At 63.1% G+C, this 57,671-nt stretch carries 59 protein-coding genes (2 of these 59 cut by a window edge); 57 read left to right on the top strand and 2 right to left on the bottom strand.

The window, feature by feature from the left end; all coding sequences use genetic code 11:
• The 20 genes from AC27E8_RS08155 to AC27E8_RS08060 all read left to right on the top strand — a co-directional run.
• Positions 1–173: the 3' portion of a flagellar FlbD family protein gene (locus AC27E8_RS08155; RefSeq protein WP_014464154.1), read on the top strand. It extends 46 nt beyond the left edge of the window; only the last 173 of its 219 coding nucleotides appear in the window; its start codon lies beyond the left edge, outside the window; the stop codon is at positions 171–173.
• Positions 170–604 (top strand): flagellar basal body-associated FliL family protein, encoded by a 435-nt coding sequence (locus tag AC27E8_RS08150; RefSeq protein ID WP_487098808.1) that lies wholly within the window; start codon positions 170–172, stop codon positions 602–604. Before AC27E8_RS08155 ends, AC27E8_RS08150 begins: the two co-directional genes overlap by 4 nt.
• 12 nt (positions 605–616) lie before the next feature.
• The gene (gene fliM / locus AC27E8_RS08145; RefSeq protein WP_487098809.1) at positions 617–1,612 is read left to right on the top strand and encodes a flagellar motor switch protein FliM; all 996 of its coding nucleotides are present in this window, start codon (positions 617–619) and stop codon (positions 1,610–1,612) included.
• Positions 1,599–2,732 carry a flagellar motor switch phosphatase FliY gene (fliY, locus tag AC27E8_RS08140; protein ID WP_487098810.1) on the top strand — a complete coding sequence of 378 codons (1,134 nt, stop codon included), beginning with the start codon at positions 1,599–1,601 and terminating at the stop codon, positions 2,730–2,732. Before fliM ends, fliY begins: the two co-directional genes overlap by 14 nt.
• A 30-nt stretch (positions 2,733–2,762) precedes the next feature.
• Complete coding sequence (locus AC27E8_RS08135) at positions 2,763–3,122, top strand: response regulator (RefSeq protein WP_008336526.1); 360 nt, start codon at positions 2,763–2,765, stop codon at positions 3,120–3,122.
• The gene (locus AC27E8_RS08130) at positions 3,122–3,583 is read left to right on the top strand and encodes a FliO/MopB family protein (RefSeq protein WP_487098879.1); all 462 of its coding nucleotides are present in this window, start codon (positions 3,122–3,124) and stop codon (positions 3,581–3,583) included. The genes AC27E8_RS08135 and AC27E8_RS08130 overlap by 1 nt, the downstream gene beginning before the upstream one ends.
• Positions 3,580–4,398 carry a flagellar type III secretion system pore protein FliP gene (gene fliP / locus AC27E8_RS08125; protein ID WP_487098811.1) on the top strand — a complete coding sequence of 273 codons (819 nt, stop codon included), beginning with the start codon at positions 3,580–3,582 and terminating at the stop codon, positions 4,396–4,398. Before AC27E8_RS08130 ends, fliP begins: the two co-directional genes overlap by 4 nt.
• A 17-nt stretch (positions 4,399–4,415) precedes the next feature.
• Positions 4,416–4,685, top strand: coding sequence for a flagellar biosynthesis protein FliQ (gene fliQ / locus AC27E8_RS08120; protein ID WP_008336530.1), 270 nt, complete (start codon positions 4,416–4,418; stop codon positions 4,683–4,685).
• On the top strand, positions 4,686–5,462 hold the full coding sequence (locus AC27E8_RS08115) for a flagellar biosynthetic protein FliR (RefSeq protein WP_487098812.1): 777 nt from the start codon (positions 4,686–4,688) through the stop codon (positions 5,460–5,462).
• Between the two features lie 3 nt (positions 5,463–5,465).
• Positions 5,466–6,551 carry a flagellar biosynthesis protein FlhB gene (gene flhB, locus AC27E8_RS08110; RefSeq protein ID WP_487098813.1) on the top strand — a complete coding sequence of 362 codons (1,086 nt, stop codon included), beginning with the start codon at positions 5,466–5,468 and terminating at the stop codon, positions 6,549–6,551.
• Between the two features lie 6 nt (positions 6,552–6,557).
• The gene (gene flhA, locus AC27E8_RS08105; protein ID WP_487098814.1) at positions 6,558–8,606 is read left to right on the top strand and encodes a flagellar biosynthesis protein FlhA; all 2,049 of its coding nucleotides are present in this window, start codon (positions 6,558–6,560) and stop codon (positions 8,604–8,606) included.
• Positions 8,603–9,748 carry a flagellar biosynthesis GTPase FlhF gene (gene flhF, locus AC27E8_RS08100; protein WP_487098815.1) on the top strand — a complete coding sequence of 382 codons (1,146 nt, stop codon included), beginning with the start codon at positions 8,603–8,605 and terminating at the stop codon, positions 9,746–9,748. The genes flhA and flhF overlap by 4 nt, the downstream gene beginning before the upstream one ends.
• Positions 9,741–10,628: an AAA family ATPase gene (locus AC27E8_RS08095; protein WP_487098816.1), complete on the top strand. Its 888-nt coding sequence runs from the start codon at positions 9,741–9,743 to the stop codon at positions 10,626–10,628. Before flhF ends, AC27E8_RS08095 begins: the two co-directional genes overlap by 8 nt.
• The gene (locus AC27E8_RS08090; RefSeq protein WP_487098817.1) at positions 10,625–11,224 is read left to right on the top strand and encodes a CheB methylesterase domain-containing protein; all 600 of its coding nucleotides are present in this window, start codon (positions 10,625–10,627) and stop codon (positions 11,222–11,224) included. Before AC27E8_RS08095 ends, AC27E8_RS08090 begins: the two co-directional genes overlap by 4 nt.
• Before the next feature lie 4 nt (positions 11,225–11,228).
• Entirely contained in the window at positions 11,229–13,223 is a 1,995-nt protein-coding gene (locus AC27E8_RS08085; RefSeq protein ID WP_487098818.1) for a chemotaxis protein CheW, read from the top strand.
• Between the two features lie 19 nt (positions 13,224–13,242).
• A complete protein-coding gene (locus tag AC27E8_RS08080) occupies positions 13,243–13,707 on the top strand; it encodes a chemotaxis protein CheW (RefSeq protein ID WP_487098819.1) in 465 nt (154 codons plus the stop codon).
• Positions 13,704–14,324: a chemotaxis protein CheC gene (locus tag AC27E8_RS08075; RefSeq protein ID WP_487098820.1), complete on the top strand. Its 621-nt coding sequence runs from the start codon at positions 13,704–13,706 to the stop codon at positions 14,322–14,324. The genes AC27E8_RS08080 and AC27E8_RS08075 overlap by 4 nt, the downstream gene beginning before the upstream one ends.
• Positions 14,317–14,805, top strand: coding sequence for a chemotaxis protein CheD (locus AC27E8_RS08070; protein ID WP_487098821.1), 489 nt, complete (start codon positions 14,317–14,319; stop codon positions 14,803–14,805). Before AC27E8_RS08075 ends, AC27E8_RS08070 begins: the two co-directional genes overlap by 8 nt.
• Positions 14,806–14,856: 51 nt before the next feature.
• Positions 14,857–15,537, top strand: a complete 681-nt coding sequence (locus AC27E8_RS08065) for a hypothetical protein (RefSeq protein WP_487098880.1) — start codon at positions 14,857–14,859, stop codon at positions 15,535–15,537.
• A gap of 149 nt (positions 15,538–15,686) precedes the next feature.
• Positions 15,687–16,142: a hypothetical protein gene (locus AC27E8_RS08060; protein WP_487098822.1), complete on the top strand. Its 456-nt coding sequence runs from the start codon at positions 15,687–15,689 to the stop codon at positions 16,140–16,142.
• Positions 16,143–16,223: 81 nt separating this feature from the next.
• On the opposite strand, the gene AC27E8_RS08055 is transcribed toward AC27E8_RS08060, so the two are convergent.
• On the bottom strand, positions 16,224–16,502 hold the full coding sequence (locus tag AC27E8_RS08055) for a hypothetical protein (RefSeq protein ID WP_487098823.1): 279 nt from the start codon (positions 16,500–16,502) through the stop codon (positions 16,224–16,226).
• A gap of 322 nt (positions 16,503–16,824) precedes the next feature.
• Here AC27E8_RS08055 and rpsB point away from each other — a divergent pair, with 322 nt between their 5' ends.
• From rpsB to AC27E8_RS08000, 11 genes are all read left to right on the top strand, one after another.
• A complete protein-coding gene (gene rpsB / locus AC27E8_RS08050; RefSeq protein WP_008336545.1) occupies positions 16,825–17,526 on the top strand; it encodes a 30S ribosomal protein S2 in 702 nt (233 codons plus the stop codon).
• Between the two features lie 99 nt (positions 17,527–17,625).
• A complete protein-coding gene (tsf, locus tag AC27E8_RS08045) occupies positions 17,626–18,282 on the top strand; it encodes a translation elongation factor Ts (protein ID WP_081462252.1) in 657 nt (218 codons plus the stop codon).
• Between the two features lie 82 nt (positions 18,283–18,364).
• A complete protein-coding gene (gene pyrH / locus AC27E8_RS08040; RefSeq protein WP_014464174.1) occupies positions 18,365–19,099 on the top strand; it encodes a UMP kinase in 735 nt (244 codons plus the stop codon).
• Positions 19,086–19,649, top strand: a complete 564-nt coding sequence (gene frr, locus AC27E8_RS08035; RefSeq protein ID WP_012810765.1) for a ribosome recycling factor — start codon at positions 19,086–19,088, stop codon at positions 19,647–19,649. The genes pyrH and frr overlap by 14 nt, the downstream gene beginning before the upstream one ends.
• A gap of 26 nt (positions 19,650–19,675) precedes the next feature.
• The gene (uppS, locus tag AC27E8_RS08030; RefSeq protein ID WP_487098824.1) at positions 19,676–20,458 is read left to right on the top strand and encodes an undecaprenyl pyrophosphate synthase; all 783 of its coding nucleotides are present in this window, start codon (positions 19,676–19,678) and stop codon (positions 20,456–20,458) included.
• 12 nt (positions 20,459–20,470) lie between these two features.
• Complete coding sequence (locus AC27E8_RS08025; protein ID WP_487098825.1) at positions 20,471–21,265, top strand: phosphatidate cytidylyltransferase; 795 nt, start codon at positions 20,471–20,473, stop codon at positions 21,263–21,265.
• 23 nt (positions 21,266–21,288) lie between these two features.
• Complete coding sequence (locus AC27E8_RS08020) at positions 21,289–22,440, top strand: 1-deoxy-D-xylulose-5-phosphate reductoisomerase (protein ID WP_487098826.1); 1,152 nt, start codon at positions 21,289–21,291, stop codon at positions 22,438–22,440.
• A gap of 10 nt (positions 22,441–22,450) precedes the next feature.
• Complete coding sequence (locus AC27E8_RS08015; protein ID WP_487098881.1) at positions 22,451–23,713, top strand: M50 family metallopeptidase; 1,263 nt, start codon at positions 22,451–22,453, stop codon at positions 23,711–23,713.
• A gap of 21 nt (positions 23,714–23,734) precedes the next feature.
• A complete protein-coding gene (locus AC27E8_RS08010; protein WP_487098827.1) occupies positions 23,735–28,057 on the top strand; it encodes a PolC-type DNA polymerase III in 4,323 nt (1,440 codons plus the stop codon).
• 14 nt (positions 28,058–28,071) lie between these two features.
• Positions 28,072–28,461 carry a VOC family protein gene (locus AC27E8_RS08005; RefSeq protein ID WP_014464181.1) on the top strand — a complete coding sequence of 130 codons (390 nt, stop codon included), beginning with the start codon at positions 28,072–28,074 and terminating at the stop codon, positions 28,459–28,461.
• A gap of 16 nt (positions 28,462–28,477) precedes the next feature.
• Positions 28,478–29,374, top strand: coding sequence for a prephenate dehydratase (locus tag AC27E8_RS08000; protein WP_487098828.1), 897 nt, complete (start codon positions 28,478–28,480; stop codon positions 29,372–29,374).
• A gap of 15 nt (positions 29,375–29,389) precedes the next feature.
• On the opposite strand, the gene typA is transcribed toward AC27E8_RS08000, so the two are convergent.
• On the bottom strand, positions 29,390–31,219 hold the full coding sequence (gene typA / locus AC27E8_RS07995) for a translational GTPase TypA (RefSeq protein WP_487098829.1): 1,830 nt from the start codon (positions 31,217–31,219) through the stop codon (positions 29,390–29,392).
• 238 nt (positions 31,220–31,457) lie between these two features.
• On the opposite strand from typA, the gene rimP reads away from it, so the two are divergent.
• From rimP to AC27E8_RS07865, 26 genes are all read left to right on the top strand, one after another.
• Complete coding sequence (gene rimP / locus AC27E8_RS07990; protein ID WP_012810774.1) at positions 31,458–31,931, top strand: ribosome maturation factor RimP; 474 nt, start codon at positions 31,458–31,460, stop codon at positions 31,929–31,931.
• Between the two features lie 43 nt (positions 31,932–31,974).
• A complete protein-coding gene (gene nusA, locus AC27E8_RS07985) occupies positions 31,975–33,096 on the top strand; it encodes a transcription termination factor NusA (RefSeq protein WP_014464184.1) in 1,122 nt (373 codons plus the stop codon).
• A gap of 16 nt (positions 33,097–33,112) precedes the next feature.
• Positions 33,113–33,394, top strand: a complete 282-nt coding sequence (rnpM, locus tag AC27E8_RS07980; RefSeq protein WP_487098830.1) for an RNase P modulator RnpM — start codon at positions 33,113–33,115, stop codon at positions 33,392–33,394.
• Complete coding sequence (locus tag AC27E8_RS07975) at positions 33,384–33,833, top strand: L7Ae/L30e/S12e/Gadd45 family ribosomal protein (protein ID WP_487098831.1); 450 nt, start codon at positions 33,384–33,386, stop codon at positions 33,831–33,833. The genes rnpM and AC27E8_RS07975 overlap by 11 nt, the downstream gene beginning before the upstream one ends.
• On the top strand, positions 33,748–36,303 hold the full coding sequence (infB, locus tag AC27E8_RS07970; protein WP_487098882.1) for a translation initiation factor IF-2: 2,556 nt from the start codon (positions 33,748–33,750) through the stop codon (positions 36,301–36,303). The genes AC27E8_RS07975 and infB overlap by 86 nt, the downstream gene beginning before the upstream one ends.
• A 28-nt stretch (positions 36,304–36,331) precedes the next feature.
• Positions 36,332–36,688 carry a 30S ribosome-binding factor RbfA gene (rbfA, locus tag AC27E8_RS07965; protein WP_014464187.1) on the top strand — a complete coding sequence of 119 codons (357 nt, stop codon included), beginning with the start codon at positions 36,332–36,334 and terminating at the stop codon, positions 36,686–36,688.
• Positions 36,689–36,709: 21 nt separating this feature from the next.
• Entirely contained in the window at positions 36,710–37,729 is a 1,020-nt protein-coding gene (locus tag AC27E8_RS07960) for a DHH family phosphoesterase (RefSeq protein WP_487098832.1), read from the top strand.
• A complete protein-coding gene (gene truB / locus AC27E8_RS07955; protein WP_487098833.1) occupies positions 37,717–38,625 on the top strand; it encodes a tRNA pseudouridine(55) synthase TruB in 909 nt (302 codons plus the stop codon). The genes AC27E8_RS07960 and truB overlap by 13 nt, the downstream gene beginning before the upstream one ends.
• Positions 38,626–38,629: 4 nt before the next feature.
• Complete coding sequence (locus tag AC27E8_RS07950) at positions 38,630–39,607, top strand: bifunctional riboflavin kinase/FAD synthetase (RefSeq protein ID WP_487098834.1); 978 nt, start codon at positions 38,630–38,632, stop codon at positions 39,605–39,607.
• Between the two features lie 17 nt (positions 39,608–39,624).
• Positions 39,625–40,011 (top strand): gamma-glutamylcyclotransferase family protein, encoded by a 387-nt coding sequence (locus tag AC27E8_RS07945; RefSeq protein WP_487098835.1) that lies wholly within the window; start codon positions 39,625–39,627, stop codon positions 40,009–40,011.
• 155 nt (positions 40,012–40,166) lie between these two features.
• The gene (rpsO, locus tag AC27E8_RS07940) at positions 40,167–40,433 is read left to right on the top strand and encodes a 30S ribosomal protein S15 (RefSeq protein ID WP_008339940.1); all 267 of its coding nucleotides are present in this window, start codon (positions 40,167–40,169) and stop codon (positions 40,431–40,433) included.
• Between the two features lie 110 nt (positions 40,434–40,543).
• Entirely contained in the window at positions 40,544–42,751 is a 2,208-nt protein-coding gene (locus AC27E8_RS07935; RefSeq protein WP_487098836.1) for a polyribonucleotide nucleotidyltransferase, read from the top strand.
• Between the two features lie 60 nt (positions 42,752–42,811).
• Entirely contained in the window at positions 42,812–43,774 is a 963-nt protein-coding gene (locus AC27E8_RS07930; protein ID WP_487098837.1) for a polysaccharide deacetylase family protein, read from the top strand.
• Between the two features lie 50 nt (positions 43,775–43,824).
• On the top strand, positions 43,825–45,090 hold the full coding sequence (locus AC27E8_RS07925; protein WP_487098838.1) for a M16 family metallopeptidase: 1,266 nt from the start codon (positions 43,825–43,827) through the stop codon (positions 45,088–45,090).
• 14 nt (positions 45,091–45,104) lie between these two features.
• Positions 45,105–45,554, top strand: a complete 450-nt coding sequence (gene dut, locus AC27E8_RS07920) for a dUTP diphosphatase (protein WP_041695129.1) — start codon at positions 45,105–45,107, stop codon at positions 45,552–45,554.
• Positions 45,555–45,695: 141 nt separating this feature from the next.
• Positions 45,696–46,607, top strand: coding sequence for a dipicolinate synthase subunit DpsA (dpsA, locus tag AC27E8_RS07915; protein WP_487098839.1), 912 nt, complete (start codon positions 45,696–45,698; stop codon positions 46,605–46,607).
• Positions 46,598–47,200, top strand: a complete 603-nt coding sequence (locus AC27E8_RS07910) for a dipicolinate synthase subunit B (RefSeq protein WP_014464197.1) — start codon at positions 46,598–46,600, stop codon at positions 47,198–47,200. The genes dpsA and AC27E8_RS07910 overlap by 10 nt, the downstream gene beginning before the upstream one ends.
• 29 nt (positions 47,201–47,229) lie before the next feature.
• Positions 47,230–48,267: an aspartate-semialdehyde dehydrogenase gene (locus AC27E8_RS07905; RefSeq protein WP_487098840.1), complete on the top strand. Its 1,038-nt coding sequence runs from the start codon at positions 47,230–47,232 to the stop codon at positions 48,265–48,267.
• A 19-nt stretch (positions 48,268–48,286) separates the two neighbouring features.
• Positions 48,287–49,504: an aspartate kinase gene (dapG, locus tag AC27E8_RS07900; protein ID WP_487098841.1), complete on the top strand. Its 1,218-nt coding sequence runs from the start codon at positions 48,287–48,289 to the stop codon at positions 49,502–49,504.
• 15 nt (positions 49,505–49,519) lie between these two features.
• Positions 49,520–50,410 (top strand): 4-hydroxy-tetrahydrodipicolinate synthase, encoded by an 891-nt coding sequence (gene dapA / locus AC27E8_RS07895; protein ID WP_014464200.1) that lies wholly within the window; start codon positions 49,520–49,522, stop codon positions 50,408–50,410.
• Entirely contained in the window at positions 50,407–51,672 is a 1,266-nt protein-coding gene (locus AC27E8_RS07890; RefSeq protein ID WP_487098842.1) for a class I SAM-dependent rRNA methyltransferase, read from the top strand. The genes dapA and AC27E8_RS07890 overlap by 4 nt, the downstream gene beginning before the upstream one ends.
• Positions 51,673–51,836: 164 nt before the next feature.
• The gene (locus tag AC27E8_RS07885; protein ID WP_487098843.1) at positions 51,837–53,579 is read left to right on the top strand and encodes an acyl-CoA dehydrogenase family protein; all 1,743 of its coding nucleotides are present in this window, start codon (positions 51,837–51,839) and stop codon (positions 53,577–53,579) included.
• A 7-nt stretch (positions 53,580–53,586) separates the two neighbouring features.
• Positions 53,587–54,477 carry an NAD(P)-dependent oxidoreductase gene (locus AC27E8_RS07880; protein WP_487098844.1) on the top strand — a complete coding sequence of 297 codons (891 nt, stop codon included), beginning with the start codon at positions 53,587–53,589 and terminating at the stop codon, positions 54,475–54,477.
• 24 nt (positions 54,478–54,501) lie between these two features.
• Positions 54,502–55,944 carry a CoA-acylating methylmalonate-semialdehyde dehydrogenase gene (locus AC27E8_RS07875; protein WP_487098845.1) on the top strand — a complete coding sequence of 481 codons (1,443 nt, stop codon included), beginning with the start codon at positions 54,502–54,504 and terminating at the stop codon, positions 55,942–55,944.
• An 18-nt stretch (positions 55,945–55,962) separates the two neighbouring features.
• The gene (locus tag AC27E8_RS07870) at positions 55,963–57,033 is read left to right on the top strand and encodes an enoyl-CoA hydratase/isomerase family protein (protein WP_487098846.1); all 1,071 of its coding nucleotides are present in this window, start codon (positions 55,963–55,965) and stop codon (positions 57,031–57,033) included.
• 36 nt (positions 57,034–57,069) lie between these two features.
• Positions 57,070–57,671, top strand: partial view of an acetate--CoA ligase gene (locus AC27E8_RS07865; protein WP_487098847.1) — the start only. It continues 1,045 nt past the right edge of the window; only the first 602 of its 1,647 coding nucleotides appear in the window; the start codon lies at positions 57,070–57,072; its stop codon lies off the right edge, out of view.

Raw genomic sequence — 57,671 nt, 5'->3', positions numbered from 1 at the left:
CGCTGCATATCGAGTTGGTCGAAGGGACGCCGGACTCCGTGGTGACGCTGACCAACGGACATAAGTACGTGGTCTTGGAGGATCCGGAGACCATTGCGTCAAAGATGATCGAGGTGTACCGGCGGATTGGCCTCGTTGCGGCGCCCGTGCGCGATGAGGAGGGCGGGGCATGAAGAAGGCTGTGCGGACGATGCTGATGATCGTTCTCGGCATCGTGGTGATCGCCGGAGCGGCCATCGGCTATTTGCTGTATTCCAAGAAGCATCACGCTGCAGGCGGCGCTCCGCCCAAGCTCTCCGCGAAACAGATGGCGGATCTTCAGGTCACCTTGCCCCAGATGACCACCAACCTGGCCGGAAGCGGGATCATTCAATTCACGCTGACCTTGCAGGCGGATTCCAAGAGTACGAAGAACGAGCTGAACCTGATGGAGCCGCAGATTTCGGACGCGGTGAACGGCATCATGCGCGAGTTCACGTCGGACGAACTTCGCACCGACGCCGGTTTGAACCGCCTGAAGGCGACCATCGTGAGCCAGATTAACCGCCTGCTTCCGGCGGGAAAAGTCACGGCGGTATATCTTTCGCAAGTCCTGGTGCAGTGAGGAGGTGAGACGTTGTCCGAGGTCCTATCCCAGTCTGAAATCGATGCCCTGCTCTACGCGATTCGGACGGGCGAGATCGATCCCGAAGCCGAGCAACGGGCGAACGCCCATCCGCGGGTGAGGGTCTACGATTTTCGGCGCGCGATGCGGTTTTCGAAGGACCATCTCCGCGTGCTGCGGCGCATGCACGAACACTTTTGCCGGCTGCTGACGAGCCAGCTCTCGGGGCAACTGAGGTCGGTGCCGCAGATTCAGGTGGAGTCGGTCGACCAGGTTCCGTATGACGAGTTCATTCGTTCCATTCCGCCGCTCACCGTCCTGCAGGTTTACGATATGCACCCTCTCGAGGGTCGCATGGTGATGGAGATGAATCCGCAAGTCGTGTTCGCCATGCTGGACAAGTACATGGGCGGCGACAGCGCGGGACCGTATCGCGTGCGAGAGCTGACAGACATCGAAGTTTCCCTGTTTCGCCGGTTGTTTGAACATGTGCCGACCATCCTGGCCGAGGCTTGGAAGAGCGTGATCGACCTCGATCCCCAGTTTGTGTCGCTCGAGAGCAACCCGCAGTTCCTGCAACTCACCACGCCCAATGAGACGGTGCTCGTGGTGACCATCAGCGTCCGCGTGGGTGAAACGACGGGGCTGGTCAATCTGTGCATTCCGCACGTGACCATCGAACCGGTTCTGTCCAAGCTGAGCAATCGGTATTACATGGATCCGGCGTTTCATAGCGGCAGGCGGCAGGTAAATGACGAACTGCGCGCCAAGCTTTTGAGCGTTCCTGTGGACGTTCGGGTGGAAGTCGGGCAGGCCGAGTTGACCGTTCGGGAGATCCTCGACCTATGCGAGGGCGATACCATCGTGCTGCGGCAAACCATTCGCGATCCGGCCGTCGTCTACGTGGATGGGAGACCTGCGTTCTGGGCGAGCGTTGGGAAGCGAAACCGCATGTACGCGGTGAAGATCGTGGGCCAGTGGGAGGCGGATGTCGATGGTGGACGATGACATGAAACTGTCTCAGGACGAGATCGACGCCCTGCTGCGCGCTGGGGCGGCTGAACAGGCGGCCGCGAGTGGCAGGAAGGCGCAGCTGACAGAGGACGAGATCGACGTCTTGGGGGAAATAGGAAACATCTGCTTCGGATCGGCCGCCACTTCGCTTTCGTCCCTGCTCGGCCGTCGGGTGGATATCACGACGCCCGTTGTGAGCATCCTTCCGCGCTCCGAGGTGGAGAGCCGGTTCCCGACGCCGTACGTGTTAGTGCAGGTGGATTTTACCGAAGGGCTGCAAGGCACGAATGCGCTCGCCATCGAAATTGAGGACGCAAGACGTATTGCGGATCTCATGATGGGGCGGGAGCCGGACGACTCAAGCGGCGACCTTGGCGATCTGGAACTCAGCGCCGTAGGCGAAGCGATGAATCAGATGATGGGCAGTGCGGCCACGGCCATGAGCCAGCTGTTCGGCCGGTACATCAACATCTCTCCGCCCTCCGTCAGGGTGGTGACGTTCACGCCGGACGAAGCGCAGGCGGCCTTTGGGCCTGCGGAGGAACTCGTCAACGTCGAGTTTCGCCTGTATGTGCACGACCTCATCGATTCGCACATCATGCAGCTGATGCCCGTTCCGTTCGCACGCGAATTGGTGCGGTCTATGCAAGTACATACGAACGCGACGGCGCCCGAGGCTCGGCAAGCCGGTGAGGGGCGCGACAGCGTTGCCGCAGATTCCGCCGGAACTGAGCCGCGCGACGATGCACAGTCCTCGAATCGCGCACAAGCGGACGAAGCGCCGAGCGTCGCCGTCAAGCGTCCGGTTTTTGCAGAGTTCGACGACGAGACGAAGCCGCGCGACGGGCGACCGGTGGCCAATCTGTCGCTGCTATACGACGTGCCGCTCAACGTGACCGTGGAACTCGGGCGCGCCAAGAAACTCATTCGCGAGATTCTGGAACTTGCTCCCGGTTCGATTTTGGAATTGGACAAGCTTGCGGGTGAACCGGTGGATATCTACGTGAACCAAAAGAAGATCGCGATCGGCGAGGTGGTCGTGATCGACGAAAACTTCGGTGTGCGCGTCACCGATATTGTGCAGGCGGATAAACGGATTGACCCGCTGCCCTGAGCGAAATACACCTGGTGGGAGGCATGGGCCATGGCAAACATTCTGGTGGTGGATGACGCCGCCTTCATGCGGATGATGATCAAAGACATCCTGACCAAGAACGGGCACGTCGTGGTGGGAGAGGCGGCTGACGGGGCGCAGGCCGTCGAGCGTTATCAAGAGCTCCGCCCGGACCTTGTCACCATGGATATCACGATGCCGGAGGTCGACGGGATTGAAGCCATCAAGCGCATTCGGCAAATCGACCCGAACGCGCGCATTATCGTCTGCTCTGCGATGGGGCAGCAGGCGATGGTCATCGAGGCCATTCAGGCGGGGGCCAAGGATTTTATCGTCAAGCCGTTTCAGGCCGATCGCGTCGTCGAAGCGGTGCAGAAGGCGCTCCGGTGATGCGCTCCATGGGACGATGGTCCGCGGCCCAGAGCGTGGGGAGCGCGGTAGCGTGCGCGCTCATCCTGATGATCCCGCAAACCATATGGGCGGCGAAAGATGAACCGCTTGCGGCGGGCAGCGGCGTGTGGGCGTACATCCAGCTGGTGGTGGCGCTCGCGGTCATTCTCCTCCTCATCGCGTTTTTGTTCCGAGTGCTCGGCAGGCGCGCAGGAGTCTCGGCCCGAGGACATATCGAGGTGGTGGCTGCGCGCCAGGTGGCGCCGAACAAGTCGGTGCAAGTCGTGCGTGTGGGCGCGAAGCTGTATCTCATCGGCGTCGGCGAGGACGTTCGCCTCTTGGCGGACGTCACGGACGAGTATCCGCATGTTCAAGAGGCGCTTGCGGAGGATCCGGACGGCTTTTCCGCCGCACTGCGGGAGGCCTTGGACCGATTGAGAGAAAGGCGGCGGGAGGAATGAGGAGCAAAGGCCGGGATGGCCGGGGACGGTGCCTCGCGGGCGCGGTCGGAGTGGCTCTGGGGATGGCGGTCTTCGTCTTAGGTTGGCATCCGCCGTTTGTGCACGCGCAAACTTCGCCGACCGCACCTGCGATACCCGGGGTGAGCGTCTCCGTCGGAGGCTCCGGACCCACAGCGGTGGCCAACACGGTGAAGATCGTGCTTTTGCTGACCGCGCTCACGTTGGCACCCGCAGCGCTCATCCTGATGACCTGTTTCACTCGCGTGATTGTGGTCTTGTCGTTTGTGCGCAACGCGTTGTCGCTGCAGACGTCGCCCCCCAACCAGGTGTTGGTCGGGCTTGCGCTGTTTATCACGTTGTTCGTCATGCAACCGACGCTGCAACAGGCCAATACACAGGCGCTTCAGCCCTACCTTCGCGGGCAGATCTCGCAAACGGTCGCCATCGAGCGGGCGGAAGCGCCCTTCAAGGTCTTCATGGCCAAGCAGACGAGGACAGAGGATCTGGAACTCTTCCTCGCCTATCGCCACGAGACGTTGACCCCCGGGATGGAGCGCCACCCTGAAAGCATCGCGATGTCTGCGTTGGTGCCGGCGTTCACCCTCAGCGAGTTGCAGACGGCGTTCCAAATCGGGTTCATGATCTATCTTCCGTTTCTGGTGATTGATCTCGTCGTGTCCACGACGCTCATGTCCATGGGCATGATGATGTTGCCGCCTGTCATGATCTCGTTACCGTTCAAGGTGCTGTTATTTGTGATGGTCAACGGCTGGTACCTCGTCGTCAAATCGCTGCTCGCCGGCTACGCCTCATAGCGCAGGGAGGAAGCCCGATGACCGATACCTACGTGATTGGCCTTGCGGCCCAGGTGATGTGGCTCGTCGTCAAGATTACGGCGCCAGTCCTTCTTCTCGGATTGGCCATGGGACTGGTAGTAAGCATTTTTCAGGCGACGACACAGCTTCAGGAGCAGACGCTGGCGTTCATTCCGAAGATTATCGCGGTCGTGATCGCGCTCCTGGCCTTCGGACCGTGGATGTTGCAAAACCTCATCGATTTTACGAACTCCATACTCGGCAACCTGATGCAGTACGTGATGTGAATGGTGAACGACATCCTCGAACATGTGAACTTGTTTTTGCTCATGGCCGCGAGAACCAGCGGGTTCATCCTCGCTGCGCCCATTTTGTCCAGCGCCTATTGGCCGAATCTCGCCAAAGTGGCGCTTGCCCTGGCGCTGGCTGCATTCGCGGTGCCTTCAGTCCATGCTTTGGTTCCCGACATTGCGACCCAACCGGGGGCGTTTGTCGTCGACTTCGCGCTCGAGGCGGTCGTCGGGGTCGTGTTGGGTTTTGTGGCCACGTGGATTTTCAACACCATCAACATCGCGGGCCAACTGGTCGATCTTCAAATCGGCATGGCGGTCGCCGATCTCGCCATGCCGGGATTCGGGCAGCAGGCAGGCGTGTTCAGCAGCGTGTACAACGTGTGGTTTTCTCTGTTGTTCATCGGCATGGGGGGGCTTGGCGGGCTATCGAGCGCCGTCCTCGAGTCCTTCCGGCTCATCCCCATCGCGGATTGGCACCTTCCAAAGGACTGGATGACGCTCTGTGCTCAGACCATGGGCACCGTCATGCTCATGGGTGTCGACGTGGCCCTGCCTGTGTTTGCCAGCCTGTTTTTGTGCGACGTCACGTTCGCGCTTCTTGCGCGCGCCGTGCCGCAGATGAACGCTTTTGTGGTCGAGTTGCCCGCCAAGCTCTTCATCGGGCTCGCCTCGTTCGCGGTCGCCCTACCGGTGACCGTGGGTTTGTTCCGTCAGTTACTGAACGTCGTGTTTCTGAATCTGCAAAGTGTCATGCGCCTAATCGGAGGGTGAAGGATGCGTACGCTGCAACTCCAGCGATTCGCCGCGGGTGAACGCACCGAACGGGCGACGCCCAGGCGGCGCCAGGAAGCACGGAAGGAAGGTCGCGTGGCCCGCAGCCCCGAGCTGACTTCGGCTGTGGCATTTGCGGCGGTGCTTGTGGCGCTTCGCATCCTTGGCCCCGCGGTGTGGGGCGAATGGGAAAACCTGATTCAGCGCGATCTCGGCGGCTCTACCCCGAAGTCGTGGACGGTCGAAAGTGTTCGCGCCTTGATGGCAGCCCAGGTCGTGGCTGCTGCACACATGATGTTGCCCATCGCCGCGGTGGCTGCCGTGATTGGACTGGCCGCGGCGCTGATGCAGGTTCGACCGATGTTTGTCCCGCAGCTTCTGCTGCCAGACTTGAAGCGCATCTCGCCTGCGACGGGCTTGCGTCGGATCGCGAGCCTGCAAGGGGCGCTTGAAGCGCTCAAGTCGCTGCTCAAGCTCGCGGCCGTGGTGGGTGTCGCGTACACGTCCCTGACATCGCTCGCCCATCAGATGGTCAATCTTTCCGCGGTGGAACTCGATGCCGTGCCAGGGATCCTCGGCCGCGCTGTCTTCAACCTCGCGATTCGCGTCGCGTGCGCGATGGTCGCCATCGCTGCCATCGACTACGCGTATCAACGTTACAGCCTGGAGCGCAGCCTTCGCATGTCCAAGCAGGAGCTAAAAGACGAACTCAAGGAGACGGAAGGCAATCCGCTCCTCAAGTCCGCCGTGCGCCGGCGCGCCCGCCAGATTGCTTCCAGGCGCATGATGCAGAACGTCGCCAAGGCGGACGTCGTGATTACGAACCCGACACACTATGCGGTGGCCCTGGTTTACCAGAGCGACAAGATGAACGCGCCGCAGGTGGTGGCAAAAGGAGCCGACTTCGTCGCGCAAGAGATCCGCAGGAGGGCCGAAGAGCATCAAGTACCGCTTGTGGAGAATCCACCCCTCGCTCAGGCGCTGTATCGAACGGTCGACATCGGTCAAGAGATCCCGCCCGATCTGTATCAGGCGGTTGCGGAAGTGCTCGCGTATGTGTACCGCATGCGAGCAAAAGGGCGGAGGTGACGGGCGATGGCCAAGTGGTTGAAGCGGACCGATCTGATGGTCATGCTGTTTGTCCTTTGGACCATCGTGATGATCGTGATTCCCATCCCGCGCCCGCTGTTGGACGTGCTGATTCTGTTCAACATGTTCGTGTCCATGACCATTCTGCTCGTCGCCATGAACACGGCCGAGCCGCTCGAGTTTTCCATTTTTCCGTCCCTGCTCCTGGTCACCACGCTGTATCGGCTGTCGCTGAACATCTCGACGACGCGGCTCATCCTGAGCCAGGGCAACGCGGGGGCGGTCATTCAGACGTTCGGGAACTTTGTCATCGGGAACAACCCGGTCGTCGGATTTATCGTGTTTCTCATCATTATCATTGTGCAGTATGTCGTCATCACGCGCGGGGCGGAGCGCGTGGCGGAGGTGGCGGCCCGCTTCACGCTCGACGCGATGCCAGGGAAACAGCTCGCCATTGACGCGGATCTCAACGCCGGACTCATTCAGGAGGCCGAGGCGCGCAGGCGGCGCGAGAAGATCCAGCAGGAGGCCGACTTTTACGGAGCGATGGACGGCGCCTCCAAGTTTGTCAAGGGCGACGCGATCGCGTCCATGGTCATCGTGGTCATCAATGTCGTCGCGGGGCTCATCATCGGCGTCGCGATGCAGCACGACTCGTTCAGCCAAGCGCTGCACACGTACACGATGCTCTCTGTGGGCGACGGCCTCGTGAGCCAGATTCCGGCCCTCCTCCTGTCGACCGCCACCGGGCTCATGGTGTCTCGCGCAGCCACGGACCAAAATATGGGCGCGGACGTGGTCAAGCAGGTGTTTGGCTACGCCCGGGCCCTGTATGTGGTGAGCGGCGCCCTCTTGTTGCTCGGCCTCATCACGCCCATCGGAATCTTGCCGGTCATCCCCATTGCCGGCGGCGCGACCTTGATGGCTCGGCGGGCCGAGCGAAGCCGGGCGCAGCAGCGGAAGCGGGAAGAAGAGGAGAAGGCCCGGCAGAAGCGGTCCGAGGCGAAGAAGCCCGAGAACGTCTATCAACTCATCACGGTGGAGCCGGTTGAGTTCGAATTTGGGTATGGCCTCATCCCGCTGGTGGACGCGCGGCAGGGCGGCGATTTCATGGAGCGCGTGGCCATGATTCGCAGGCAGCTCGCCACGGACCTGGGCGTCGTCCTGCCCATGGTGCGCATGCGGGACAACGTGCTCCTCAAGCCCACGCAATACGTGATCAAGTTGAAAGGGGTTGAAGTCGCGCGAGGCGAAATCCTCATGGGACACTGGCTCGCGCTGAGCCCCGGGATCGACAATCCGGAGATCAAGGGCATTCCGACCCGAGATCCCACGTTCGGCCTACCCGCGCTCTGGGTGACCGGCGACATGAAGTTGCGCGCCGAGGCGAGCGGGTATACCGTCGTCGATCCGCCCTCTGTCATGGCGACGCACCTCACGGAGGTGCTTCGGCGCCACGCGCACGAGCTGCTCGGCCGCCAGCAAGTGAAGGAACTGCTGGATCATCTCAAGCAGACGCATCCCGCCGTGGTCGAAGACGTGTATCCCGGGACGCTGTCGCTTGGGCACATTCAGCGCGTGCTCTGCAACCTGCTCGAAGAAGGCGTTCCGATTCGCGATCTGGTGACCATCCTCGAGGCGCTGGCCGACGCGGGTCGGCAGACGCAGGATGTGGATCAACTCACCGAGAAAGTCCGCCAGCGTTTGGCGCGCCACATCTGCGCGCAATACCTGCAGGGCGAAGACGGGCTCACGGTTCTGACGTTCGATCCGGCGCTCGAGCGAGAGATGCAGCAGGCCGTGGTGGAACAGGGCGGCGCGTTGTCCATCGGCCTGGAGCCTCAAAGGGCGCAGGCTTTGTTCCGCAGGCTCAAAGAACAGTGGACCGAGCTCCAAGGCACAGGAAAATCCCCTGTCCTTCTGGTGCATCCTCGGCTGCGGCTGCCACTGAGCCGCTTGGTTCGCCGCTACGTGCCGGATTTGCCTGTCTTGTCGTTTGCCGAATTGGATCCGTCCATCTCGATTCATAGCGGAGGCGTGGTGAATGTGACGTGATCGTGCGCCGTTATGTGGTCAAGGACATGCCTGAGGCCGTCGCGTCCATCCGGCGGGAACTCGGCCAAGATGCGGTCATCCTGAGCACGCGGAATATTCGCGTGCGCAAGTGGCTCGGCCTTCGATCCGAGCGCCGCATCGAGGTGATGGCAGCTGCAAAAGAGGAGCTCGCTGCGACGGCTGGGGCGAGCTTCGGGCAAGCCCTGAGGATGGCGATGTCGGGATCCGCGGGGGAACGTTCGTCCGCGTCGCCGGCTCCGGAGGTGTGGTCTCAGCTTGCGAGTGAGATCGCCGAGATCAAGCAAATGCTCGCCGAGGTGAAACAGCGGGGTGACGCGCCATCGGGCGGTGAACACGACCCACTGCAACGCTGGCGCACCTTCCTGCAGGCAGAAGGTGTCGACGCGGTCCTGGCGGATCGGTGGGCGCGCATGGCGCTCGGTCACCCCGTCGCGCCGGGGGACCGTCCGGCTCTCGCGGCAGCGCTCATCGAAGCGATTCAATCCGATCTTGGGGCACTCGCCCATCCTGCACCCATTCGGCGGGACAGTCGCATGGTCGCCTTCGTGGGTCCGACTGGCGTGGGAAAGACGACGACCATCGCCAAAATTGCCGCACTGCACGTCCTCGCCGGTAAGCGCCGCGTCGGCCTCTTGACCACGGACACGTTTCGCATTGCGGCGGTGGAGCAGCTGAAGACGTATGCGGACATCCTGAACGTGCCGATTGCGATTGCGGATGAACCAGAGGATGTGCCTTCTGCCCTGGCCGCCCTTTCGTCGTGCGATCTCGTCCTCGTGGACACCGCGGGAAGAAACTTTTTGAACCCGGCTTCCATCGAGCAGACCAAGCGCATGCTCGCGCCCATCGAGGCGGATGAGGTGCTGCTCGTCGTCTCGCTCGCCACGAAGCCAGCCGACGCGCTGAAAGTTGCTGACATGGCGAAACCGCTGAGCGTGGACAAGTTCATCTTCACAAAGCTGGATGAGACCTCATCCGTCGGCATGATCCCAAGTCTTGTGGCCATGTGCCAGTTGCCCATCGCCTATGTGACCACCGGCCAGAATGTCCCGGACGACATCGACATCCTGTCGGTGTCGGACCTGTTGACGCCGTGGAAGGAGGCTCATGGCCATGGCTGATCAGGCGTCGCGCCTCCGAGAGCAGATGTCGCTCTGGCGGAAAGAACAACAGGTTGCCCCTGACACTTCATCCCAGCCTGTCGGCCGCGAGGCGGGTTTTGGGTCTGCGCCCGTGTTTGCCATCATGAGCGGAAAAGGGGGGGTCGGAAAGTCGAACCTGTGCGTCAACCTGGCGATCGCGTTCGCGGAAGACGCCATGCGGGTGCTCCTCATTGACGCGGATGCGGGTTTCGCCGACGTGGAGATTCTGTTTGACTCGACGCCCGTGCTGACCCTCTGCGACGTCGCCGCGGGCGCGCCGCTGGAGGAAGCCCTGCTGGCGCCCAGGCCGCACGTGGACGTTCTGGCAGGCGGGAGTGGGAGGTTTTTCGACGACGTGGGCGGAAGCGGCTGGGACAGGCTTTGGCAAAGCATTGCGCGCGTCTCGGCGAGGTATGCCTGGGTGCTCGTGGACTGCGCGCCGGGCGTGCACGCGTTCGCGGAGCGGATGTTGCGACAGGGGGCGCATCCCATTTGCGTGGTCACGCCGGAGCCCACAGCCATCACGGATGGATATGCGCTTTTGAAGTGGATGCACGCGAAGGGACTCGGTGTGGACCCGTGGCTCGTCGTCAATCGAGCGAAGTCCAAGGCGGAAGCTGACGACACGGCCGCGCGTCTTGTGGACGCGGCCGCGAAGTTCCTGCACATGCGGGTGACGTACGCGGGAATGATTCGGGACGATCCGGCGCTGGTGACGAGCGTCATGGCGCGACGGCCGCTGCTCCAACATGTGCCGGGATCGCCCGCTGCCGTAGGTTATCGCCAACTGGCCCGCTGGATTCGAGAACGAGTGCATTCGCGCGGGCATCGCGTGAACGGAGAGGGGGCGGCCCGATGACCGAAGGCGCGCACGGCATCCGGCAGCTCATCGTGATGGGCGCTTCGACGGGCGGCCCAGCTGCGGTTACCGCGATTTTACGGGAACTTCCGCTTCTCGACGCATGCGCCGTCCTGATTGCGCAACATTTGCCCGCGACCTTCACAGCACCGTTTGCGGAGCGGCTTCATCGGGAGAGTGCCTGGCCCGTGCGCGAGGCGCGAGACGGGCTGGCTGTCACAGCGGGACACTGCTACGTCGCGCCGGGCGGCAGGGTTACCGAGGTCGTGCTTGACGGCGGCGAGCTTCGCTGCCGGGTTCGGCCGCCGACGCCCACAGACCGCTACCTGCCTTCGATCGACGCGTTGTTTTCGAGCGCGGCTTGCCTTCCCGGCATTCGAGCCATCGGGGTGCTGCTCACGGGCATGGGGCGAGATGGAGTGGACGGCCTCCGAGCGATTCGCGAATCTGGGGGCCTTGCCATTGCAGAGGCCCGGGAGACGGCCGTCGTCGACGGGATGCCGCGCCGCGCGAGAGAGTCTGGATGGGTGGACGAGGTTGTCCCGCTCGGATCCATCGCCCATCGTCTGGCCGACTTGTGTCAGGTCGGGAGGTGACACGGTGCACGAGGAATACCTGGAAGCCTTTTTGGCGGAGGCGATGGAAAACGTCGAACGCTTGGAGACGTTCTGCCTCACGCTTGAGCGAGACGGTTCGAGGCCTGATCTGCTCGACGAGATGTTTCGGGCCGCGCACACCCTGAAAGGCATGAGCGCGACCATGGGGTTCTCCAAGTTGGCGACCTTGACCCACCGCGTGGAGGACCTACTTGGAGCCCTTCGCGACGCGCATGTTCCTGTGGAGCCGCGGCACGTGGACGCCCTGCTGTCGGCGGTCGACCGCATGCGAGCACGGCTACAGGCTATCGGCGCCTCATCTCAGGAACCTGAAGAGACGGATGACGACGTGCTGGCGGCGCTCGCAAGCGCGCTTTCCCGATCCGAAGGCACGTTCGAGCCGCGCGACTCGTCCCGCGCACCTTTTGCGAATCTTTCGGATTGGGCGCGCCGGGCTGCGGCAGAGAACAAAGAGCTTTACACCATCCATCTCCGCCTCGTCCCCGACTGCATCATGCCCGGCGTGCGTTTGGCGATGGCGTACCAAGCCTTGAAGGCTTCGGCGACGTTGTTGGGGGCCCATCCTGCAGAAGACCAAGTCATGGCCGGACAGGTCGAGGCCACAGAGGCTTTCGCGGCCGTCCTCGTATCGCCTGGCGAGATCGCGCGTGTGCGCGAGGCCGTGCTGGACATCACCGACGTGTCGGCCTGTGACGTCTCCAAGGTGAACGAGGTTCCTTCCACGCCTGTGACAGATAAGCCCCGTCCAGAGCGGGGCGATCTGTCCGTCAAGGACTCGATGTCGCGGCCATCGTTCGGCGCGCTCGCTTCCGGTGCGGATTTGCGGCGGGACGCGACCCTTCGTGTCCCGGTCCGCAAGGTGGACGAGCTCATGAATGCCTTGAGCGATCTCGTCATCACCAAGACGCGGCTTGCCACCTTGGTGGCAGCCTCGGATGACCCAGACTTAAAGGAGGCGGCTGAGCGGTTGGACCGCCTTGTGGCCGACATCCAGGACGGGCTGACGCGCCTCCGAATGGTCCCGGTCGAAACGGTCTTCCATCGCTATCCTCGCATGATGCGCGACCTCGAGCGCCGTCTTCGCCGTGAGCTCGACTTTGTGATGACCGGCCTGGACACGGAGATGGATCGTGTCGTCCTCGAGGAGATGGGCGAGGTGCTTGTGCATCTTCTCCGAAATGCGGTCGATCACGGCCTCGAGCCCCCCGAAGTACGTGAGTCTCAAGGCAAGCCCCGGCGCGGCACCGTTCGGCTTTCCGCGTACACATCGGGCGGCCAGGTGTTTCTCGAGGTGTCGGACGATGGCCGTGGGATTGACCGCGATCGGGTTTTGCAGACGGCCATTGCCAAGGGTTGGGTTGCGCCGGAGGAAGGTGCATCCATGTCGGACGAGTCGGTTTTCGCGCTTCTGTTTCGGCCGGGGTTCAGCACCGCGGAGCGCGTCTCGGACATCTCAGGGCGGGGCGTAGGACTTGACGCCGTGCGAGAAAAAGTCGAGGCCCTGGGGGGCCAGATTCGCTTGGAGTCGGTTCTCGGGGCGGGGACGACGTTCATCATTCAATTGCCGCTGACGCTCGCTATCCTGCCGGCCCTCTTGGTGTCAGTCCGAGGGCAGGTATTCGCCATCCCGACGGCGAATGTGGATGAGGTGCGAAGGCTGACAAGAGATGACATACGTCACGTGCAGGAGCGACCCGTGCTTCGAGATGAGCAGGGCATTGTGCCCATTGTGGACCTGGCGGAGCGATTGGCGCTGGGCGCTCGTCGCGAGGGGTACCCGCAGACAGTGGTCGTGTGCCGAGATGGGAAGCGGAGGCTCGCTCTTCTCGTCGATCAAGTCCTCGATGAGCTCGAGGTCGTGAACAAGCCGCTCGGCCGATTTCTGCAGCATGTTCGGGAGTTCGCCGGCGCCACAGTTCTCGGCGATGGCCGAGTGTCGCTCATTCTCGACGTGCGCTTTATTGCCAATTCCGCGTAGCGGGAAGGAGGGACGTTTCGTGGATTCGTATGTCGTCATGCGCGTGGGCTCCGAGCGGTACGGCGCGCATGTCTCTCAGGTGAGATCGGTGGAACGCGTCGGGGATATCACGCCCGTGCCGCGGACCTTGCCCTTCATCAAGGGCGTCATGCATTTGCGCGGCGCGATTGTCCCGGTGATCGATCTCGCGGAACGCGTCGGGTTGACGCACGTGTCCGTGGACGACGAAGAGAGGCGAATTGTCGTCGCGGAGCTAGACGGGATGGCCGTAGGCATGTTGGTGGATGCGGTCGAAGACGTGGTCCCAATCGCGCCGGAATCCGTGGAGCCCCCGCCGTCTGTCGTTGGAGGTCTGGAGGCCGTGTACCTTCGGGGTGTCGCGCGAATCGGCGACGATCTCCTTGTGCTGCTCAACTTGGAACGGGTCTTTTCGGCCGTTGAATCGGAGCAACTCAAACAGGTGGAAAAGTTGGTGTACGGATGAATCCCTATGATCTTAGCGCAGCCGATCTCGACGCGCTGCGGGAGTTCGGCAATATCGGAGCGGGACACGCCGCCACGGCGTTTTCCGCATTGCTGGGCGGCGTTGTGCGCATGTCGGTCACGGACGCCAGGCTGTGCCGATTCGCGGAGGTGGTGGACGTCGTCGGCGGCAACGACACGATGGTCGTCGCCGTGTATATCCGGATCGAGGGCGAGATCGCGGGGAATATGTTTGTCGTGTTGTCGATCGAGAGCGCGGAGCGCCTCGTGGATGAGCTCATTCCGGGGCGGGAACGCGGCCATCCCTACGGGGAGATGGAGTATTCCGCGCTCGGAGAGGTTGGCAATATCCTTTCAGGGGCCTACGTCGCCGCGATTGCCGATTTGTGCGGCTTTCGCATGACACAATCCATCCCGGCAGTCGCCGTCGATATGGCCTCAGCGCTTCTCGACATTGGGCTCATGTATGGAAGCGGAGAGGACAATCAGGTGCTGCTCATCTCGACGCTCGTCACACATGGTGGGCGTGAGATTCAAGCGCATTTTTTCCTGCTTCCGGATTTCGAGAGCGCTTCGAGACTCTTTGACACCCTTCGGGGAAAGATGCCTCGTGGTTGACGATGAGGTCGAGATTCGCGTGGGCATCGCCGAAGGGGCCATCCTCCGCGGTCCGGGTCGGCTGGTGACGACAGGCCTAGGCTCGTGCGTGGGTGTGGTGATCTACGATGCCGAAGGCCATGTGGCGGGAATGGCACATGTGATGCTGCCCGAGAGCCCTTCGCCTGACACCAAGGCGCCGCAAAAATACGCGGACACCGCGATTGACTGGCTCATCCGCGAGATTGTGCATGCGGGCGGGAGTCCGCTGCGCCTCCGCGCGAAGTACGCCGGCGGAGCGCAGATGTTTCAAGGCGTGAAGATGGAGACGCTTCGCGTCGGAGAGCGCAATGCGGAGGCGGTGAAAAAGCGGCTTGCGGACAGAGGCATCCCTGTTATCGGAAGAGACGTGGGTGGACATCAAGGCAGGACCTTATGGTTTGACTTGCCGTCGTGTGTGCTCACGGTGCGAACGGTCAGAGGCGACATGCGAGTGCTTTGACGCGGGGAAGGGGCGAACGAAAAGGTGTGGGAGACGCTCATCTTGGCCGCGGTGTGTATGGTGCTCCTCGCCATGCTGTACGCGTTAAGTGGCGCTTGGAAAACGCACCCGGGTATCCGAGGTTTTTTCCGGTGGATGGCATCTCAAGGGCGCTTGCGCGGCGCCAGCCAGGGCTCGCCCAAAAACGCTGGTTTGTCAGCAGATCGCGCGCGGTGGGAACCCGTGGCCGTTGAGAGGACCTCGGACGCGCGTTTGGCGATCCAGGTTCTCGAAGAGTTGTACCGGGAATGGGACCAGCGAAGCCGAAAACTCGAGGCGCGAATTCAGGCGCTTGAGACGGCGGTGGCTCGGATGACCGCAGAGGTCGGCGAGGCTCTGCATGGTGCGAAGCATGGCGGGAACCACGCGGTAAACGGCGAGTTTGCCCCCAAGCAGATGGAGGGGCTCTCTGAACTTGACTTTCAGTACGAAGCTCCGCTTGAATCGGCTGCGGAGAAGGGCGAGCAAGGGGCCTCGGCGGAGGCGGTTGACGCGTGGACGGAGGATCGCGAGCCTGCGCGCCCGAGCGTCCATGCGTCTCGAGAGCGCCTCTATTTTTCGATTCTTGACCTCCTTCACGAAGGCCGATCTCGAGACGAGATTCGGGATCTGCTGGGCGTGTCGGCGGACGAGATCGCAAGAGTCGAGCAGCTGTTGTGTAGGGTAGAGCCTTCAGAGCCGGGCGTTCATTGACGAGCCCCTGCGTCGCTTGGGTGCTATCCACGCCCTCCCGAGCCGTCACCGTTTTCCTTCCTCGTCGCGTACAATGGGCCATGCGTGTGTTCAGCCAGTTTTGGCTTTGGACGTCGCTTTACAGACCGCGATGGGGCGAGGGAGAACGGGTGAAGACGAGGGGACATCGTGTGCTGAAGGGGCGGTGCAGGGCTCCTGCCTCGAGGGCGTGGATCGCGCCGTCGGTGTGGCGTGGAGGGATCGAGAGAGGCGCAGACCCGGGTGGAGGACAAGGAAAAACTCGGTCAGACGAGCGGCGCGTGGGAGAGCCGGATGCGGGCGCAGTGGCGGGCGCAGTGGGTGCTGTGTCTGAAGCGCTCAAGACCCCCATTCGCCTGGAATCCCAGGAGATTCACATCGGAGACGTCGTCACGGTGTACACGCTGGGCCTCGGCCCGGCCAACCCAGGGTTTACCGGCGTGGTGCTGAGATCGACGCCCTCCTACTTGCACCTCGGATTGTTCGCGCACGAGGGAGAGTCCGGCAGCACTCAGCGCCCCGTGGTCGCCGAAGCCATCATTCGCTACGACCAAATCGCCTGTGTGGTGCGCCGCATATCGCGTTGAGCAAGTGGTAAGCTTCTTGGGTGCGACGTGCAAAACAAGGGAATCCGCGGGCGAGAGGAGAGTCCTCTCGCCCGCGAGAACTCACAAGTCGTTTTGGATGATCGACGTGATTTGGCCGAGCGGAATCGTTGCGAGCGCGCCGAACGCGGTTCCGCTTCCCGCTGTGCCGAAGGCTCCGGTGGCGCCACTCGGCGCAGAAGCGGGCGCGAGCAGGAGGTAGAGGTTGTTGCTGTCCACCCCGACGATAGCGCCCGTGTACCCACCTCCGCCCGTTCCACCCGCGGTGGTAAACACGGTGACGACTTCCCCGAGATGGAGTTGGCGAATCGAGTCGGCGATATTGAAGTTGTTCGTCGCCATGAGCTTCCCTCGCTTTCCAGGCAGGTTTTGCGCCACGAACCGCGCGCTTTCGCGGCACACTGTAGACAATGCCGAAGCAGGAAGCCAGGTCACGGACGAAACACCTGGGTGATATGCCTTAAAAATGGAGCAAAATGGGTAGTTCCCGCGGGCGCGCAGATGGCTGCGGACGGTTGCTGGTGTTCGTATCGCTGTGGTATAGTATGGAGCGGTGCGTACCTTTGAATCGAATACGCACGGATCGGGATGCGGCGTCCGGTGCCCGATGGGTCGGCGTTGCGGATGATCGGTCCGGAGGGAAAACAAAAAGGAGGAAATCGGCTTGGCCATCATTTCGATGAAGCAGTTGCTCGAGGCGGGCGTGCACTTCGGACACCAGACGCGCCGCTGGAATCCGAAGATGGCGCGGTACATTTTCACGGAGCGCAACGGGATCTACATCATCGACCTGCAGAAGACCGTTCGCAAGGTGGAAGAAGCGTACAACTTCGTGCGAGATCTCGCCGCGTCGGGTGGCACCGTGCTGTTCGTCGGCACGAAGAAGCAGGCTCAGGAGGCTGTCAAGGAAGAGGCCGAGCGCTGCGGGATGTTTTACGTGAACCAGCGCTGGCTGGGCGGCACGCTGACGAACTTCAATACGATTCAGAAGCGCATTCGCCGCCTGCAGGAGCTCGAGCAGATGGAGGAGGATGGGACGTTCGAAGTCCTGCCGAAGAAAGAGGTCATCCTGCTCCGGAAGGAACGCGAGCGGCTGGAGAAGTTCTTGGGCGGCATCAAGGGGATGAAAAAGCTTCCGGACGCGCTCTTCATTATTGATCCTCGCAAGGAGCGCATTGCGGTGGCTGAAGCTCGCAAGCTCGGGATTCCGATTGTGGCCATTGTCGACACGAATTGCGATCCTGACGAGATCGACTACGTGATCCCGGGCAACGACGACGCGATTCGCGCCGTGCGCCTTCTGACGAGCAAGATTGCGGACGCTGTGCTGGAAGGCACGCAGGGTGGGGAAGAGACCACCGCGTGAGATGAAAGGTGGCGGGTGCGTCGCGCGCTCTCGTCACCTTTTTTGTGCCGCGCGGCGCGAAATGTGATAGAGGATACAGACGATTGAGGAGGAACCATCGTGGCTGAAATCACAGCAGCAATGGTGAAGGAGTTGCGCGAGCGCACGGGCGCTGGCATGATGGACTGCAAAAAGGCGCTGACTGAGGCTGGCGGCGATATGGAGCAGGCCATCGTCATTTTGCGTGAACGCGGTCTCGCGCAGGCGGCCAAGAAGGCCGGTCGGATTGCCGCGGAGGGCGTGGTGGAGGCCTATATCCACGGCGGCGGCCGCATCGGTGTCCTCGTCGAGGTCAACTGCGAGACGGATTTCGTGGCGAAGAACGAGGAGTTCCGCACCTTTGTGAAAGACATCGCGATGCACATCGCGGCGTCGAATCCGCAGTACGTGCGTCGGGAAGAGGTGCCGCAGGACGTCATTGAACGGGAACGCGAGATTCTGCGGGCTCAGACGCTAAACGAGGGTAAGCCCGAACACGTGGTGGACAAAATCGTGGAAGGGCGCTTGGAGAAGTTTTTCAAGGAGAATTGCCTCCTGGAGCAGCCGTTCGTCAAAGATCCCGACAAAACGGTCGACACGCTGGTGAAGGAAAAGATCGCGACGATTGGCGAAAACATCTCGATTCGCCGGTTTGCTCGGTTCGTGGTCGGGGAAGGGATCGAGCGCCAGGAGACGAACTTCGTGGAAGAGGTCATGTCTCAGGTTCGCCTGTCGTAAGGCTGGTGCATGAGGGGACACCGTTGCGTGTTCCCTTTCATGCCATTATGGCCACCTATTTTCGCGCAATGGAGGGGCCTGTGTGACGATTCCAAAATACCGCCGCATCGTTCTGAAGTTGAGCGGGGAGGCACTTGCAGGGCGCCACGGTTTCGGGATCGACCCGGCCGTGATCCGAGACATCGCCAGGCAGATCGCCGATGTGGCAAAGCTCGACGTCCAGGTTGCCATTGTGGTCGGGGCGGGCAACATCTGGCGAGGTGCGACCGGGAGTCAGATGGGCATGGATCGAGCCACAGCCGACTACATGGGGATGCTGGCGACCGTGATGAACGCATTGGCGCTGCAGGACGCCCTCGAGAAGCTCGGGGTGGCCACGCGCGTGCAAAGTTCCATCCACATGTCGGAGGTCGCGGAGCCTTATATCCGCCGCCGGGCGATTCGGCATCTCGAGAAGGGGCGCGTGGTCATCTTTGCAGGCGGGACGGGCAATCCGTTCTTTTCGACGGATACCACGGCCGCGCTCCGCGCTGCCGAGATCGAGGCCGAGGTCATCCTCATGGCGAAAAACGGTGTGGACGGCGTGTACACGGCGGATCCACAGAAGGATCCCACGGCGACCAAGTACGCGGAACTCGACTTCATGGAAGTGCTGAAACAAGGTCTCGGCGTGATGGATTCCACGGCGGCGAGCTTGTGCAAGGACAACGACATTCCCATTCTGGTGTTCAACATCAACGAAGATGGCAACATCCTTCGGGCTGTGATGGGAGAAAAGATCGGCACCTTGGTGGGAAAGGGTGATGCGCATGCATGAGGAACTGATCCAAAATCTTCAGGAGCGGATGGACAAGGCCATTCAGAATCTGCGCCGTGAATTTGCCACTGTGCGCGCAGGACGAGCTGCGCCCTCCATGCTCGATCACGTCATGGTCGAGTATTATGGCGCGCAGATGCCGGTCAACCAGGTGGCCAGCGTGACGTCGCCCGAGCCGCGCCTCTTGGTCATCTCTCCTTGGGATAAGTCCATGCTCAGCGAGATTGAGAAGGCGATTCAGAAGTCCGATCTCGGGTTGAACCCCGCGAACGACGGCAACGTCATTCGATTGACGATACCTGCGCTCACGGAACAGCGGCGTCAGGAGTTGGTCAAACAGGTGCGCAAGATGGCGGAAGAGGCGCGCGTCGCCATTCGAAACATTCGCCGGGACGGCAACGAGGAGATCAAGAAGCTGGAGAAGGCCGGAGACCTTTCGGAGGACGACGTGCGCCGGCTGATGGATCGGGTTCAGCAGTTGACCGACAAGGCCATTGCACAGGTCGACCGCCTGTTGGAAGATAAGGAGAAGGACGTGACGCAGGTCTGAGTTCCAAGGTAGCTGGATTAAGGGGGATGCCAGCCTTGTTCAAGGGTTTTGGGCGTTCGCAGCGTGCCAGTGCGGCGGCGGTCGAGCAGGTCGAGCAGCCAGCGCTCGACGTGAAGCCCCGGCATATCGGTCTCATTATGGACGGAAATGGCCGCTGGGCGCAAAAGCGCGGTCTTCCCCGAATTGCGGGTCACCACGCGGGCATGTTGGCCATGAAGGAAGCCATCCGCGCGTGTGACGATTTCGGCATCGAATGCGTCACGCTGTATGCTTTCTCGACCGAAAATTGGAAAAGGCCTGCGGCCGAAGTGGATTACCTCATGCGGCTGCCGGAGCAGTTCTTTCGGAGCGAGATTGACGAGCTGGTGAGGCGCAACGTCCGCGTGCGTTTCATCGGCGACACTGAGCGCCTCCCCGCCCACACGCAGGAAACCGTTCGCCGCGCCATTCAGTGCACTCAGCACAATACCGGGATGATCGTCAACTTCGCGCTCAATTACGGGGGACGAATGGAGATCGTGGCGGCGATGGAGCGCTACGCCCGCGAGGTCATGGAAGGTCGGGCGACCGTGGGGCAGCTCACGGAGGCCACGTGCGATCGGTATCTCGACACAGCGGGGCTTCCGCCGCTCGATCTCGTCATCCGCACGAGTGGCGAGATCCGACTGAGCAACTTCCTCTTGTGGCAGGCGGCTTACGCCGAACTCTGGTTTACGGATGTGTTGTGGCCGGACTTTACACGCGACGATCTCTACCAGGCGATTTGCGATTACGCAAAGCGCAAGCGGAGGTTCGGCGCGATCGAGTAGGTGTCCATTCCCATGCTCAAGCAGCGGGTCGTCACGGCTGTCATCGCCGGACTCGTGGTCCTGTTCGTGTTGTTGTTTGGGGGGCTGACCGGCTGGCGATGTCTTGTGTGGATTGCGACGTTGGCCGGGGCGTTGGAATTTTGTCAGATGTTCGGGCAGCGGTGGTTCGACCCGGCTGCGTGGTTCGGGGCCATCGCGATCACGCTCGCCGATTGGTTCCCGAAACAAGCGTTTCACCCGTTCGTCCTGTTCTTGGCTGTGGCGGTGGTTTTCGCGCTGCCCGTCATCACTCGAAGACCGAATGACTTGCGCACCTACGCCGTGACGGCGTTCGGCGCGCTGTATCTCGCCGCGGGCGGCGCGTCGCTCATCGGCCTTCGCGCTTTGCCAGAAGGATGGTTCTGGATCTGGCTGTTTCTCGTGGCGGCGTGGATGTCCGACACGGCGGCCTATTTTGTCGGCCGATTGGTTCAAGGTCCCAAGTTGCTTCCGGCCATCAGCCCGAAGAAGACCGTGAGCGGTGCTCTCGGCGGAGTGGCAGGCGCGGTCGTCGGCGCAGTGGTGTTCGGAGAGATTGCCGACCCGCGGTACAGCGTTTGGGTGTTCGCGGCCGTGGGGCTTCTGGTGGCGCTGACGGGCCAGGTGGGGGATCTGGTCGAGAGCGCGTACAAGCGCGCGGCCGGTGTGAAAGACTCCGGCCGGATGTTGCCGGGTCACGGGGGCGTACTGGACCGGATCGACAGCCTGCTGTTCGCGGCGCCCTTCGCTTTGTGGTTCATCTCCGGCGTGCTGAAAGGCTGGATGTAGAGGAGCCTGGTGGAGGAGAAAACATGAAGCGCATCGCCATTTTGGGAAGCACGGGCACCATTGGAGTGCAGGCGCTCGACGTGTTGTCCCAGTTGGATACATACGAGGTCGTCGCGCTTGCGGCGGGGCGCAATGTGCAGCGGTTGGCGGAACAGATTCGCCGATACCGCCCGAAGCTCGTTGGCGTTGCCGACGAGGCAGCCCGGCGCGCGCTGCTCGAACTCTTACCGGGTGAACAGGTGGACATCGTCGTCGGAGACGAGGGGCTCGTCGCCTGTGCCGCGTATCCGTCGGATGTCGTGCTGAATGCGGTGGTGGGGGCCCGGGGGATTCTGCCTGCGCTTGCTGCGGTCGGCCGCGGCGCGCGGCTGGCGCTCGCCAACAAGGAGTGCCTTGTGGCAGCGGGAGATCTGATCCTTCGCGCCATGCAGGACGCAGGCGGTGAGATTGTCCCAGTGGACAGCGAACACTGCGCCCTTCACCAGTGTCTGCGATCCGGCAGGCCCGAGGAGGTCCTGCAGCTCGTCCTCACCGCTTCGGGAGGCCCCTTCCGCTCCTGGCCGAAGGCGCGCATGGCGGAGGTCACAGTCCGCGATGCTCTGCGCCATCCAAACTGGAACATGGGCCAGAAGATCACCATCGACAGCGCCACGATGATGAACAAGGGGCTCGAGGTGATTGAGGCGCATCATTTGTTTGCCGTGCCATATGATAAGATAGCTGTGCTTGTACATCCGGAAAGCATCGTGCACTCCATGGTGGAGTTTGTGGACGGCTCGGTGGTGGCACAGCTCGCGACGGCCGACATGCGCTTGCCCATTCAGTACGCCGTGACGTATCCTGAGCGCCTCGCCGCGCCTTGGCCGCGGCTGAACCTGGCGGGTGTTGGAGCACTTCACTTCGAGGAACCCGATCTCGACAAGTTTCCCTGCCTGCGTCTCGCCGTCGAGGCGGGCCGCGCAGGCGGCATCGCGCCCTGCGTCCTGAACGCGGCGAACGAAGTGGCGGTCGACGCGTTTTTACATGAAAAGATCCCGTTTTTGCGGATCCCTGAGGTTGTGGAAGCGGTGCTGGAACGCGTGCCGAACGAAGCCCCTCAGTCTGTCGACGATATCCTTCGCGCGGATGCACAAGCTCGGCGTCTAGCTGAATTCTACGTGGCAAAGGGCGGATGAACAGTTGCCAATGTTAGCGCACCTCGAGTTCTATGCAGAGGCGGCCATCGCCATTGTGCTCGTGTTTGGCGTCTGCGTAACGTTGCACGAGTTTGGTCATTTTTACGTCGCCAAACGATGTGGTGTCGCGGTGCCCGTGTTTGCCATCGGCTTTGGCCCGAAGGTGATATCCGTGGTGCGCGGAGGAACGGAGTATTCGCTCAGGCTCATTCCGCTCGGTGGGTTTGTGCAGTTGGCGGGCGAGGCTCCACAAGAGTCGTGGTTTCCCGTCGGCCAATCCGTCGCGTACGAACTCGACGACTTGGGGCGGATCACCGCACTCGGGGAGCCCCGCGATCTGCCCAACGCGCGCGTGGGCGTGGTGCGCGAGGTCGATCTGACCGATGAGATGACCATGACCCTGCAGACGGACGAAGGACTTCGGCGCTTTCCCGTGAAGGAGGGCGCCCGGGTCATGCTGAGCCGGCGCTCGTCCATTCCCATTGTCCCGAAGGATCAGCAGATGATTGGCAAGCCGCTTTGGCAGCGAGCTGCCGTCATCCTGGCCGGACCTGTGATGAACCTCATCCTGGCGGGTGTGTTGTTCTCCGCGGTGAACACGTACACAGGCGTGCCGACAACCACCGTGGGACATGTCGAGCCTGGGACGCCCGCGGCGCATGCTGGCCTCGCTCCTGGCGACACCATCGTGGCCGTCGATGGCCGCCCCATTCACTCCTGGGCGGGACTTGTGCGCGCGGTGTCCGAGGAGGGTGCGCGTGATGGCCATCCGGAACCGCTTGTCCTTGAGGTGAAAACGGACGAAGGCACGCGATCCGTCGTCGTCACGCCCCGCCTCGTCAGCGGCGAGCCGATGATCGGCATCGACGCCGAGATTTCTCACAGCCCTCTCCACACCGTCCCCGCCGGATTTTCGGCGCTGGTCCGAGACATTGTCATGACCATCCAAGGCTACGTGGGGCTGTTCGTGCATCACCAGTTCCAGTCGCTCTCGGGCCCCGTCGGGATCGCGCACGTGATCACGGAGCAGGTTCGATTCGGTATTTGGAACGTGGTGGCCGTGACCGGCGCGCTCAGCCTCGGGCTCGGCTTGTTCAACCTGCTCCCCATTCCAGCGCTGGATGGCGGGCGGCTGTTGTTCATGGCCATCGAGCTCATTCGAGGGCGGCGGGTGGACCCGGAAAAAGAAGGATTTGTTCATTTTGTGGGTTTTGCGATTGTGATGTTGTTCGCGGTCGTGATCACGTATCGCGACGTGACGCATTGGTTCTAGAGGGGAGCGCGAGATGAGGCCATGGCCATCACCGAGCACGCCGTCCGGGAGCGGGCGCTCGCTAGGGTTCGAAGCGTCCGCGTGCGTCGGGCGACCCGGGAGATCCGCGTCCACGTGGAGTCGCCCTTCGGCACCTTGGGGCCTGACGCAGACGCGTTCTCTTCCTTCTATCGCGATCTCGCCGAGATCCACGAGCTGTGCGCCTCGGCGTTTGGGACGTCCTGCGCATGGAGCATCGAAGTCATGTCTGCCGACGTCGTGTCCACGCGGGAAGCGGAATGCGCAATGCGCGCTCTTGCCGCTGCCTATGAGGAGCGGTCTCACGTTTCGGGCAAATGGCTGTCGCAGGCGAGACTGACCGTGGAGGCTGTGGACGAGCCCGCGCGGTTTCGCGCCAGCATCCGCGTCCCGAGCCAACCGATTGCGGATCAGCTCAAGCAGAAAGGTGTTGCGGAGTGGCTCACCTCGGAGGCTCGTCGCGCGTTTGGCCTTCATGTGGCGGTCCTCGTCGAGGTGGATGAGACGGCTTGTGAAGACCTCCTTGCGGCGGGCGAGAAACTGAAGCAGGAGGCCGAGGCGCGTTGGTGGCGCCAGCTTGCCGAAGAGGCGAAATCAGCGAAAGACCAGCCCAAGGAGTCGGAAGGGCGGAGTGACACCGGCGCTGCGCAGGGCGTGGAGCCGTTTGTCGTCGGCCAGATGTACGAGGAGCCCACACCCATCCCATTGCGGGACATCGCCGATGAGATGCGGCGTGCCACCGTGGTGGGCGAGGTCTTCGGCGTAGAACGCAGGACGCTGGCGAGCGGGCGCACGCTCATTCAATTTGCCATCACGGATCACACGGACTCCATCTCGGCCAAGATGTTCGTGCAGTCGGAGCGAGATCTGCAGGCCACGTCTCATCTCGCGGATGGCGTGTGGGTGAAAATTCAGGGTCAGGTGCAGTTCGATCCGTATGCCAAGGAACTCGTGTTTATGGTCCAGTCGATGCGCCCTCAGGATGCGCCTCGGCGGGCGGATACGGCGGAGGTGAAGAGGATTGAGCTGCACGCCCACACCACGATGTCGGCGCTGGATGGCGTCGTGAGTGCTGCAGCGTTGGTGAAGCGCGCCGCGGAATGGGGGCACGAAGCCATTGCCATCACGGACCACGGCGTGTGCCAGGCGTATCCGGAAGCGTATCAAGCGGCCAAGAAACACGGAGTGCGGCTCGTGCTTGGCGTCGAGGCGTACGTGGTGGACGATGGTGGGCTTTTGGTCTATCGCGAGTGCGATCGGCCGCTGGACGACGAGACCGAGTATGTCGTGTTTGACACGGAGACGACCGGGCTCAACGCGCGGGAAGACACGCTCATCGAGATCGCCGCGGTCAAGGTCAAGGCGGGGCACATCGTGGACACGTACGCGACGCTCATTGATCCCGAGCGGCCGCTCGACCCGAAAATCGTCGAGTTGACGGGCATCACGAACGAGATGGTGGTCGGTCAGCCGAAGCTGAAGGAGGCGCTTGACGGATTCCGCCAATTCGCGCGCGGCGCCGTGCTCGTGGCCCATAACGCGGAGTTCGACGTGGGATTCTTGAATCAATGCGCGGATCGCTTGGGCCTCGATCCGTGGGAAGAACCCGTCATTGACACCCTGGCGCTCGCCCGCGTGCTCTACCCGGGCGAGAAGAACTACAAGCTGAAGACGCTCACCCAGAAGTTTTCCGTCGAGCTCGTCAACCACCATCGGGCGCTGGCGGACAGCGAGGCGACGGCCAAAGTATTCGTGCGCATGCTCCAAGACGCGAAGGCGCGCGGGATCCACAACCTGTTGGATATGAACCATCTCCGCGGTCAGATTGACATCTCGCGCGTTCGGCCGTTCCACGCCACCGTGCTGGTCCGCAATCGCGAGGGGCTGCGAAATCTGTACCGCCTCGTCTCCATCGCGCATACGCAGTATCTGCACCGCGTGCCGCGCATTCCGAAAAGCGCGCTCGCTCGCCACCGCGAAGGGCTGCTGATCGGCACAGCGTGTCGCCAAGGAGAGCTTATCGAGGCGTTCTTTCGCGGCAAATCCGAGGACGAGATCGACACGTTGCTCGAGTTCTACGACTATCTGGAGATCCAGCCGGTCAGTCATTATGAGCCGCTTGTGCGAGAGGGCGTCGTGGCGTCGTTTGAGCAGGTGCGCGAACTCCTGCGCAACATCGTGGAGATTGGCAAGCGCCTGAACAAGCCGGTCGTGGCCACGGGCGACGTGCATTATCTGGACGAGCACGACGCCATCTTCCGAGAGATTTTTCTGCAGTCGCAAAAGCTGGATACCAAGCAGCCGCCCCTTCACTTCCGAACGACCGATGAGATGCTCGAGGAGTTCGCGTTTTTGGGAGAAGAGGACGCGCGCGCCGTCGTGATTGACAACCCGCGCCGTCTGGTGGCGCTGTGTGACGACGTGAAGCCGATTCCGGATGAGCTTCACACGCCGGTCATCGAAGGAGCGGAGGAGGAAATCCGTAGGCTCGCTTACGACAAGGCGAAGCGCATCTACGGGGATCCGCTGCCCGAGCTCGTCGAGAAGCGGCTCGAGCGCGAGCTCAACGCCATTATCTCACACGGCTATGCGGTCATCTACTTGATTGCCCACAAGCTGGTCACGAAGTCTCTGAGCGACGGGTACTTGGTCGGCAGCCGCGGCTCGGTCGGCTCGTCGTTGGTGGCCACCATGACGGATATCACCGAGGTCAATCCACTGCCGCCCCACTACGTGTGCCTGGCGTGTCACTATCACGAGTTTTTCCTGCAAGGTGAGTACGGATCTGGCTTCGACCTCCCGGACAAGGCGTGCCCCAACTGCGGCGCGAAGTTGCACAAGGACGGGCAGGACATCCCGTTCGAGACGTTCATGGGCTTCGATGGGGACAAGGTGCCCGACATCGACCTGAACTTCTCTGGGGAGTATCAGCCGAGGGCGCACCGGTACACGGAAGAGTTGTTTGGGAAGGACCACGTGTTCCGGGCGGGCACCATCTCCGTGGTGGCCGAGAAGACGGCTTACGGGTATGTGCGGAAGTTCGCCGAGGAGCGCGGGTTGGTGCTGCGCAATGCCGAGATCGAGCGCTTGGTCCGAGGATGCACGGGCGTGAAGCGGACCACCGGCCAACACCCGGGCGGGCAGGTGGTGGTGCCGCATTATGTCGAGATCTATGATTTCACGCCGATTCAATACCCCGCGGACGATACGTCGTCAGAGACGCTCACGACCCACTTCGACTACCACTCCGGGCTCGAGAACTGCCTGTTGAAGCTCGACATCCTCGGCCACGACGATCCGACCGTCATCCGCATGCTGCAGGATCTCACGGGCGTGGATCCGAAGTCCATCCCGCTCGACGATCCCGACGTGCTGGAGCTGTTTCGGAGCACGCGGCCGCTCGGCGTGACCCCGGAGGAAATCCGGTCGACCACCGGCACGTACGCCATTCCGGAGTTCGGCACGCGCTTTGTCCGCCAGATGCTCGAGGATACGCGGCCCACGACGTTCTCGGAGCTCGTGCGCATCTCGGGGTTGTCGCACGGCACGGACGTCTGGCTGAACAACGCTCAGACCCTCATTCGCGACAAGATTGCGACCCTGTCTGAGGTCATCTGCGCCCGAGACGACATCATGCTCTACCTCATCCAGAAGGGGCTCGATCCGGCGCGCGCATTCAAGATTATGGAAGGTATCCGCAAGGGGAAGGGCGTCAAACCGGAAGACGAGGTGTACATGCGGGAGCACGGCGTGCCGGAGTGGTACATCGAGTCGGGCAAGAAGATCAAGTACATGTTTCCGAAGGCGCACGCCGCGGCGTACGTGCTGATGGCCGTTCGAATCGCGTGGTTCAAAGTGCACCGACCGCTCGCATTTTACGCGACCTATTTCACGGTGCGTGCGGACGACTTCGACGTGGCCGTGATGACCGCGGGCCGGGAGGCCATCTTGAAGAAGATCGAGGAGATCGAGGCGAAGGGCAACGCGGCCTCAGCCAAGGAGAAGAGCTTCTTGACGGTCCTCGAGGTTGCGCTCGAGATGGTGGCCCGTGGATACCGGTTCTTGCCTATCGATCTGTACAAGTCGCATGCGACCCAGTTCCTCATTGAGGAAGAGGCGCAGGGGCTCAGGCCGCCTTTCGCCGCCATTCCCGGAATTGGGGAGACGGCGGCGCGCAACCTGTATGAAGCGGCGCAGCAGGGTGAATTCCTGTCGCTCGAAGATCTTCAGTCGCGGGCGCGCGCTTCGCGGGCCGTGATCGACGTGCTCATGGAACTCGGTTGCCTCGACGGGCTGCCCGAGACCAATCAGCTTTCCTTGTTCTGAGGAGGTACCTACGCATGGCGATGATCAAGCTGGAACATACGGGCATCATGGTGTCGAATTTGGAGCGCTCCATCGCGTTTTACACCGATGTGCTCGGCATGCAACTCCTGGGCACGCTCGACCACAACACGCCGGGCATCCGGCTCGCGTTTCTGTCCTATCCCGGGCAGACTGCGCAGCTCGAGCTCATCGAGGGCTATGCGGATGAACTGCCGGACGAGGGGCAAGTGCACCACGTGGCCATCACTGTCGATGACATCGAAGCCGAGGTGGATCGGCTGCGCGCGAAGGGCGTGCGTTTTCTCGATGAGGCCATCACGACGCTCCGAAACGGCGCTCGATACATCTTCTTTGCAGGTCCCGACGGCGAGCGGCTGGAACTGTTCCAGCCAGCGCGCGGGTGAAAGGTGAGGTGGATGCGTGAGCGCGTGGGAACTCATGTATCTCGGGCCCGAGGGCACGCACAGCCACGAGGCCGCGGATCGCATCGCGTCGGCTCTCTTGGCGGGCGAGCCGGTTAAGCAAGTGGCGATGCAGAGCTTCGATGAGATCTTCGAGGCGCCGAAATCGGCGCACCGATTCGCCTGCGTTCCGATTGAAAACAGCATTCAGGGATCCGTCTGGCAAGTTTGGGACGCGCTCACGCGCGAACACCGGGAGGAAGGTGCGCGCCAAATCCTCGCCGCGGTGACGCTGCCCATTCATCAATACGCCATCTATCGGGAGGGGCTCGATCTCGACGAGGTCGACGAGGTGGTCTCTCATCCCCAGGCGCTCGCCCAGTGCAAGGAGCACATCCGGCTCCGCTTTCCCGGCGCCCGGGAGGTCGCGGTCTCGAGCACGGCCGAGGCTGTCCGGCAGATCGCCATGGGCGAGCGCGCCCGCGCGGTGGCTATCGGCAGTCGGCGCGCCGCCCAATCGTATGGCCTGTCGGTGTGGCCGGAGCCCTTCGAGGATCGGCCGGGCAACGTGACGCGCTTTGCCCTCGTCGGATCGCCTGAGGTCGCGTTGCCGAATCCTCCATGGAGCCTCACGGACTGGACGGCGTCCTTGTGTCTTCGGGGTGTGCCGCACCGCCCGGGCGGACTCGCGCTCGCGCTGCACACATTTGCGGCCGCCAACCTGAACCTCACGCGCCTTGAGTCGCGCCCAGTAGGCGATGCCATCGGCAACTACGTGTATTACCTGGATGCCTCCGTCCGGCCCTACGAGGACCGCGGCGAGCGGGTGCTCTCTGTAGTTCGGGAGCTCTTGGCGCTCCAGGGCGTGGAGATTCTCGCGCTCGGCGTCTATCCCGTCTACAGTCCTGTGGGATGATGAAGCGGCGTCAGGTCACGCCTGGCGCCGCTTCACCTTTTCTCGCTCGCTTTTGTTGAGGATTTTCTTCCGAAGCCGAATGGACTGCGGCGTGACCTCGCACAGCTCGTCCTCCTCGATGTACGTGATGGCCTCTTCGAGGGACAAAAGGCGCGGCGCCTTCAGCTTCACCGTCTCCTCTTTGGTCGAGGATCGGATATTGGTCTGATGCTTTTCTTTGGTGACGTTGACGACGAGGTCGTTCTCGCGATTGTGCTCGCCGACAATCATGCCTTCGTACACCGGCGTGCCGGGCGTGATGAACATCACCCCGCGGTCCTCGAGGTTGCTGATGGCATACGCCGTCGCGAGTCCTGTTTCGCTCGCCACGAGCACGCCCTGCCGACGCGCCTGGATGGGTCCCCGCCATGGCGCGTACGCCTGAAAGCGGTGATGCATGATCCCGTAACCGCGGGTCATCGTAAGGAAGAGGGAGCGAAACCCGATGAGCCCTCGGGTGGGCACCTGGAAGACGAGCCTGACCATGCCGCCTTGGCCGAGTGGGTGCATGGCGACGAGTTCGCCCTTTCGCAGCCCGACTTCCGCAATCACGCTGCCGGACGCATCCTCGGGCACGTCGGCGACGAGTTCTTCAATGGGTTCGAGGCGCTCGCCCGCCTCTTCGCGCACGATCACGCGCGGCTTGGACACCGCGAGCTCGTAGCCCTCGCGCCGCAAGGTCTCGATGAGAATGGAGAGGTGAAGCTCTCCGCGGCTCTTGACAAGGAACGCGTCGGCGTCGTCGGTGTCCTCAACGTGCAGGCTGACGTCCGACTGCATCGCCAGGTACAGGCGGTCCCGCAGCTTACGGCTCGTCACGTGCTGTCCTTCGCGGCCCGCAAACGGGCTGTCGTTGACGTGAAACGTCATTTCGAGCGTCGGTTGGTCAATCTCGATGACCGGAAGCGGCTCGGGTCGATCCGGCGCGGCGAGCGTGTCCCCGACCGTGATGTCTGCAAGGCCGGCAATGGCCACGATGTCACCGGCGGATGCGGATTCGACCTCCACGCGTCGCAGACCTTGGTACACGAAGAGCTTCTGCACGCGCCCTTCGACCAGGTCGTCCGCCCCACGCAGACGCACCACGGCCTGCCCTTGGCGGATCTCGCCTCGGTGGACGCGCCCGATGCCGATGCGCCCGAGATACTCATCGTAATCGATGATGGTGGCCTGCCACTGAAAGGGGCCTTTGGCGTCCACCTGCGGGCTCGGGATGTGGGCGACAATGGCGTCAAACAGCGGGCGCATATCGGTAGCCAGGTTCATGGGATCGGTCGACGCGCGGCCTTCAAGCGCCGAAGCGTAAATCACTGGAAAGTCGAGCTGCTCCTCCGACGCGCCGAGGTCGATGAACAGCTCGAGCACTTCGTCGATCACGTCCGCGGGGCGCGCGTTCGGCCGATCCATCTTGTTGATGACCACAATCGGGACGAGATCGGCGGACAAGGCCTTGTCGAGGACGAAGCGCGTCTGTGGCATCACGCCCTCGAAGGCGTCTACCACGAGGAGCACGCCGTCCACCATGCGGAGGATGCGTTCGACCTCGCCGCCGAAGTCGGCGTGACCCGGCGTATCCACGATGTTGATGCGGTACGACTCGTACGGGATGGCCGTCGCCTTCGCGAGAATCGTGATCCCTCGCTCGCGCTCAAGGTCATTGTAGTCAAGCGCCCGCTCCGCGATGTGTTGGTTGTCGCGGAAGAGGCCGGATTGGCGAAGCATTTGATCGACAAGGCTGGTCTTGCCGTGATCGACGTGAGCGACAATCGCCACGTTTCGCAATCGATCGGGCGTAATGGTACGCATGACATCCTCCTTTGCGCGGTTGCGGTAATCACGATAACACGTCGCTTCGCCCAAGACAACGAAGGATGGCGCCTCACGTTGCGAAATCCAGACGGCAGTGATATACTGGCTCCGTCAGGCTTCGTATACCGTGTGCGGACAAGAGTGGGGCCCCCCCACTCTTTGATTTATGCTCGGCACTTTTTGGCGTACGCGAGGCGAGGAATGGAGACACAAGCGGCATGTGGGAGGATGACGCGTGACGAGAGATCGCGTGACCGAAATCGTTGAACGCTTGGTGCTGCCCATCGTGGAGCGGGAAGCGGTCGAACTGGTGGACATCGAGTACACGAAGGAAGGGAAGAATTGGTATTTGCGCGTGTACATCGACAAGCCGGGCGGCGTCGACATCGACGACTGCAGCCGCGTGAGCGAGCAGTTGTCGGAGGAGCTCGACCGCGTGGACCCGATTCCGAACGCGTACTTCCTCGAAGTGTCTTCGCCCGGCGCGGAGCGGCCTCTCAAGAGGCCGGCGGATTTTGAGCGCGCCGTGGGCCGATACGTGCACGTGTCGCTGTACGAGCCGCTTATGGGAGCCAAGACGCACGAAGGGACGCTCGTCTCCTACGACGGGGAACGTTTGATCCTCGAGATCAAGCGCCGCTCAAAGACCGTCACGCTGGCGGTGCCCATGGAAAAGATTGCGCACGCGCGGCTGGCTCTGGAGTGGTGACCCGAACGCGCCTGAGATTTCGCGAAGGGGAGGTTCCCTAGTCATGAATGTGGATTTTCTGGAAGCGCTGGACCAACTGGCGCGCGAAAAGGGGATTGACAAGGAAGTTCTGCTCGAGGCGATTGAGGCGGCGCTCATTGCGAGCTACCGCCGCAACTTCCACTCGGCGGCGAACGTGCGCGTGGAGGTGAAACGCGACACCGGCGAGGTACACGTGTATGCGCGCAAGACCGTCGTCGAGGAACCGAAGGACACGCGCCTCGAGATCTCGCTCGACGCCGCGCGGGACATCAATCCAAGCTATCAAATCGGAGATGTCGTGGAAATTGAGGTCACCCCGCGCGACTTCGGGCGCATCGCCGCGCAGGCCGCCAAGCAGGTCGTCATGCAACGTGTGAAGGAAGCCGAGCGGTCCGTCATTTACAGCAAATTCGCGGATCGCGAGGAAGAGGTCGTGAGCGGGACCATCAGTCGGCTCGAACCGCGCGTGGCGTATGTCGACCTCGGCGATACGGAGGCCATTCTGCCCCAATCGGAGCAGATGGCGTCTGACAAGCTTCAGGTCGGCAAGCGGTTGAAGGTCTTCATCGCGCGCGTGGAGCGCACGTCGAAGGGTCCGCAGATTGTGGTGTCCCGCACGCACCCGGGCCTGCTTCGCCGCTTGTTTGAACTCGAGGTGCCAGAAATCTACGAGGGCATCGTGGAGATCAAGGCCGTGGCCCGCGAGGCGGGATCGCGTTCCAAAATCGCGGTTCATTCGCGCAATCCGGAAGTGGATCCCATCGGGGCGTGCGTCGGCGCACGGGGTTCGCGCGTTCAGGCGATTGTCAACGAATTGAACGGTGAAAAGGTCGACATCGTGGAGTGGAGCGAGGATCCGGCGACCTTCGTGGCGAATGCGCTGTCTCCCGCAAAGGTCATCGACGTGCACATCTACGAGGACGAGCGCGTGGCGCGGACGGTGGTCCCGGATTACCAGCTGTCCCTGGCGATTGGGAAGGAGGGACAGAACGCCCGGCTTGCCGCGCGGCTCACGGGCTGGAAGATCGACATCAAGAGCGAGTCGCAGATGGCCTCTCATTCACTTCTCGATCAGCTCGAGGACACGAACGAGGAAGAGCCCGAGTTCGCCACGCTGTCCGACGACTGGCTGAACGAACCCTGAACCGGGAGGGCGCCGCATGAATCGCGTGAGAAAGGTGCCGCTTCGCAAGTGCGTGGGTTGCCAGGAGATGAAGCCGAAGGCGGAACTCACGCGCATTGTGCGAACGCCAGAGGGAGACATCGTGCTGGATTCCACCGGGAAGCGGAATGGCCGAGGCGCGTATCTTTGCCCGTCTGAAGCGTGCCTCCATATCGCGGTGAAGCGCAGGGCGCTTGAACGGGCGCTCAAAGCGGCGATTCCGCCGGAGATCCATGAATCTCTCCGCCGCCAGCTGGTGGGAGACGGAGATGCGCACTGACAAGGAGAGCATCTTGGGGCTGCTCGGCTTGGCGCGCCGGGCTGGGGCCGTGATCGACGGCCAGAAGCGCGTGTTGGACGCGGTGAGAACGCGGCGAGCCCAATTGGTGATGATCGCGGTAGACGCGGGAGACAATGGCCGAAAGAAACTGATGGACAAGGCGGCGTCGTACGGCATTCAGGTCGTGTGTTTCGGGACCAAAGCGGAGATCGGTCGAGCCATTGGACGGGATACGTCCGGTGCCGTTGCCGTCGTGGAGCCTGGATTTGCGCGCGAGGTCGTGGCGCGGCTTGGGGAATTCCACGGAGGTGGAGCGTTTGACGAAGTTGAGAGTGTACGAGTACGCAAAGCAGATGAACATGTCGAGCAAGGAGATCTTGACCATCCTCAATCGGCTCGGCGTGCCCGTCGCGAATCACATGAGCGTGATGGACGATGAGATGATTCAAAAGGTCGAACAGTTCTTTGAAGACGTGAAGCGCCGTGCGGCGGAAAGGCGTGCACAGGAGATGGAGAAGGAATTGCGCGAGCGCCAGCAGAAGGCGAAGGCCGAAGCGCAGGCTGAGCAGGGCCAGAGCCGGGCGCAGGCGGCGCAGGCGAACGGGCCCAATCGCCACGCCCAAGGTCAGCGAGACGCGGATCCTGCAAGCACCGGCGCTCAGGCGAACCAGCCTCGGCCCCATCGCGACAGCCGGGATCGAGGCGGCGCACAGGGCCGCGGCCGGGATCGGCGGGAAGGAGCGCCAAACGGATCCGGGGATGCGCGGAACCGCTCGGATCGCCCCGCGGGCCAGCGGAACTCGAACGGCAGCTACGCGCGCAACGGTGGGCAAGGGCAAGGTGATAGAAATCGGGATCGAGGGAGCTACGCAGGCCGGCCTCAGGGACAGCAGGGTCACGGGGACCGCGCCAACGGGCGCGGGCGGGACGGCCAGCGTTCCGCGTCTGGCAACGGCGGCGGAGCTCGCTTCCCGCGCGCGCCGCGGCCGCCCCAGGTGGTGGCGGTGCAGGCGGCTCAGCAGAAGCCTGTTGCGCCGGGATCGCAGCGCAAGGAAAAGGAGCGCAAGGAACGCGAAGGGTATCAGCGCCACGAGGAGTTCAACGAGACCAAACTTCAGCGGGCGCCGAAGCGGCGCGCGGGTAAACAGGAGAAGCCACTGCCAACCGAGGTGACCGTCGAGGGGCCGATGACGGTTGGGGAGTTTGCCAAGCTTCTGCAGCGCGAGCCGGCGGAGATCATCAAGCGCCTGCTCATGCTCGGCGTGATGGCGACCATCAACCAGGACATCGACACGGACACGATGGAACTCATCGGTTCGGATCTCGGCGTCACCGTGCACGTGAAGGAGCCGGTCGACGAGGAGGCGCTCGAGCTCCTGGTGGAGCCGGATGATCCTTCGGAGCTCGTGCCGCGTCCGCCCGTGGTCACCATCATGGGCCACGTTGATCACGGCAAGACGACGCTATTGGACGCGTTGCGCGAAAGCCGCGTGGCTGCGGGCGAAGCCGGAGGCATCACGCAGCACATTGGCGCATATCAGGTCGAGATTGGCGGACGGCTCATCACGTTCCTGGATACGCCCGGACATGAGGCGTTCACGACCATGCGCGCCCGCGGCGCCCAGGTGACGGACGTCACCATCCTCGTCGTGGCGGCGGACGACGGCGTGATGCCGCAGACGGTGGAGGCCATTAACCATGCGAAGGCTGCGAACGTGCCCATCATTGTGGCCATCAACAAGATCGACAAGCCGGATGCCAATCCGGATCGCGTGAAGCAGGAGCTCGTGCAGTACGGCCTCGTCCCCGAGGAGTGGGGCGGTGACACGGTCTTCGTCGAGATCTCCGCGCTCAAGCGCTTGAACCTCGACACCCTGCTCGAGATGGTTCTGCTCGTCGCCGACATGCAGGATCTGAAGGCGAATCCGAATGCGCGCCCGCGCGGAACCGTGATCGAGGCGAAGCTCGATCGCGGCCGTGGTCCGGTGGCGACGGTGCTGGTGCAAAACGGCACGCTAAAGGTCGGCGACATCGTGATCGCCGGCACGACGTATGGCCGCGTCCGGGCGATGGTCAACGAGAACGGTCGGCGCCTGAAAGCCGCTCCGCCGTCGACGCCCGTGGAGATCCAGGGCCTCAACGGCGTGCCGCAGGCAGGCGACCAGTTTGTGGTGTACGATGACGAGAAGAGCGCCCGCGCCGTCGTGGAGCGCCGCCTCGAGCGGGAGCGGCAGCAGATGCAGGCGACCGCGCGCGTCACGCTGGACGATCTCTACCGTCAGATCAAGGAAGGCAACGTCGCCGAGTTGAACGTGATTGTGAAGGCGGACGTGCAGGGGTCGGTCGAGGCGCTGGTGCAGTCCATCGAGAAGATCAACGTGGAGGGCGTCCGAGTGCGGGTGATTCACAAGGGCGTCGGCGCCATCACGGAGTCCGACGTGCAGCTCGCCTCGGCGTCGAACGCCATCATCATCGGTTTCCACGTGCGTCCAGACGCGAACGCGCGGCGGGTCGCGGAACAGCAGAAGATCGATATCCGCCTGTACCGCGTGATCTACGACGCCATCGCGGAAATCGAGTCGGCCATGAAGGGCATGCTGGCGCCGGAGTACAAGGAGGTCATCGTCGGCCACGCGGAGGTGCGCGAGACGTTCAACATCTCGAAAGTCGGTACCGTCGCGGGATGTTACGTCACGGACGGTCGTATCCCGCGCGACGCAGATGTGCGCGTGGTGCGCGATGGCGTCGTGATTTACGAGGGCAAGCTGTCGTCTCTCCGCCGCTTTAAGGACGACGTGCGCGAGGTGGCGGCAGGCTACGAATGCGGCATGACCATTGAGAAGTTCAACGACATCAAGGTGGGCGACGTGATCGAGGCGTTCACGATGGAAGAGGTCGCGCGGGTGTGACGAGGAACGCCGTGGAGGTGCGTGAACGTTGACGCGGATTCGGGCACAGAAAGTCGCCGAACAGATGAAGAAGGAGCTCGCGGATCTCCTTCAGCACGAGCTGAAGGATCCGCGGATTGGCTTTGTGACCATCACGCGCGTGGAGGTCTCGGGCGACCTCCAGCACGCCAAGATCTACGTGAGCGTGTACGGCAGCGGAGCGGAAAAGGAGGCCACGCTCAGCGTGCTGACCAAGGCGGCTGGGTTTCTCCGAGGCGAGATCGCGCGCAGGCTGCATATGCGTATGGCGCCGGAGCTCGTGTTTCGGCTTGACGAGTCCGGCGAATACAGCGAGCGCATTGAACAGGTGCTGAAATCGCTGAAAGAACATGAAACGAACGATTGAGCGCCCGAGGGGAGTCAGGGGATGACGAGTTGGCAGCCCGAGCCACGGGACAAGGACGCCATCGCGCGCGCCGCAGAGGCGCTTCGAGCCCTCGATGACTGGTTGATTGTCACGCACGAGCGTCCAGACGGGGATGCGCTGGGGAGCGCGCTTGCGGTGGCGCACATGCTGGATGCGCTCGGCAAGCGATACGCCATCGCGGCCGGCGAGGCATTGCCTCCGCGGTTCCGCTTCCTGCCTATGTACGATCGCATTCAATCCATCGACCATCTGGTTCCACGCCAGTTTCAGCACATCGTCGCGGTCGACTGCGCGGATGAACAGCGGTTTGCGCCGGTCGCGCCGCTCCTCGCGCAGGAACGGTTTGTCGTGAACATCGATCACCACCAGACGAACCCCCGCTACGGGCGGGTGGCGTGCGTGGATCCGTTAGCGGCCGCGACTTGCGAGGTCCTGTATCACGTGGCGAGGGCGCTCGACGTGCCGCTCGCCGTCGATCTCGCCAAGTGCCTGTACACGGGCATCTTGACGGACACGGGCGGCTTCAGCTACCCCAACACGACGCGCGAGGTGCACCAGATTGCCGCGGAACTCTTGGCGAGCGGGGTCCAGCCGTACGACATCGCCGAGCCCGCCTTGGAAGCGCGGACGCTCGAGCAGATGAGGCTTCTCCAGATTGCGCTGCGAGAGATGACCATCGCGCCCGACGGGCAGTACGCGTTCATCCTCGTCAGCCAGGCGATGCTCGCGTCGTGCAATGCCAGCGAGGACGACGTCGAGGGCCTCGTCGCGTTCGCGCGATCCGTCGAGACCGTCGAGGTAGGTGTCCTACTGCGGGAGCGGCCGGACGGGCTCGTGAAGGCGAGTCTCCGCTCCAAGCGGCGTGTGGACGTGGCGGCCATTGCCCAGCGGTTCGGCGGGGGCGGACACGCCCGTGCCGCCGGGTGCGTCCTCGAAGGCCCGTTGGAGGAGGCGAAGCAGGCCGTGGAGGCGGCCGTGATCGCGGCCCTGAAGGAAGTGGATGAAGCGTGCAAGCGTTAGACGGCGTCCTGCTCATCGATAAGCCCAAGGGAATGACGTCCCATGACGTGGTCCATCGCGTCCGCCGCAAGCTCGGCGTGCGGCGCGTCGGGCACGCGGGCACGCTCGACCCGATGGCGACGGGCCTTTTGATGATCTGCGTCGGCCGCGTCACCCGCCTTCTCGAATACCTCGGCCAGGGCGACAAGGAGTACTGCGGCACGGTAGTGTTCGGCGTCGGCACGGACACCGACGACGCGGAGGGCACCGTCGTGGCGCAGGCGCCGGCCACGGGTCTGGATCTGGCCGCCGTGCGCGAGGCCGCGGCCCGGCTCACCGGCGAAATTCGGCAGCGGCCGCCCGCATACTCCGCGATTCACATCGACGGTCGCCGGGCTTACGATCTCGCTCGCCAGGGCAAGAAGGTGGAAATCCCAGAGCGGACCGTTCACGTTCGAACCTTGACCCTCGACGAGTTCCATCACGAGGGCGAACTCGCTGTGGCCCGCTTTCACGTCCGCTGCTCGAAAGGCACTTACGTCCGGGCCCTGTGCCGCGATCTCGGCGCGCTCGTCGGTGTGCCCGCACACATGCGCTCGCTTCGCCGGCTTGCCATCGGCTGCGCGCGCGTCGAGGACGCCATTCCTCTCGACGACTGGATGGCTTCGGCGAATCCCGCCTCGCACCTACGCGATCCGCTCCTGTACCTCGACGACCTGCCAATGTGGCAGCCCCCGCGCGAGGTGCTGGAGCGCCTTGCGAACGGCCAGACGGTCGAGGTGGGCGACGCGCTGTCGCTCTCGCCTGGCGATCTCGTCCTCGTGATACACGCCGGCGCCGTGGCCGCCGTCGGTGAAGTCGTCGATCGCCAGCCGGCCGCGGTCCGGCCGAAGAAGGTGTTTTGGAAGAGGGGATGAGTCCGTGGAATTCATCGTCATGGAGGGGAAGGCGCCCACATCGCCCTCGCCGCAGGTTTTAGCGATCGGGAAATTCGACGGCGTGCACTTGGGCCACCGCGCCATCGTGAACGCCGCTCGAGGGCTGTTGACCCCGGACGAGCGCCTCGCCGTGATGAGCTTTGAGCCGCATCCGACCTTTGCGTTGACGGGCAACCTGGAGTACGCCAGATGGCTCACCCCTCGCCCCGAGCGCGTCCGGATCTTCGCCGAACTTGGTGTCGACGCGTTCTACATCGCCCGCTTCGATCGCGCGTTTCAGCAACTGGAACCTGTGGCCTTCGTCGACGGGTATCTCGTGCCCTTGCGCGTGCGGCATGTCGTCGTGGGGCCCGATTTCCGGTTTGGACGGGGTGGACAAGGGACCGTTGACCTTCTGCGCGAACTCGGGCGCGAACGGGGCTTCGACGTGAAGGTGGTCCAGCCGGTGGAAGAGCACGGCCACAAAATCTCAAGTTCCCGCATTCGCGAGCACCTGCGCGAGGGGCGCGTCGAGGCAGCTCAGGCGCTGCTCGGCAGGCCGTACGTCATCACCGGTGAGGTCGTCCACGGGGATAAGCGCGGCCGCACCATCGGATTTCCCACGGCAAATCTGGGTGGCATCGACGAGTACGTCTTGCCGAAGGCCGGGGTATACGCCGTGTTTGTCGAAGTGGAAGAGGGGCCTCACCTCTGTTCCGGCCACGCGTTCGGCGTGCTGAACGCGGGATACCGCCCGACGGTCGACGGACGCGCCTTTCAGCTCGAAGTGCACCTGCTCGATTTCGACGGCGACCTGTACGGGAAGACGCTCCGCGTCTCGTTTCTCCGCCGGATCCGCGACGAGATGAAGTTTGCCAGCCTCGAGGCCTTGCGGGCTCAAATCGCTCGTGACTGTGAGCTGGCTCGCGCGCTCGTCGGCCTCTCCAGCGGCGCGCAGTCGGGGCGACCGGTGTCGACCTGAGGGCGGGATGGGCAGACATGGCGCATCATACGGTGTTCGTCTATGGCACATTGCGCCGAGGGCAGCCTAATCGCGTCGTCATGCGACGCCACCTAGTGCGCGATCTCGGCCGAGGTCGCATCCGCGGCGTCCTGTACGACTGGGGAGCGTATCCAGCCGCGACCCTCGACGAGGACGGCGTGATCGCCGGGGAGTGGGTGGTCGTCACCGACGAGGGAATGCGCGCCCTGGATGCGTTGGAAGACTACCCTCATCTGTATACGCGGACCATCGTATCGGATGAGGTGCGCGACCTTCGCGGGTGGGTCTACTGCATGCCTGCGGAGCAGGCGAGGCGCGGCGGGCCGCGCATCGCGGGTGGCGACTGGGTGGCTCACGTGGCGAGACGACACGGCCCTCGTTGATGGCGGACCGCATCGCGGGGCACGGCGTGACTGGCATTCGCATGGATACTGTGGTATAGTGTTGACCGTGTGCGCAACACGATGAACTGCACCGCGGATCAGGAACCTCCGGCCTGTTCTTCGATGCAGCGATTTCATGTTCAAGGAGGATCATCATGCTCGAAGCGGACAAGAAGAAGGAAATCATTGCGAAATACCAGTTGCATGATCTCGACACGGGTTCGCCGGAAGTGCAGATTGCGCTTCTGACGGAGCGGATCAATTCGCTGACGGAGCACTTCCGCGTTCACAAGAAGGACCATCATTCGCGCCGCGGCCTTTACAAACTGATTGGCCGCCGCCGCAACCTGTTGAACTACTTGCGGAAGAAGGACATCAACCGGTACCGGCAGTTGATTGAATCCCTCGGATTGCGCCACTGAGACGAGGCGGGCTTCGGCCCGCTTCTTTTGCATGTGGCGTGGAACCCCCGTTTGTACATAGGAAGGCACGCGGCATCCGGCCGCTTGAGAGGGTAGGAGGTAGGAGATCCATGGTGGTTCGCCATGAGTTTGAAGTGGCGGGCCGGCGTTTTGTCCTGGAGACTGGGAAACTGGCTCGACAGGCGACGGCGGCGGTCCACGTTCAGTACGGTGAAACGGTGGTGTTGGCCACAGTCACCGCTTCCAAAGAGCCGAAGGAGCTCGACTTTTTCCCGCTCACCGTCAACTACGAAGAACGACTTTACGCGGTCGGGAAAATTCCCGGCGGCTTCATCAAGCGCGAGGGGCGGCCGAGTGAGCACGCAATTCTCGCGTCGCGCCTCATTGACCGCCCCATCCGGCCGCTGTTTCCTGAAGGATTCCGCAACGACGTGCAGATCGTCGATCTCGTCCTCTCCGTCGACCAAGACTGTGCGCCGGAAATCGCGGCGATGATCGGAACATCGGCGTCGCTCACCATTTCGGACATTCCCTTTAACGGGCCCATCGGCGGCGTCATTGTGGGGCTCGTGGATGGACAATTTGTCATCAACCCCACCGTCGAACAGTCCGAAAAGAGCGACCTGCATCTCGTCGTCGCCGGCACGAAAGACGCCATCGTGATGGTGGAGGCAGGAGCCAACCAAGTGCCGGAAGAGATTGTGCTCGAGGCCATCCTGTATGGTCACCAGGTCATTCAGACGATCTGCGACGAGATCAACGCGTTTGCGGCAAAGGTCGGCGTCAAGAAGCGCGAGGTCGAACTGCACAAGGTGGATCCGGAGCTGGAGGCCGCAGTGCGCGCGTACGCCACGGAGAAAGTGAGCGTGGCGGTTCGGAATCCGGACAAGCTCGCGCGCGAAGAGGCGCTCGCGAATCTGAACGCCGAAGTCCTAGAGCACTTCAAGGAGACGTTCCCCGAGAAGGAGGCGGACATCGCCGAGGTCATGCACACCATCCTCAAGGAGCGGGTGCGCGAGGCCATTCTGCGGGAAGGCATCCGCCCAGACGGCCGGCGCCTCGACGAAATTCGCCCCATCTCGTGCGAGGTGGGCCTTTTGCCGAGGACGCACGGATCGGCGCTGTTCACGCGCGGTCAGACGCAGGCGCTGTCGGTGTGCACCCTGGGTTCCATGGGCGATGAGCAGTTGCTTGACGGGCTCGAGATAGAGAAGTCCAACCGATACATGCACCATTACAACTTCCCGCCGTTTAGCGTCGGGGAGGCGAAGCCGTTGCGCGCGCCGAGCCGGCGGGACATCGGCCACGGGGCGCTCGGCGAGCGCGCGCTCGATCCCGTCATTCCCTCGCCCGAGGAGTTTCCGTACGCCATCCGCGTGGTATCGGAGATCCTCGAGTCGAACGGTTCCACGTCCCAGGCGAGCATCTGCGGCAGCACCATGGCGCTGATGGACGCGGGTGTGCCCATCAAGGCGCCAGTGGCCGGGATCGCGATGGGACTTGTAAAGGAAGGCGATCAGGTCGCCATTTTGAGCGACATCCAGGGCATCGAGGATCATCTGGGCGACATGGATTTCAAAGTCGCCGGCACGGAGCGGGGCGTGACTGCGCTGCAGATGGACATCAAGATCAGCGGCATTGACCGGTCCATTCTGGAGCGCGCGTTGAAGCAGGCGCGCGAAGGTCGGATGTACATCTTGAGCAAGATGATGGAGGCCATTTCGGAGCCTCGCGCGGACCTGTCGAAATTTGCGCCGAGGGTCATCACGGTCAAGATCCATCCGGATAAAATCCGCGATGTCATCGGCCCGGGTGGGCGCGTGATCAACAAAATCATCGAGGAGACGGGTGTCAAAATCGACATCGAGCAAGACGGCCGCGTGTACATTCACAGCACCGACGCCGAGCAGGCGAATCGGGCCCGGGAGATGGTCGAGAACATTGTCCGCGACGTCGAGGTCGGTGCCACGTACACGGGGAAAGTCACCCGCGTCGAGAAGTACGGGGCGTTTGTTGAGATTCTCCCTGGCAAAGAGGGGCTTGTGCATATCTCGCAGCTCGACCTGAACCGCGTGGCGAAGGTGGAGGACGTCTGCCAGGTCGGCGACACGCTCACGGTGAAGGTCACCGAGATCGACAACCAGGGTCGAATCAACCTGTCGCGCAAAGAAGTGTTGAAGGCCATGCAGCCGCCTGCACCGCCTCAGCCGCCGCGTCCTTCGAGCGGTCCGGGGCGCGGTCCGCAGGGCGGACATGGGCGGCGGGATCACGGCCACAGCGCCGGGCCGAAGGCTGCGCCAAGAAGGACCCATCCGTGATTGACCCTTCGCTTGTGGAGGCATCCTAATCCGCGTGGAATGCGGATGGAGGGATGCCTGATGAAGCCAAGGCAGATGGCCCTTGGTGTATGCGCGGGTGCATGCATTTGGACGTTCGGCGCCTTGTTCTGGACACGCGCGGACGTTGCACCCCAACCGGCGCCCGCCTCGTCGGTGCGCGTGTGGGAGGAGGTGAGCCGCGCGTGGGCGAATCCTCCTGTGGATGCCCGGCGAGACCGCGTGTGGCACAACATTCCCGGCCTCTCCGGCTTTGCCCTCGATGCGGCGGCGAGCGAGCGTGAGACGGCGCGGTTCCACGACGGCGCGCTTCACCTCGTGTGGCGGGTGGTGCCGCCGAAGGTGCGGCTCCGGGACCTCCCGCCTGATGTGATCTATCGCGGTCCGAGGGAGGAAAAGTCTGTCGCCCTCATGGTGAACGTGTCCTGGGGCGAGGCGTACGTTCCGAGGATGCTTCAGATCTTGCGGGACGCGCACGTGAAGGCGACGTTCTTTGTCGACGGCGCCTGGGCGAAGAAGTTTCCCCATCTCGTCCGCGCCATGGCTCGAGACGGGCACGCCGTGGAATCCCACGGATACGGACACCCGGACTTTCGGCGGCTGAGCGACGCGAAGCTGGCGGCGCAGATCGACGAAACGAACCGACTACTCGCGGCCATCACCGGCAGAGCGCCGCGGCTCATCGCGCCGCCCGCCGGCTCGTACGATGCCCGCCTCGCGCCGCTCGCAAAGTCGCGCGGCATGTACGCCATCCTGTGGACGGCGGACACCGTGGACTGGAGGAACCCGCCTCCCTCCGACATTGTGGCGCGGGTGCAGCGGGGGGCAGAGCCAGGCGCGCTCGTGCTCATGCACCCGACGGCGTCGACCGTCGAGGCGCTCCCAGCGGTCATTCGCTGGCTCGAGACGCGTGGGTACCGGATGAAGACAGTGGAAGACGTGATCGACGAGCGGCCGGCCGTGACACCGCCCACGGTCCTGGCGCGGGAGACCATCCGCTCATGAAGGCGCGGCGCCGCGCGACGGCGTCATCAGCGATGTAGGAGGCCATGCGGTTGACATACCGAACCACATTGAGAAACGGGATTCGCGTGGTGGGGGAAGAGATGTCCTCCATCCGCTCGGTGAGCTTGGGGATCTGGGTGGAAACCGGATCTCGCTATGAATCCCAGAGCGAGAACGGCATCAGCCACTTTCTTGAACATATGTTTTTCAAAGGGACGTCGCGCCACTCCGCCAAGGAATTGGCGCATTTGTTTGACGATCTCGGCGGCCAGGTGAACGCGTTCACCGCGAAGGAGTTCACGTGCTTTTACGCGCGCGTGCTCGATGAGCATTTCTCCATTGCGCTCGAAACCCTGGCCGAGATGCTCACGGATTCGCGCTTCGCGCCTGAAGAGATGGAAAAGGAAAAGCGCGTCGTGATCGAGGAGATCCGCATGTACGAGGACACGCCGGACGAGCTCGTCATGGATCTGATTGCGCGCGGCGTCTATGGGGAGCATCCGCTGGGGTACACCATTCTCGGCCGCGACGAAAATCTGCTCCGGTTTTCGCGGGAGGACCTCGTCCGGTACGTGAACCGGCACTACCGGCCGGAGCGCATGGTGGTTTCGGTCGCGGGGCATGTCCCCGAGGATGTGGTGATTCGCGAAGTGGAGCGCGTCTTCGGCGGGTTGAGCAAAGGCGCGGATGGCGCCCCGGCGTTAGTCCCCCCGCCTTTCCACAAGACCGTGACAACCGAAGATAAGGACATCGAGCAGGTGCACATCTGTTTGGCGGCGCCGGGGTATCCGGCCGGATCGCGCGAATTGTATCCACTGCTTCTGTTGAACAACGTGCTCGGAGGTACGCAATCCTCCCGCTTGTTTCAGGAAATTCGGGAGGAGCGCGGGATGGCCTACTCGGTGTACTCCTTTCACACGGGCTACCGCGATGCGGGCATGTTCGGCATTTACGTGGGCACCTCGCCAGAGACGGCCGAGGAGGTCCTGGCGCTCGTTCAACAGGTCACGGCGCGCATGTGGCAAGAGCCCATTTCTCGCGACGAGCTCGAAAAAGCCAAGCGACAGGTGAAAGGGGCGCTCATGCTTGGGCTCGAGAGCTCAGGGAGCCGGATGAGCCGGCTGGCGAAAAACGAGATTCTGCTCGGCCGCGAGGTCCCGCTCGAGGAGACCCTCGCGGGCATTGATGCGGTTGCGCCCGAGGACATCCAGCGCGTTGCCGAGGACGTCTTGAGCCACGGGTTCGCGCTCGCGGCTGTTGGGCCGCTCGCTGAGTTCGCGTTCGATCGCGCCGCAAAGGTGTGTGTGTCGTCATGATGGAGGGGTGGGAGATGGAGGTCAAAGTCCAAATCGTGTCGCCCCTCCTCACCCCTGACGATCTCCCTCAGTACGCCACGGAGGGCTCCGCTGGGATGGATTTGCGCGCTTGCCTGGAAGCACCCCGGGTCGTGCGGCCGGGCGAGATTGTACCCGTGCCAACGGGCCTCGCCATTCAACTGCCGCGACGGGACGCGGTCGCCCTCGTATACGCGCGAAGTGGGCTCGCAGCCAAACACGGCATCGCGCTCGCGAATGGCGTCGGGGTCATCGACAGTGACTATACGGGCGAGATCGTCGTTCCGCTTCACCACCTCGGCGCGCAGGAGTTTGTCCTGCAACCGAAGGAGCGCATCGCTCAGCTCGTCATTGCGCCCATCTATGTGGCGCGCCTTGTGGCGGTCGACCATCTCGGCGCCACGGCGCGCGGCGCTGGCGGATTTGGATCGACGGGGCGAGTGTAATCTCTCACCTCGACAACTCCATATCGAGGAGGGCCAGGTAGGAGGCTCAGGTGTCAGCGGGCACCTGGGCCTCTTTTCGTGCGCACCCCTCGTGGGCGGGCGTCATAAGCTATGGCGCATGCCAATGGCGAGGTGACCTCGATGCTCACTGGGAAACACCTGGTCTTCGTCGGCGGTGACAGGCGTCAGTTGGAAGTCATCGCGCAGATCACCGACAACGACGCGAGCGCCACGCTCATCGGCTTCTCGGAGCTCGGGCGGACGTTTGCCGACACGACATTTGCCGAGCCGAGTGAGGCGGTGTTTGCGCAGGCGGACGCGCTCGTGCTGCCCGTCGCGGGCATGGAGGACGACGGGCGCGTCGATACCGCTTTCGCGCCGCAGCCCGTGGAATTGAAAGAGTCCCATTTTCAGGCCATGCGGCCTGGCACCTTCGTCTTCACGGGCATCGCGCATCGCGTGCTCACGGAGTGGTGCGAACGATACTCGCTCCGCCTGGTGAGGTTGATGGAACTCGACGACGTGGCGATTTTGAATTCGATTCCCACTGCCGAAGGGGCCATTGCCATCGCGATGCAAGAGACAGACATCACGCTGCACGGCGCCAAGACCGTCGTTCTCGGCTTCGGGCGGTGTGGCCAAACCCTCGCGCACAAGTTGCACGCCATGGGGGCCGTCGTCCACGTGTGCGCGTCGGACCCGCGCGATCTCGCCCGGATCCACGAGCAGTCGCTCACCCCCGTACCCCTGAAACACATTGAGCATGCCGTGCACGACGCGGATATCGTGTTCAACACCATTCCAGCCATGGTGCTGCCCGCGGCCGTGCTCAAGCGAATGCGACGGGAAGCGGTGATCATCGATATCGCGTCCAAGCCCGGCGGCACGGACTTTCGGTACGCCGAGCGGCGAGGCATCAAGGCCATTCTCACGCCGAGTCTGCCGGGACTTGTCGCGCCGCGGACGGCCGGGCGGATCATCGCGGCATCCATCACGCGCATGTTGGCAGACGACGACGAGCCGGAGTTCGAGGAGGAAGAGCTATGGATCTGAGCGGAAAGACTATCGGCTTTGGCGTGACCGGGAGTCACTGCACTTACGAAGAGATATTCCCAGAAGTCAAGCGTCTGTGCGATCTCGGCGCGCGCGTCATTCCTGTATTTTCCCACCACGTGATGCACACCGATACGAGGTTTGGCAAGGCGGGAGAGTGGGCTCGGAAAATTGAAGAAGTCACGGGCAACCAGGCCATCACCACGATTCCGGAGGCCGAGCCTCTCGGGCCGTCCAAGGCGCTCGACGCCTTCGTCATCGCGCCTTGCACGGCCAGCACCTTGAGCAGGTTCGCGCATGCCAACACCGACTCCCCGGTCCTGATGGCGGCCAAGGCCACCCTGCGCAACGGCCGGCCTGTCGTGGTTGCCATCTCCACCAATGATGGGCTAGGCTTGAGCTTGTACAACATCGCGACGCTCATGAACGCGAAGAACATCTATTTTGTGCCGTTTGGCCAGGATGCGCCGCATGTTAAAATGAACTCGCTTGTTGCGCTCATGCGGTTGATTCCTGATACCGTCGCGGCTGCGCTCGAAGGGCGCCAACTCCAGCCGGTGCTCATCGAACGCTGGCGCGAAGATAGGCCTTGAGCGCGGATTCTGGGAGAAGGAGTTTGGGGATGGAGAGAAAAGATCGGTATCACATCGCGATTCTCGGCGCAACGGGCGCGGTGGGCAGGCGGATGTTGTCCACGCTCGAACGCCGCGGCGTTCCGGTCGGAGAGGTTCGACTTCTCGCTTCCCCTCGGTCGGCGGGGACGCGCATCCCGTTCCGAGGCGAGGAACTCACCGTCCAGGCCGTCCAGCCTGACTCATTCGACGGCGTGGACATCGCCTTGTTCAGCGCCGGCGCGTCCGCGAGCGAAGAATGGGCACCAGTCGCCGTGGAGCGCGGCGCCGTCGTGATCGACAACTCGTCGGCGTTCCGGATGCATGAGGACGTGCCGCTCGTCGTGCCGGAGGTCAACCCGCACGCCCTCGCGCATCATCGCGGCATTATCGCGAATCCGAATTGCTCGACCATTCAATTGGTGGTGGTGCTGCATGCGCTGCGCGACTTTGGCCTCGAGCACGTGACCATCTCGACGTATCAGGCCGTGAGTGGCATGGGTCAGCGGGCGATTGACGCCCTCTTAGAGGAGGTCCGGCGGACGGAAGCCGGTGAGCGCGATGTGACCACGGTGTTCCCGGTGGTCAAACAGGACCGGCACGTGCCCATGGCGTTTAACGTGATTCCGCAGTGCGACATCTTCCTCGACAACGGCTACACCAAGGAGGAAATGAAGCTCGTCAACGAGTCGAGAAAGATCCTGGAGCTCCCATCGCTGCGCGTGACCCCTACAGCGGTACGCGTGCCCGTCCTGTACGGTCATGCCGAGTCGGTCGCGGTGCGCTTCCGCCAACCGGTTACCGTCGGAGAGGTCCGCGAGCGCCTCGCAAACGCCGAAAACGTCGTGTTGGTCGACGATCCGGCGTCCTGCGCCTATCCGCACCCTCGGATGGTGGAGGATCGCGGGGAGACGTTCGTCGGCCGTATTCGCCAGGATTTAGAAGATCCGTGCACGATTCTCCTTTTCATCGTCGCCGACAACTTGCTAAAAGGCGCGGCGTGGAACGCGGTGCAGATAGCTGAGAAACTCATCGAGATGGCGCGTTGAGCGAAGGAGTCGAGCCGTTGTGAAGATTGTGGTGCAGAAGTTTGGGGGCACGTCCGTGGCGACACCGGAGACAAGGCGCGCGGCGTACCGCCACGTCGAGCGCGCCTTGGACGAGGGGTATGCGGTCGCCGTGGTGGTCTCCGCCATGGGGCGGCGCGGAGACCCATATGCGACGGACACGCTTCTCAGCCTGTTGGATTCGGGGGATGGCGCAGGCCACGAGCCCGACCCGCGGGATCGCGACCTCCTGATGAGCTGCGGCGAGATTATCTCGGCGGTGGTCTTTGCGCACGAGCTTCGCAGTCGGGGCCACCGGGTGCGCGTCTTCACCGGAGCGCAGGCTGGGATTGTCACCTCGGACGACTTTGGCAATGCGCGCATCCTGGACGTGCGCACGGATGGGCTGCGGGCCGCGCTCGAAGCGGGTGAAATCGCGGTCGTGACGGGATTCCAGGGCTGCACGGAGTCCGGCGACGTGACCACGCTCGGGCGAGGTGGGAGCGACACGACGGCCACCGCCCTCGGCGTGGCGCTCGGGGCGGAAGTGGTCGACATCTTCACCGACGTCTCCGGGATCATGACCGCGGATCCGCGCATCGTGGAGGACGCGCGCCAGCTGCGCCAGGTGACGTATACTGAGATCTGTAACATGGCCTACCAGGGGGCGAAGGTGATTCACCCGCGGGCCGTGGAGCTCGCGATGCAGGGCAACGTGCCCATCCGGGTGCGAAGCACCCTGTCGGACGATCCCGGCACGCTCGTGACGCAGGCCGCAGCGCATTTGGAGCACGGCCGCGTGATGGATCGCTACGTCACCGGGATTGCGCATACGCCGAACGTCACGCAGATTCGTGTACGGGGCGAGGGCATCGGGGCGTCGTCCATCTTTCGCCTGATGGCGGAACACCGCATCTCCGTGGACTTCATCTCGGTGACGCCTTCGGAGGTGGCGTTCACCGTACCGGACGCGCTCGCCGATGCCGCTGTCCACCACCTGTCTCAGCTCGGCTACCGAGTCGAGACGCGGCCCGGATGTGCGAAGGTATCCGCCGTTGGCGCGGGCATGATGGGCGTTCCTGGCGTGATGGCTCGAATTGTGGACGCGCTGGCCGAGGCCGGGATCGAGATCTTGCAGTCCGCGGATTCGCACACGACCATCTGGGTGCTGGTCGATGGAAGTCAGATGGAAGACGCAGTTCGCGCCCTTCACCGCGCCTTTCATCTTTCCGGAACCTGAACAGGGGAGATGCGTATGGATTTTGGAAGTCTGATCACGGCAATGGTCACGCCCTTCGATGCCACGGGTGCGCTCGACGAGGGGCGGCTGCGGCGGCTTGTGGATCACCTGATTGACACGGGCACGACCGCGGTCGTCGTGTGCGGGACGACAGGCGAATCGCCGACTCTGAGCCACTCGGAAAAGCTGCGCCTGTTCGATGCCACCCTTCGGGCGGTGGACGGCCGGATTCCGGTGATTGCCGGCACGGGCACCAACTCCACCAAGGATTCCATTGAGCTCACGCTCGAGGCCGCCCGTCTCGGCGTGCAGGCGGTCATGCTCGTGACTCCGTATTACAACCGCCCGTCCCAGGAAGGGCTGTACATGCACTTCGCCAACATCGCGGAATCGACCACCTTGCCCGTGATGTTGTACAACGTGCCGGGGCGCACGGGGGTCAATCTGCAGCCGCAGACCGCGCTTCAGCTGGCGGCCATCCCGAACATTGTCGCGCTCAAGGAGGCGAGCGGCGATTTTTCGCAGATCCTCCGCATTGCAGCCGAAAAGCCAGATGACTTTCTTCTCTACAGCGGGGACGACAAGTTCACGCTGCCCATGCTCGCCATTGGCGCCGCGGGCGTCGTGAGCGTCGCGGGCCACGTCGTCGGCCGGCAGATCCGCACGATGATGGATCTGTTCTGGCAAGGGCAGGTGGACGAGGCGGCCTACTGGAGTGCACGGCTGTTGCCCATCTTTGAAGCCATGTTTATGGAGGCGAGCCCGGCCCCGGTGAAGGAGGCGCTTTCCCTAATCGGCATCGACGTGGGATCCGTCCGCTCGCCGCTTGTGCCGGCCTCGAAGGCGCTGCGCGATCACCTGTATACGCTTCTGAACGCGCTCGGGGTCATTGAGGCAAGCGCATGACAGAGAGGAGAGACGGGCTGTTGCCAACGCGCCTCGTCCTGCGCCGTGATCGAAGGCGGCGCTTGGAACAAGGTCATCCCTGGATTTATCGCTCGGAGGTGGAGCGGGTGGAAGGCCCGCTCGCTCCGGGCGATCTCGTCGACATCGTGAATCACCAAGGCGTCTTTTTGGCCCGCGGCTACGCGAATCCCCAGTCGCAGATCTTTGCGCGCGTCCTGACCTATCGGCAAGGCGAGCCCATCGATGTCGATTTTTTCATCCGGCGCTTTCAACAGGCGCTGGAGTACCGCCGCAGGTTTCACCCGCAGGCGCTCTCTTATGGACGCGCCGTGTACGGCGAGGCAGATTTTGTGCCTGGGCTTGTCGTGGATCGGTTCGGCGAGGTGCTCGTCGCCCAGGTGCTGACGGCGGGCATGGAGCGGCTGTTTGCGCAGGCGCTTGAAGCGCTTGTCAAAGTGTACAAGCCCGTCGGGATCCTGGCGCGAAACGACGTGCCCGTGCGAGCACTGGAGGGGCTGCCTCTGGTGGTGGAGACGGTGTACGGCGAGGTCCCCGACGTGGTCGACGTGATCGACAACGGGCTCACATTCGCTGTGGATCTGCGCGAAGGCCAAAAGACAGGGTATTTTTGGGATCAGTCGGAGAACCGGGCGGCGATTCGACCGCTCATGACGGGCTGGACGGCGCGGCGTGCACTGTTCGGCGAAGCTCCGGGAGATCTCGACGGCGCCCATGTGCTCGACTGTTTCTGCCATACGGGCGCGTTCGCCGTGCATGCGCTGCACTACGGTGCGGCACACGTCACAGCGGTGGACATCTCTGCGGACGCCGTGGAGCTCGCGCGGCGCAACGCTCAACGAAACGGCGTGTGGGATCGGATAGACTTCGCCGTGGCCAACGCGTTCGATTACCTGCGCGAACAGGATGCGCGCGGCGCGCGTTACGACGTGGTCATCCTGGATCCGCCGGCTTTTGCGAAGTCGCGGCACTCCGTCGATAGCGCGGCGAGAGGCTACAAGGAGATTAACCTCCGCGCCATGCGCATCCTGCGGGAGGGCGGCTTCCTCGTCACGGCGAGCTGTTCCTACCACATGTCGCCCGAGCGGTTTCGGGAGACCGTCCTGGAGGCGGCTGTCGATGCCCACAAGGTGCTGCGGGTCGTGCGCGACGCGCGCGCCGCAAGCGATCACCCCCAAATCGCCGGCGCCCCAGAACAGCACTACCTGAAGTTTCTCATCTACGAGGTGCGCAGTCGGCGGTGAGCCGACTGCGCCGGACCCTTGCGCTCCAGGTCGCCGTCGGGGTATAGTGAATCTATACAATGATTGCATAATGTTGTGCGCGAGCCGGGCGAGGGTTCGCATGAACTTGTGGACCTACTTGAAACCGTTTGCATACGGCTCGGCGGAAGGAGATGCGTCGCACGGTGGATGTCACCCAGGAATTTCACCTAGGTTTCGAAGACGCGCTCACGCCGGAGCGCCGAAGCGACGAGCATGATCTCATTGAGGAAACGGCCCGATCCTTCGTGGAACGAGACGTGCTTCCGCGCATGGAGGCGCTCGAGTCTGGCGACGTCGCTGTCCTGAAAGCGCTTTATCACAAGGCCGGGGAATTGGGCCTCATCGGCGTGGATCTGCCGGAAAAGTACGGCGGGCTGGAATTGGATGCTCTCGCGTCCCTGTTGGTCTCGGAGACGCTGGGGGAAACGGCAGGATTCGGCGTGTCCATCAACATTCACAGCGGGGTTGCGCTTCACCCGATTCTGTACTTCGGCGACGAAGCGCAGCGCGCGGCGTACCTGCCGCAGCTCGCGGCCGGCGAAGTCATCGCGTCGTACGCGCTCACGGAACCGGATGCGGGATCCGACGCGCTCCACGGAAAGACCAGCGCCCGCCCGGACGAAGCGCGCGGGTGCTACGTGTTGTCTGGGCAAAAACAGTGGATCTCGAACGCGCGCGTGGCCGGCGTGTTTGTGGTGTTCGCGCAGCTTGCCGGCCGTGGCATGACCGCCTTCGTGGTGGATCGAGATCGACCTGGTGTTTCCGTCGGCAAGGAGGAGAACAAGGTGGGCATTCACGCGAGCCCGACGGCCTCCCTGATCCTCGACGACGTGGAGGTTCCGGCGTCGGCCCTGCTCGGCGCGCGTGGTCATGGACACCGGATTGCCCTTTCCGTTCTCAATCTCGCAAGGCACAAGATGGCGCTCTACGCACTGGGGCAAACGAGGCGAGCCATCCGGATTGCCGCGGCGTACGCCAAGGAGCGCCGCCAGTTCGGCGTATCCATCGCGTCGTTCGGCATGATCCGGGAAAAGCTCGGCTACATGGCGGCGCGGTACTTTGTGGCGCGGAGCGCGGCCTATCGAACGGCGGGGGAACTCGCCCCAGGCAAGAAACGAGCGCTGGACCTCGCGTTCCGGTCGGACCTCGAGCCGGAGGAGAAGGTGCGCAGCGTGGCTTCGGCTCTGTCGTCGTGTATCGCCGCGTGTTCGCTGAACAAGGTGCTTGCCACGGAGGTTCAGGCGTTCGTTATCGACGAGGCGGTGCAGATTCACGGCGGATACGGCTACATGGAGGACTACGAAATTGCGCGGATGTACCGAGACGCGCGGATCACGCGCATTTTCGAAGGGACAAACGAGATCAACCGGCTGGCGATTGTGCGGGACCTGATTTCGTCTCGCGCTCGGGAAGCAAGCGCTTGTTCATCAAGCGCCGCATCGTCGACCGCGCCTGGTGGATCGGCTTCCTTAGCCGCAGCTCTCCCTGCAGGCCGTCTTCGCGCGACCCTCGAGGGCGCGGAACAGGTGCTTCGGGCCATGAAGACGGGCTTTGAGACTGTCGTCGAGGCGGCAGTAGCCCGTGAGGGCGCGAGACTCGTGGATGAGCAGCCCCTCGTGCGTCGGCTCGCGGATGCCCACATGTGGATGTACGCGTTGGAGTCCGCGCTTGTGCGGGTCGCTCTCGCCGCGGACGGACGAGGGCCTGCGCGCGATCTCGGCGCGGAGCTCGCCGCCGTCGCCTGGGCGGACGCGGTTCGCCATGGTGTCACACCGCTCCTCGAGGCCGCTCGCCACGTCGGCGTGAAGCTTGATGGCTTGGACTACCCGGACGAGATCGGCCAACTTCAGGCCATCGCAGAGTACGTATTGGATAGGGTGAGGTGAGAGACTCATGGAAAAACCGGTGGTTGGATTTTTGGGGCTCGGCAAGATGGGGCTGCCCATGAGCCTGAATTTGGTGCGCGGCGGGTATGAGGTGTACGGCTATGACGTCGTGGAGCGATCTCGAGACGCGTTCGCGCAAGAGGGCGGCAAAGCGTGTGAATCCGCTCTCGACGTGGTGCGCGCGGCGGACGTGTTGTGCGCAAGCCTGCCAGGGCCCGCAGAAGTGACCCAGGTGTTCGGCGAACTCGTGAGCCAGGAGGGGCGCGTGGGGCAGCTCGTGATTGACTTCAGCACCGTGTCGCCTCAGGTGAATCACCAGGTCGCCGAGGCGCTCGCGAATCGCGGCATCGACTATCTCGGCGCCCCGGTCTCGGGCGGCGTCGAACGAGCGGTGGATGGGTCGCTCACCGTCATGGTGGGCGGGGCAAAGGCGGCCTTTGACCGCGCGAAGCCGCTGCTCGACCTCATCGGCCAAAACGTGTTTCACATCAGCGAGGACGTCGGCGCCGGATCGGTGGTGAAGCTGGTCAACAATTACTTCATTGGATATTACACACTTGCGGTGGCCGAGGCGCTCACGTTCGCAGGCGAGATGGGGATGGACCTCGCGCAGTTGTTTTCCATCCTCAACGTGAGCTACGGCCAGAGCCGAATCTACGAGCGCAACTGGAAATTGTTTATTTCGAAGGATTTCTACGAACCCGGTTTTACCACGAGGCTTCTCATTAAAGACCTGCACCTCGCCAAGGACATGGCCGCGGCCAAAGGACTCGAGTTGCCGATGACCGACGTGCTGATTGACATGTACGAAAAGGCGGCGGAACGCGGATACGCGGATCTCGACATGGCCGCCATGTACCGCTACATCCAGGATGTCAAGAACGAGCAACGGGCGTGATCGCCTGGAAAGAGGGGAACCTGCATGCGCCGTCTCCAGAACTACGTGAATGGAACTTGGGTGGAAGTTGAGAGCGAAGGCGCCGTACCGGTCTACAACCCTGCGACAGGCGAGGTGATCGCCGAGGCGCCGCTATCGGCACACGCCGACGTGGCGCGTGCCGTCGAGGGCGCGAAGCGGGCGTTTGCTTCGTGGAGCCGCGTGCCCGTCGTCAAGCGGGCTCGGGTGGTGTTCGATTTCCTGGCGAAGCTGAAGGCGGAGCGGGACAACATCGCGAAGATGATCACGACGGAGCACGGAAAGAGCTACCTGGACGCGCAAGCCGAGGTGGATCGCGGTATCGAGGGACTTGAACACGCCTTGTCCGCGCCCACGCTGATGATGGGCGAATCGCTCGCCGAGGTGTCCGAGGGTCTGGAGCAGACGTACTACCGATATCCCCTGGGCGTTGTCGCGAGCATCACGCCGTTCAACTTCCCGGCCATGATCCCCTTGTGGGTGATGGGGTGGGCCGTCGTCACGGGCAACGCGCTGATCCTGAAGCCGTCGGAGCAGACGCCGATGACCACCCTTCGCTTGGTCGAGATGTTTCACGAAGCGGGGTTGCCCCCGGGCGTACTTCAAGCGGTGAACGGCGGCAAGGAGGCTGTGGACGCCATCCTGACGCATCCTGAGATTGTCGCCGTGAACTTCACCGGCTCGACGAGGACGGCCGCCTACGTGTACGAGACGGCCGCGCGCCACCACAAGCGGGTACAGGCCTTCGCGGGCGCGAAGAACCACGCCATTGTGCTGGAAGACGCGGTGCTCGAGCCGACCGTCGACGGCATTCTGCGCGCGGCGTTTCACAACGGCGGCCAGCGCTGCATGGCCACCTCCGTCGTCGTGGCCGTGGGCTCCGTCGCAGATGAAGTGGTGGAGCGGCTGGCCGAGGGCGCGCGGCGCATGAAGATTGGCCACGGTTTTGAGGAAGGCGTCGATGTCACGCCGCTGATTCGAAAGGAACATCGCGATCGCGTCCGGGCCTACGTCGACGAAGCCGCGATGTCTGCGCGGCTCGTGGTCGACGGCCGGCCGGCCATCGAGGAACACCCGGAAGGATTTTATCTCGGCCCGTGCTTGCTCGATGGCGTCACGCCTGAGATGCGCGTCTGGCAGGAAGAGCTGTTCGGCCCTGTGCTTTCCGTCGTGCGGGCGCGCGATCTCGACGAGGCCATTGCCATCGCGAATCGCTCGCGCTATGCAAACGGCGCCATCCTGTACACGCAGAGCGGCAAGGCCGCACAGGTGTTCCGCGATCGCATTGACGCCGGCATGGTGGGCATCAACGTCAACGTTCCGCTGCCTGTGGCCTTCTTCCCGTTCGGAGGACACAAGGACTCCTTTTACGGCGTGACGGGCGAGAACGGCAAGGAACTCGTTCAGTTCTTCACGCGAAGAAAGGTTGTCTCGACGCGTTGGTTTTGACTTCAAGCGAGGTGGACTATGGACAGCATTGTGTTTCGAAGGACAGGTTCGGTCGCTTGGCTCGCACTCAACCGCCCGAAGCAGTTGAACGCGCTCAGCCTCGAGATGATCCGCGTTCTTCGCCATCACTTGGACGAGATGGCGCAGGATCCGTCGATCCAACTCGTGGTGCTGTACGGCGAGGGCGACCGCGCCTTCTGCGCCGGCGGCGACATCCGTGCGCTGTACGACGCCAAGGATGAACCGAATCTCGACACCGCGGCCGCCTTTTTCTCCGAGGAGTACGCGCTCGACGATCGCGTCGCGCGGTTTCCAAAGCCGGTCGTCGCGCTGTGGGACGGCATCGTGATGGGAGGCGGCGTTGGGCTCACGTATGGCGCGGCGTGGAAGGTCGCGACGGACCGCACGCGGTTTGCCATGCCCGAGACCGGGATCGGCTTCTTTCCGGACGTCGGCATGTGCCACGCGCTCAGCCGAATGCAGGGTGGGCTCGGGCATTATCTGGCGCTCACCGGCGAGTCCGTTGGGGCCGATGTGCTCCTCGCGGCGGGCGTGGCCAACGGCTGGCTCGCGAGCGGCGAGCGCCCGTCCTTTGAGGCGGAGCTCGCGAAGCGAGGTGAACAGGGAGAAACCGCGGAGCAACTCCAGCGCTGGTTGAAAGAAAGGCTTACCCCAGAGCACCGGCCATCCGAGGAGGTCGCAACCTTTCTCCAGCGGGTGCAGGCATACTTCGACAGCCCGTCGCTCTCCGACATCTTGGCTCGCCTGCAGGAGGGATCCACGCGCGACCCGTTCGCCGCGCAGGCGCTCGATGTCCTGCGCCAGCGCTCGCCGCTCTCGTTGGCGGTGACCTTCGAGGCGCTCCGCCGCGCGCGGAACGCCACGTACCGCGAGGTCCTGGAGACCGATCTCAATCTCGCTCTTCAATTCATTCGCCGGGGCGATTTTGTCGAAGGGGTGCGCGCCCAGCTCGTCGACAAGGACCGGCGCCCCCGGTGGCGTCACGCCGACCTGGCGAGCGTGACGCCCGACGAAGTGGAAGCGTTTTTCGAACCCATCACTCACCTTTCCATCCCGTTTGCCGATTAAGCGCCCCATGAGCTTCCTGGAGAGGAGCGTCGTGAGATGGAGCCAACCCAAACCGCTGCATTTGCGGACCTTCTGGCGCCGGACGTGTTTAACATCGCGGGCGCCATTTTGGACCGGGACGAGTCGAGGCGCGCGCTCGTGTGGCGCTCGGAAACCGGAGCGAAGCGGACGCTGACCTACGGTGAACTTCGCCGCGAGTCCCTTCGCCTGGCGCGCGCCCTTCACGATCTCGGCCTTCGAAAAGGCGACCGGGTCCTGGTGTTGATGCCGCGCCGCCCGGAGACCTACGCCGTGTATCTCGCCATCCTCTCGATCGGCGCCGTGGTTCTGCCGGGGTCGGAATTGCTCATGCCGAACGACATCGCCTATCGCCTGAAGCATGCGGAGGCGAAGGGCGTGATCGCCCACGCAGCACTCGCGGAGCGGGCCGAGGCGGCCATCGCCGAGGCGCCGTGGGTGCAGTTGCGCGTGGTGGTGGAGGGCTCGCGCGAAGGCTTTTTGGCGTACGAGGACCTCGTGCGCGGCGCACCCGGAGAGTGGGACGTGGTTCCGACCCGTCGGGACGATCTCGCCTTCCTGTCGTACACCTCCGGCACGACGGGCTACCCCAAAGGCGTGATGCACGTCCACGGCTGGGC

Source organism: Alicyclobacillus sp. CIJ1 (genome assembly GCF_057538885.1).
This window is presented reverse-complemented; position numbering and strand designations above follow the sequence as displayed.

Coding starts and splice junctions, on each gene's coding strand:
- typA (WP_487098829.1), bottom strand. CDS start 31,219: ATGCGTACCATTACGCCCGATCGATTGCGAAACGTGGCGATTGTCGCT.
- frr (WP_012810765.1), top strand. CDS start 19,086: ATGCGCATGCATGAGGAACTGATCCAAAATCTTCAGGAGCGGATGGAC.
- nusA (WP_014464184.1), top strand. CDS start 31,975: ATGAATGTGGATTTTCTGGAAGCGCTGGACCAACTGGCGCGCGAAAAG.
- AC27E8_RS08090 (WP_487098817.1), top strand. CDS start 10,625: ATGACCGAAGGCGCGCACGGCATCCGGCAGCTCATCGTGATGGGCGCT.
- fliY (WP_487098810.1), top strand. CDS start 1,599: ATGGTGGACGATGACATGAAACTGTCTCAGGACGAGATCGACGCCCTG.
- AC27E8_RS08135 (WP_008336526.1), top strand. CDS start 2,763: ATGGCAAACATTCTGGTGGTGGATGACGCCGCCTTCATGCGGATGATG.
- AC27E8_RS08095 (WP_487098816.1), top strand. CDS start 9,741: ATGGCTGATCAGGCGTCGCGCCTCCGAGAGCAGATGTCGCTCTGGCGG.
- dapA (WP_014464200.1), top strand. CDS start 49,520: ATGGATTTTGGAAGTCTGATCACGGCAATGGTCACGCCCTTCGATGCC.
- AC27E8_RS08115 (WP_487098812.1), top strand. CDS start 4,686: ATGGTGAACGACATCCTCGAACATGTGAACTTGTTTTTGCTCATGGCC.
- AC27E8_RS08075 (WP_487098820.1), top strand. CDS start 13,704: ATGAATCCCTATGATCTTAGCGCAGCCGATCTCGACGCGCTGCGGGAG.
- rpsO (WP_008339940.1), top strand. CDS start 40,167: ATGCTCGAAGCGGACAAGAAGAAGGAAATCATTGCGAAATACCAGTTG.
- AC27E8_RS08015 (WP_487098881.1), top strand. CDS start 22,451: ATGTTAGCGCACCTCGAGTTCTATGCAGAGGCGGCCATCGCCATTGTG.
- AC27E8_RS08010 (WP_487098827.1), top strand. CDS start 23,735: ATGGCCATCACCGAGCACGCCGTCCGGGAGCGGGCGCTCGCTAGGGTT.
- AC27E8_RS07875 (WP_487098845.1), top strand. CDS start 54,502: ATGCGCCGTCTCCAGAACTACGTGAATGGAACTTGGGTGGAAGTTGAG.
- AC27E8_RS07975 (WP_487098831.1), top strand. CDS start 33,384: ATGCGCACTGACAAGGAGAGCATCTTGGGGCTGCTCGGCTTGGCGCGC.
- AC27E8_RS07935 (WP_487098836.1), top strand. CDS start 40,544: ATGGTGGTTCGCCATGAGTTTGAAGTGGCGGGCCGGCGTTTTGTCCTG.
- AC27E8_RS07930 (WP_487098837.1), top strand. CDS start 42,812: ATGAAGCCAAGGCAGATGGCCCTTGGTGTATGCGCGGGTGCATGCATT.
- AC27E8_RS07960 (WP_487098832.1), top strand. CDS start 36,710: ATGACGAGTTGGCAGCCCGAGCCACGGGACAAGGACGCCATCGCGCGC.
- AC27E8_RS07890 (WP_487098842.1), top strand. CDS start 50,407: ATGACAGAGAGGAGAGACGGGCTGTTGCCAACGCGCCTCGTCCTGCGC.
- AC27E8_RS08005 (WP_014464181.1), top strand. CDS start 28,072: ATGGCGATGATCAAGCTGGAACATACGGGCATCATGGTGTCGAATTTG.
- AC27E8_RS07945 (WP_487098835.1), top strand. CDS start 39,625: ATGGCGCATCATACGGTGTTCGTCTATGGCACATTGCGCCGAGGGCAG.
- dpsA (WP_487098839.1), top strand. CDS start 45,696: ATGCTCACTGGGAAACACCTGGTCTTCGTCGGCGGTGACAGGCGTCAG.
- AC27E8_RS08020 (WP_487098826.1), top strand. CDS start 21,289: ATGAAGCGCATCGCCATTTTGGGAAGCACGGGCACCATTGGAGTGCAG.
- AC27E8_RS07870 (WP_487098846.1), top strand. CDS start 55,963: ATGGACAGCATTGTGTTTCGAAGGACAGGTTCGGTCGCTTGGCTCGCA.
- AC27E8_RS08150 (WP_487098808.1), top strand. CDS start 170: ATGAAGAAGGCTGTGCGGACGATGCTGATGATCGTTCTCGGCATCGTG.
- AC27E8_RS07910 (WP_014464197.1), top strand. CDS start 46,598: ATGGATCTGAGCGGAAAGACTATCGGCTTTGGCGTGACCGGGAGTCAC.
- fliP (WP_487098811.1), top strand. CDS start 3,580: ATGAGGAGCAAAGGCCGGGATGGCCGGGGACGGTGCCTCGCGGGCGCG.
- AC27E8_RS08130 (WP_487098879.1), top strand. CDS start 3,122: ATGCGCTCCATGGGACGATGGTCCGCGGCCCAGAGCGTGGGGAGCGCG.
- flhB (WP_487098813.1), top strand. CDS start 5,466: ATGCGTACGCTGCAACTCCAGCGATTCGCCGCGGGTGAACGCACCGAA.
- rnpM (WP_487098830.1), top strand. CDS start 33,113: ATGAATCGCGTGAGAAAGGTGCCGCTTCGCAAGTGCGTGGGTTGCCAG.
- AC27E8_RS07880 (WP_487098844.1), top strand. CDS start 53,587: ATGGAAAAACCGGTGGTTGGATTTTTGGGGCTCGGCAAGATGGGGCTG.
- fliQ (WP_008336530.1), top strand. CDS start 4,416: ATGACCGATACCTACGTGATTGGCCTTGCGGCCCAGGTGATGTGGCTC.
- infB (WP_487098882.1), top strand. CDS start 33,748: ATGAACATGTCGAGCAAGGAGATCTTGACCATCCTCAATCGGCTCGGC.
- AC27E8_RS07905 (WP_487098840.1), top strand. CDS start 47,230: ATGGAGAGAAAAGATCGGTATCACATCGCGATTCTCGGCGCAACGGGC.
- dut (WP_041695129.1), top strand. CDS start 45,105: ATGGAGGTCAAAGTCCAAATCGTGTCGCCCCTCCTCACCCCTGACGAT.
- AC27E8_RS08055 (WP_487098823.1), bottom strand. CDS start 16,502: ATGGCGACGAACAACTTCAATATCGCCGACTCGATTCGCCAACTCCAT.
- uppS (WP_487098824.1), top strand. CDS start 19,676: ATGCCAGCCTTGTTCAAGGGTTTTGGGCGTTCGCAGCGTGCCAGTGCG.
- flhA (WP_487098814.1), top strand. CDS start 6,558: ATGGCCAAGTGGTTGAAGCGGACCGATCTGATGGTCATGCTGTTTGTC.
- AC27E8_RS08025 (WP_487098825.1), top strand. CDS start 20,471: ATGCTCAAGCAGCGGGTCGTCACGGCTGTCATCGCCGGACTCGTGGTC.